The organism is Pseudomonas sp. 24 E 13, from assembly GCF_900004715.1.
In the GTDB taxonomy this organism is placed as follows: domain Bacteria; phylum Pseudomonadota; class Gammaproteobacteria; order Pseudomonadales; family Pseudomonadaceae; genus Aquipseudomonas; species Aquipseudomonas orientalis_A.
On record NZ_CVTO01000160.1, the window covers coordinates 1 to 47,846 of the forward strand.

The 47,846-nt window shown below is 61.3% G+C and carries 37 protein-coding genes and 1 pseudogene; 27 read left to right on the forward strand and 11 right to left on the reverse strand.

Translation table 11 applies throughout. The features are described from left to right. Nucleotides 1-182, reverse strand: a pseudogene (locus BFP90_RS27860) (multidrug transporter subunit MdtA); the annotation flags it as partial. Between the two features lie 232 nt (nt 183-414). Beyond that, the gene (gene tpx, locus BFP90_RS26110) at nt 415-915 is read right to left on the reverse strand and encodes a thiol peroxidase (RefSeq protein ID WP_065898343.1); all 501 of its coding nucleotides are present in this window, start codon (nt 913-915) and stop codon (nt 415-417) included. A 159-nt stretch (nt 916-1,074) separates the two neighbouring features. On the opposite strand from tpx, the gene BFP90_RS26115 reads away from it, so the two are divergent. The 3 genes from BFP90_RS26115 (at nt 1,075) to BFP90_RS26125 (ending at nt 7,229) form a co-directional block, all read left to right on the forward strand. Further along, nucleotides 1,075-2,364: a glycosyltransferase gene (locus BFP90_RS26115; RefSeq protein WP_065893187.1), complete on the forward strand. Its 1,290-nt coding sequence runs from the start codon at nt 1,075-1,077 to the stop codon at nt 2,362-2,364. 71 nt (nt 2,365-2,435) lie between these two features. Next, nucleotides 2,436-3,341 carry an AraC family transcriptional regulator gene (locus tag BFP90_RS26120; protein WP_065898345.1) on the forward strand — a complete coding sequence of 302 codons (906 nt, stop codon included), beginning with the start codon at nt 2,436-2,438 and terminating at the stop codon, nt 3,339-3,341. A 111-nt stretch (nt 3,342-3,452) separates the two neighbouring features. Next, on the forward strand, nt 3,453-7,229 hold the full coding sequence (locus tag BFP90_RS26125) for a hypothetical protein (RefSeq protein WP_065898346.1): 3,777 nt from the start codon (nt 3,453-3,455) through the stop codon (nt 7,227-7,229). 84 nt (nt 7,230-7,313) lie between these two features. On the opposite strand, the gene BFP90_RS29740 is transcribed toward BFP90_RS26125, so the two are convergent. Further along, on the reverse strand, nt 7,314-7,589 hold the full coding sequence (locus BFP90_RS29740; RefSeq protein WP_083203338.1) for a chitin binding peritrophin-A domain-containing protein: 276 nt from the start codon (nt 7,587-7,589) through the stop codon (nt 7,314-7,316). Nucleotides 7,590-7,893: 304 nt separating this feature from the next. On the opposite strand from BFP90_RS29740, the gene BFP90_RS26130 reads away from it, so the two are divergent. The 8 genes from BFP90_RS26130 (at nt 7,894) to BFP90_RS26165 (ending at nt 18,955) form a co-directional block, all read left to right on the forward strand. Then, on the forward strand, nt 7,894-9,165 hold the full coding sequence (locus tag BFP90_RS26130; protein WP_370671709.1) for an ABC transporter substrate-binding protein: 1,272 nt from the start codon (nt 7,894-7,896) through the stop codon (nt 9,163-9,165). Between the two features lie 135 nt (nt 9,166-9,300). Beyond that, a complete protein-coding gene (locus BFP90_RS26135; protein ID WP_065898350.1) occupies nt 9,301-10,191 on the forward strand; it encodes a carbohydrate ABC transporter permease in 891 nt (296 codons plus the stop codon). 10 nt (nt 10,192-10,201) lie between these two features. After that, a complete protein-coding gene (locus BFP90_RS26140) occupies nt 10,202-11,032 on the forward strand; it encodes a carbohydrate ABC transporter permease (protein WP_065887345.1) in 831 nt (276 codons plus the stop codon). Between the two features lie 23 nt (nt 11,033-11,055). Continuing rightward, nucleotides 11,056-12,159, forward strand: a complete 1,104-nt coding sequence (locus tag BFP90_RS26145; RefSeq protein WP_065898352.1) for an ABC transporter ATP-binding protein — start codon at nt 11,056-11,058, stop codon at nt 12,157-12,159. An 18-nt stretch (nt 12,160-12,177) separates the two neighbouring features. Further along, nucleotides 12,178-13,659: a mannitol dehydrogenase family protein gene (locus BFP90_RS26150; RefSeq protein WP_065898354.1), complete on the forward strand. Its 1,482-nt coding sequence runs from the start codon at nt 12,178-12,180 to the stop codon at nt 13,657-13,659. Nucleotides 13,660-13,797: 138 nt separating this feature from the next. Further along, nucleotides 13,798-15,279 carry a xylulokinase gene (xylB, locus tag BFP90_RS26155; RefSeq protein WP_065898355.1) on the forward strand — a complete coding sequence of 494 codons (1,482 nt, stop codon included), beginning with the start codon at nt 13,798-13,800 and terminating at the stop codon, nt 15,277-15,279. 12 nt (nt 15,280-15,291) lie between these two features. Then, nucleotides 15,292-16,230, forward strand: coding sequence for a carbohydrate kinase family protein (locus tag BFP90_RS26160; RefSeq protein WP_065898357.1), 939 nt, complete (start codon nt 15,292-15,294; stop codon nt 16,228-16,230). 118 nt (nt 16,231-16,348) lie between these two features. Then, on the forward strand, nt 16,349-18,955 hold the full coding sequence (locus BFP90_RS26165) for an autotransporter family protein (RefSeq protein ID WP_065898359.1): 2,607 nt from the start codon (nt 16,349-16,351) through the stop codon (nt 18,953-18,955). Nucleotides 18,956-19,012: 57 nt separating this feature from the next. Here BFP90_RS26165 and BFP90_RS26170 read toward each other — a convergent pair whose 3' ends face one another. Further along, nucleotides 19,013-19,279, reverse strand: a complete 267-nt coding sequence (locus tag BFP90_RS26170) for a DUF1652 domain-containing protein (protein ID WP_065887355.1) — start codon at nt 19,277-19,279, stop codon at nt 19,013-19,015. 369 nt (nt 19,280-19,648) lie between these two features. Here BFP90_RS26170 and BFP90_RS26175 point away from each other — a divergent pair, with 369 nt between their 5' ends. Then, on the forward strand, nt 19,649-19,852 hold the full coding sequence (locus BFP90_RS26175) for a ParD-like family protein (protein WP_065887356.1): 204 nt from the start codon (nt 19,649-19,651) through the stop codon (nt 19,850-19,852). Next, on the forward strand, nt 19,849-20,604 hold the full coding sequence (gene map, locus BFP90_RS26180; protein ID WP_065898361.1) for a type I methionyl aminopeptidase: 756 nt from the start codon (nt 19,849-19,851) through the stop codon (nt 20,602-20,604). The genes BFP90_RS26175 and map overlap by 4 nt, the downstream gene beginning before the upstream one ends. A gap of 112 nt (nt 20,605-20,716) precedes the next feature. Here the strand turns inward: map and sfnG are convergent, their stop codons facing one another. Next, nucleotides 20,717-21,802, reverse strand: a complete 1,086-nt coding sequence (sfnG, locus tag BFP90_RS26185; protein WP_065893171.1) for a dimethylsulfone monooxygenase SfnG — start codon at nt 21,800-21,802, stop codon at nt 20,717-20,719. Between the two features lie 265 nt (nt 21,803-22,067). Between sfnG and BFP90_RS26190 the strand changes: the two genes are divergently transcribed. Beyond that, nucleotides 22,068-23,306: an acyl-CoA dehydrogenase family protein gene (locus BFP90_RS26190; RefSeq protein WP_065898362.1), complete on the forward strand. Its 1,239-nt coding sequence runs from the start codon at nt 22,068-22,070 to the stop codon at nt 23,304-23,306. A 555-nt stretch (nt 23,307-23,861) separates the two neighbouring features. Here the strand turns inward: BFP90_RS26190 and BFP90_RS26195 are convergent. Continuing rightward, the gene (locus tag BFP90_RS26195; RefSeq protein WP_065898364.1) at nt 23,862-24,647 is read right to left on the reverse strand and encodes a sulfite exporter TauE/SafE family protein; all 786 of its coding nucleotides are present in this window, start codon (nt 24,645-24,647) and stop codon (nt 23,862-23,864) included. Between the two features lie 193 nt (nt 24,648-24,840). On the opposite strand from BFP90_RS26195, the gene BFP90_RS26200 reads away from it, so the two are divergent. From BFP90_RS26200 to BFP90_RS26210, 3 genes are all read left to right on the forward strand, one after another. Next, entirely contained in the window at nt 24,841-25,362 is a 522-nt protein-coding gene (locus tag BFP90_RS26200) for a DUF3455 domain-containing protein (protein WP_065898366.1), read from the forward strand. Nucleotides 25,363-25,449: 87 nt separating this feature from the next. Further along, nucleotides 25,450-25,980 carry a sigma-70 family RNA polymerase sigma factor gene (locus BFP90_RS26205; RefSeq protein ID WP_065893167.1) on the forward strand — a complete coding sequence of 177 codons (531 nt, stop codon included), beginning with the start codon at nt 25,450-25,452 and terminating at the stop codon, nt 25,978-25,980. After that, the gene (locus BFP90_RS26210) at nt 25,977-26,651 is read left to right on the forward strand and encodes an anti-sigma factor (protein ID WP_065898367.1); all 675 of its coding nucleotides are present in this window, start codon (nt 25,977-25,979) and stop codon (nt 26,649-26,651) included. Before BFP90_RS26205 ends, BFP90_RS26210 begins: the two co-directional genes overlap by 4 nt. Here BFP90_RS26210 and BFP90_RS26215 read toward each other — a convergent pair whose 3' ends face one another. Both BFP90_RS26215 and BFP90_RS26220 read right to left on the reverse strand, forming a co-directional pair. Continuing rightward, a complete protein-coding gene (locus BFP90_RS26215) occupies nt 26,652-27,953 on the reverse strand; it encodes an ATP-binding protein (RefSeq protein ID WP_065898369.1) in 1,302 nt (433 codons plus the stop codon). A 3-nt stretch (nt 27,954-27,956) separates the two neighbouring features. Next, nucleotides 27,957-28,658 carry a response regulator transcription factor gene (locus tag BFP90_RS26220; RefSeq protein ID WP_065898372.1) on the reverse strand — a complete coding sequence of 234 codons (702 nt, stop codon included), beginning with the start codon at nt 28,656-28,658 and terminating at the stop codon, nt 27,957-27,959. A gap of 227 nt (nt 28,659-28,885) precedes the next feature. Here BFP90_RS26220 and BFP90_RS26225 point away from each other — a divergent pair, with 227 nt between their 5' ends. The 5 genes from BFP90_RS26225 (at nt 28,886) to BFP90_RS26245 (ending at nt 35,466) form a co-directional block, all read left to right on the forward strand. Further along, nucleotides 28,886-30,028, forward strand: coding sequence for an efflux RND transporter periplasmic adaptor subunit (locus BFP90_RS26225; protein ID WP_065898374.1), 1,143 nt, complete (start codon nt 28,886-28,888; stop codon nt 30,026-30,028). A 6-nt stretch (nt 30,029-30,034) separates the two neighbouring features. After that, nucleotides 30,035-33,133 (forward strand): efflux RND transporter permease subunit, encoded by a 3,099-nt coding sequence (locus BFP90_RS26230; RefSeq protein ID WP_065898376.1) that lies wholly within the window; start codon nt 30,035-30,037, stop codon nt 33,131-33,133. A 124-nt stretch (nt 33,134-33,257) separates the two neighbouring features. Further along, a complete protein-coding gene (locus BFP90_RS26235) occupies nt 33,258-33,899 on the forward strand; it encodes a DUF1345 domain-containing protein (RefSeq protein WP_065898380.1) in 642 nt (213 codons plus the stop codon). Between the two features lie 73 nt (nt 33,900-33,972). After that, the gene (locus BFP90_RS26240) at nt 33,973-34,812 is read left to right on the forward strand and encodes an AraC family transcriptional regulator (RefSeq protein WP_065898382.1); all 840 of its coding nucleotides are present in this window, start codon (nt 33,973-33,975) and stop codon (nt 34,810-34,812) included. A gap of 54 nt (nt 34,813-34,866) precedes the next feature. Next, nucleotides 34,867-35,466, forward strand: coding sequence for a LysE family translocator (locus BFP90_RS26245; RefSeq protein ID WP_065898385.1), 600 nt, complete (start codon nt 34,867-34,869; stop codon nt 35,464-35,466). 50 nt (nt 35,467-35,516) lie between these two features. On the opposite strand, the gene BFP90_RS26250 is transcribed toward BFP90_RS26245, so the two are convergent. From BFP90_RS26250 to BFP90_RS26260, 3 genes are all read right to left on the reverse strand, one after another. Beyond that, entirely contained in the window at nt 35,517-37,772 is a 2,256-nt protein-coding gene (locus tag BFP90_RS26250) for an autotransporter outer membrane beta-barrel domain-containing protein (protein WP_065898386.1), read from the reverse strand. Nucleotides 37,773-38,009: 237 nt separating this feature from the next. Next, nucleotides 38,010-40,046 carry a hypothetical protein gene (locus BFP90_RS26255; protein WP_256097516.1) on the reverse strand — a complete coding sequence of 679 codons (2,037 nt, stop codon included), beginning with the start codon at nt 40,044-40,046 and terminating at the stop codon, nt 38,010-38,012. A 140-nt stretch (nt 40,047-40,186) separates the two neighbouring features. After that, entirely contained in the window at nt 40,187-42,175 is a 1,989-nt protein-coding gene (locus tag BFP90_RS26260) for a hypothetical protein (protein WP_065898388.1), read from the reverse strand. Nucleotides 42,176-42,436: 261 nt separating this feature from the next. Here BFP90_RS26260 and BFP90_RS26265 point away from each other — a divergent pair, with 261 nt between their 5' ends. The 5 genes from BFP90_RS26265 (at nt 42,437) to BFP90_RS26285 (ending at nt 47,633) form a co-directional block, all read left to right on the forward strand. Then, nucleotides 42,437-43,504, forward strand: coding sequence for a LacI family DNA-binding transcriptional regulator (locus BFP90_RS26265; RefSeq protein WP_065898390.1), 1,068 nt, complete (start codon nt 42,437-42,439; stop codon nt 43,502-43,504). A 94-nt stretch (nt 43,505-43,598) separates the two neighbouring features. Next, entirely contained in the window at nt 43,599-44,381 is a 783-nt protein-coding gene (locus BFP90_RS26270; RefSeq protein ID WP_065898391.1) for a sugar phosphate isomerase/epimerase family protein, read from the forward strand. After that, on the forward strand, nt 44,374-45,315 hold the full coding sequence (locus BFP90_RS26275) for a sugar kinase (RefSeq protein ID WP_065893153.1): 942 nt from the start codon (nt 44,374-44,376) through the stop codon (nt 45,313-45,315). The genes BFP90_RS26270 and BFP90_RS26275 overlap by 8 nt, the downstream gene beginning before the upstream one ends. Before the next feature lie 45 nt (nt 45,316-45,360). Continuing rightward, a complete protein-coding gene (locus BFP90_RS26280; RefSeq protein WP_065887373.1) occupies nt 45,361-46,656 on the forward strand; it encodes an MFS transporter in 1,296 nt (431 codons plus the stop codon). Next, nucleotides 46,656-47,633, forward strand: coding sequence for a 2-hydroxyacid dehydrogenase (locus tag BFP90_RS26285; RefSeq protein ID WP_065898393.1), 978 nt, complete (start codon nt 46,656-46,658; stop codon nt 47,631-47,633). The genes BFP90_RS26280 and BFP90_RS26285 overlap by 1 nt, the downstream gene beginning before the upstream one ends. Nucleotides 47,634-47,846 lie beyond the last annotated feature (213 nt).

Genomic DNA, 47,846 nt, shown 5'->3' on the forward strand with positions numbered 1-47,846 from the left:
GAGCCGCCGAACCCTGGGCGCGCCATGCCGGTCTTGCCGGTGTGCCCGGCCGGGGCGTCTTTATGGGTCGCGCCGCCGGGCCAGAATTTCCAGCACAGGCCGGCGATAACCAGCAGCACAAGCAGGCCGAACAGCCAGCGACGGGGGTTGCGGGGGGAGGATTGCATGGAGTGATCAACCATTGGGCGCGAGAGCTTCTTCTTTGGGAGGCTGAAAGATAAGCACTGGAGCGCATTTAGAAAAGCGCCTTTACCGGCTATTTACCTTGGGCTTACAACTTTTAAAATTCGGGTCCTGGTCTGCGGGCTGTTTCGCTAAGCTGCTGACACCCAAATAAAAACGGCCTGGACTAGGCCAGGCCGCAAGCTTGCATCATACGTGTGACTGCCTTACGACAGTCATGCGCAGAAACAGTTACTTCAAAACAGCCAGGGCTGCTTCGTAGTTTGGCTCCTGGCCGATTTCGGCAACCAGTTCGCTGTGCAGCACGTTGTCGTTCTCATCCAGCACCACAACGGCGCGAGCAGTGAGGCTGCGCAGCGGGCCTTCAACGATATCCACGCCATAATCCTGAGAGAATGCAGCGCTGCGGAAGTCCGACAGGCTCTTGACGTTGTCCAGGCCTTCGGAGCCGCAGAAACGCGCCTGGGCGAATGGCAGGTCCGAGGAAATGCACAACACCACGGTATTGTTCAGGTCGTTGGCCTGGGCATTGAACTTGCGAACCGAGGTGGCGCAGGTCGGGGTGTCGACGCTTGGGAAGATGTTCAACACTTTGCGCTTGCCGGCGAAGCTCGCCAGGGTCGCGTCCGACAGGTCGCCGGCGGTCAGGGTGAACTCGGGCGCCTGGGTGCCGACTTGTGGCAATTCGCCTTCAACCTGGACCGGGTTGCCTTTAAGGGTGACTTGAGCCATGAACGGAATCCTTATGCTGGGTTTTGGTTAAACGAATTCGAGAGGCCGAAGTTAACCACAAAGTGCCGACGCTACCTACCGCCAGACACAAATTGTCATGCCGCCGGGTTGTGGTTTAATTGCGCGCTTTTCGCCTGTCCCTCAAGGAAACCGCTGTTGATGAATCAGCCTGCCACCAAAGTCCTGGTCATTGGTTACGTCTGGCCGGAGCCGCGCTCCTCGGCTGCGGGCGGGCATATGATGCAAATCCTTGAGAGTTTTCTTACACAGGGTTGGGACATTACCTTCAGCAGCCCGGCGACCATCGGCGAACACAAGGCCGACTTGCCCGCACTCGGCATCGCTGAATGCGCCATTGAACTGAATAACAGCAGCTTCGATGATTTTGTCCGCGAACTGGCCCCGGATATCGTGCTGTTCGACCGTTTCATGATGGAAGAGCAATTCGGCTGGCGCGTCGAAAAGTGCTGCCCCGACGCCCTGCGCGTGCTGGAGACCTCTGACCTGCAAAGCCTGCGCGACGCCCGCCACCAGCGTTTCAAGGAGCACGTAAAGGCCAACCCCGACAGCGACGACCTCAGCGCCCTGTTCGCGCCGGCGCTGGAGAACGAGTTCCAACGCATGGCCGATACCGACCTGGCCAAACGCGAAATTGCTGCCATTTACCGCTGCGACATCAGCCTGATGATCTCCGACGTGGAAATCCGTCTGCTCACCGAACAGTTCAAGGTGCCGGCCGCCCTGCTCCACTGGTGCCCGCTGATGCTGCAACCGCCCAGCGCCGCGTTTGCGCCGTTTGAAGAGCGTGCGCACTTTCTCAGCATCGGCAACTTCCGCCATGCGCCCAACTGGGACGCGGTGCTATGGATGAAGAACAGCCTGTGGCCGCTGATCCGCCAGCAATTGCCGGGCGCGCAGTTGCATATCTACGGCGCGTACACACCGCCCAAGGCAACCGCCCTGCACAACCCGGCCCAGGGTTTTCATGTGATGAACTGGGCCGAAGACGCGCTGCAGGTGATGAGCGCCGCGCGTATTTGCCTGGCACCGCTGCGCTTTGGCGCGGGCATCAAGGGCAAGTTGATCGATGCGATGCTGTGCGGCACGCCCAATGTCACCACCCCTATCGGCGCCGAGGCCATGGGCGATGATCAGCCCTGGCCGGGCGCCATCGAACACAGCGCCTCGGCCCTGGCTGCCGCCGCCGTGAGCCTCTATCAGGACCGCGAACGCTGGACCCAGGCCCAGGAAAACGGTCGTCAACTGCTTGCCCGGCGCTACGACCAATCGGTCCACGGGCCTGCGCTGGTGGCCTGCCTGGAACACTGCCGCCGCCACCTCGCCGCCCATCGCCGGGACAACTTCACCGGCAGCATGCTGCGCCATCATGCGCATAAAAGTACCCAGTACATGTCCCAGTGGATCGAGGCAAAAAACCGCACCCTGTAAGGCTACCGCTGGCGAGGTCGCGCGCGACGGGGCATTATCCTACGCAGCAACCACAATAAAGCGACGGCAACATGACCCGAGCAACGCGCATCACCGACCCTTCCTACGAGCTGATGGACGACCACAACGGTCTGTCCATCATCTATCGCCAGCACGGCTTCCCCTGCCCGCTGGTGCGCTGGCACTTCCACAAGGAATACGAACTGCACCTGATCGTCGCCAGCTCGGGGAAGGTGTTTATCGGTGACTACATCGGCAACTTCTACCCGGAAAGCCTGTTTCTCACCGGCCCCAACCTGCCCCACAACTGGATCAGCCAGGTGGAGGAAGACGAGGTAGTGCCCAAGCGCGACATGCTGGTGAACTTCACCGATGAGCTGTTCGAACACGGCAGCCACATCTTCGCCGAACTCAAGAGCCTGGCGCCGTTGCTCGAGCGCGCCCATTACGGCATCGAATTCCGCTGCAAAAAGACTATCGCCCAGGCCATGACCCTGATGCAGCAGATCGAGGACGCCCACGGCATGGCGCGCCTGGGGCACTTTTTTATCCTGCTGGAAGTGTTGAGCGCCTGTGAGGACTACCAACTGCTGTCCGGCGTGACCACCCCACAGCAAGCCGACGAACACAGCATCGACCGCACCAACCGCGCGGTGGACTACATCTTTGCCCACTACGCCCGGGAGTTGCCGCTGGAAGAAGTGGCGGAGTACCTGGGGATGAAGCCGACGTATTTTTCCCGGGTGTTCAAACAGGCCACCGGGCGCACGTTCATTGAGTTCGTCAACCGACTGCGCATCAGCAAGTCCTGCGAGTTGCTGGCCGATGGCGACAAGGCCGTGACGGATGTGTGCTTTGAGTCGGGCTTCAATAACATTTCCAACTTCAATCGGCGCTTTCAGCAGCTCAAGGGCATGACGCCTTCGCATTATCGGCGCCTGGCGGTGCAACGGTTGACCGAGCAAAATCAGGCCTGAGCGCTGATTCAACCACTCGTCGCTTCTGTCAACTTTGACAGCTATCCGCTCTGCTGCCAGGGGTGTGTGATTTCCTTGCCCGGTTTCATCACTGTACAAGGAGCGCTCACTATGAAAGAAATAACGTCCTCCAACCTGCCCATTCCCCTGTATCAATCCCCGCCCCACGAGCCCGCATCGCCCTCCGCCGTCGACCTTGACCCGCCTTATGTCAACGGCGCGCTGCAGCCGAATCTGGATGCTGACGTGGGGTTGGGCATTCGACAAATCGATCCGTGGCTGATCGTGACGTTTGAAAGATGGTTTAACTTCAATGTCGGTGACACCTATAAATTTTTCGCCGGCAGCACCAGCTACGCCTTGGCTGCAGGCGAGGTCTACCCGGAAGATGTGTACAAGGACCGTGTGCAGTTGGTCATTCCCGCATCGCTGGTGCCCGAAGGCACGATTTATCCCTGCTTCGGTGAAGTGACCAGAGTGGCCAGCGCCACGCCCAGCACATCCCTACCTCAGACGTGGTTCACCAAAACCACGCGGCCAGGGGGACGCAGCATCTACCCATGGTTCCACTCGAACCTGGTGATACACCTGCCTGATGATCTCAAGGACACGACGTTGGACCCCGTGCGTGCCCAGGCGGGTGTGGACCTGACCTGTGACTTTTATCCGTTCTGCACGGTAGGCGACACCATTGAAGTGTGGTGGAACGGTATCGCTGTTTTTCAAAAAATCGATCAGCAACACGTTGATGGTCTTAAGCCCATCATCGTGCATGTCCCTGAAGAAACCATTATTTCAGGGGGCAGCGGCGCAGTTTCCATTCTCTTCCGGGTGTTTGACCGCGTACTCAACTATTCCGGGGAAGACCCACAGTGGTCGAAGGTGATCAAGCTGGAGGCCGACCTTGAACCCGGCATGCTTGATCCGCCGCACTTCGTGGTGGGCGGTAAGTCAGTCGACGAGCTGAATTTCGACACCCAGGGAGACGAGGTGTTTAGCGCGGAAATGGTCGTTCCGCGTACGCTGCCCGCGCTCTTCCCTGGTGGTCCGTCCACACCTACCCCAGCAGGCGCGTTGATCCACGTCAAACTGACCCAGTTCTACCCCGATGGCTCATCCAACGTCGTGACGCTGCCGGCATTTGCTGCGCGTATCGGCCTCTCGTCCTCCATCGTATTGGACAACAAGTACCTCGAAGACGTGATCGATGGACAATTGCGCATCGAATATACCCTGACGACGGCCAGTGGCGCCTTCCTGCGCGCTTCTCGACGCTTGGGTATTCGCGTGTTCGGCACGAAAAAAATGATGCCCCCAATGCGAATCGAGCAAGACGAGGGCGGCCTGATTGACCCGGAACACCCTTTCATCAAAGCCATTTTCCCGGTCTACAGCCCTTACGCAGCCAACAACAGTGTGACCTTTCGCATGGAAGCACCGCGACCTGGTGGTGGACTGATTGACTACGAAGAAACCGTGAACGCAGGTGCACCACCGCCACCTGACCGCTTTCGCATCGTACTGCAGGAGGATTTTGCGCCCTTCATTGGCGTGGGACCGGTCAAGGTCTACTACCTCGTCAACGACCACACGATGCGTACCCTCGGCCCAGGCGTACAAACGGTGCGCAAGTCCGAAGTATTGGAAGTCATATTCGGATCGGTCGTCGCTGAGTTGCCTGCGCCGCTATTGCAGTATGTCGACGTGTTCGACAACCTGGACCCTGCCAGCGTGATCGGAGGTCAGCTCAAGCTGACGCTGCCCTACATACGCACGGTCCCTGGGGACAAGTTCCTCTGGACATGGCTGGGCGCCAACGCCAGCGGAACCACTGGAGGGGAAGTCGAGCTCTTTTCCGATACGGCCGGCAAACCGGTGGTGGTCCTGGTGGACGAAGCGTTCGTCATTGCCAATGACAATAACGAGATCCGCCTGAGCTACACCTTGGTACCCAAGGACGGCAGCCGACGCCGTTATTCGGAGCGCCGGACCATTACTGTGGGCCAGGCGCTGACCCTCCTGCGTCCCGAGGTCTCGCAGGCCACGCGCTATCCCGACCAGTTGGCGGCAGTGGCCGCGTTAAACGGCGCGACTGTTGTCGTCGAGTACCCGCAGATGCTGCCTTCCCACCAGGTTCGCTGTTGCTGGACCGGCATTGCGGGCATCGGTACTTATTGCGAGACCCAATACGGCAGCTCTTCGAAAGTCCTGCACTTTCATATCGACCCGGAGGTGGTGGGCGCCAATATCCAGGCCCAGGGACACTTCATTGAGGTGCAGTACTTCGTCATGCGAGGCGAGCATGAGACCCCTTCGCCAGTACTGGCCCTGGAATTGTTGCCACCGCCACTGACAGAACCCTACATAGAAGGCCATTCTCGTGATGGCGTGCTGAATCTCGCCACATTGAACGGCACTGAACGCGCGATTGAAGACCACTGGCACTTCAGTCATCGGTTCCAGCGCATGTGGTTCGAGATGTCCGGCACCTACGCTGACGGCTATCCCTTCTACCACAGCTTTTACACCGCTGACCTGGTGACACAGGACGGCGAATTGAACGGTATTCGTCCACCGGCGCCGGTCGCTGAATTGCGCAAGCTCAAGGACGGCTCCCCACTGAGCATGCGCTTCGGGGTAACGTTCGACCGCAGCGCCGAACTGTCTAATGCGGTGTGGTTCAAGGAGCGGCGCTATACCATTCAGGCCTTGCCCACGCAGTTCCCGGTGCCGAGCCTGATCGAGGCAACCGGCTCCGGCACACGGGTCACCCTGGCCCCCTTGAATGCGCAGTACGGGGCGCATGTGCAGGTGTCCTACGGCCCGATGTATAGCAGCGACATCCTCTTCGTGGAAGTCCTGGGCAGTACCGCTGCCGGCTCAACCGTGATCGGGCCGAAGGACGGCGAAACCGATGGCACCGTCATCGTCGACGTGTCCGCATCAGTGATCGCCGCGAATATCGGCAACACGTCCACGCAGTTCACGATCAGGTATACGGTGACACGAGGCGGGGAAACCCGGCCTTCGGTACCGCTCACGGTCAGTCTTGAAAGCCTGCCGCTGGCCGAACTGAAAAAAACCGTGATTCGTATCGACCAAGCCTCCGCCAACGGCGTGATCGATGTGGATGCCCTGCCCGGCAACGCCACTGCCAGGGTGACGACCTTTGCATTTATGCGCCCGGGTCTGCCCGTATGGCTGTATTTGTACGGTGTCAGAGCCGACGGTACGCCGCATAACCTGACCCTGATGAATGGTTCCGACAGGGCCGAGGTCGACGCGGCCTGGATCAGCCAGGGTTATCACCTGGAAACCGTATTGAGCAATTACCTGCGAGACCTTGGCAATCGCAGCCAACTGACCCTGCAATTCAAAGCGGCGCTCAATGGTGTAAGGGATGAATTGCAGGCGATTGAATTTCCACCCACCCGTTACACGCTGCAAAGCGTGATGATCAAGGAGTGCACGACGTTCAATGACAATTACATGAACTACTGGCTCAGTGAATGGCCGGATGCGGGCATTCGCCGCGAATCGAATGGCAACTATTTCTGGCAGTCAACACCGGGTACCGGCAGTGGCGTCAGTCTGTACAAAGTGCTTACGCCTGCCGCCGCGGGCTACTACCGCGTCAGCTTCCGCTACAGGATCAACAAGTTTGCCGCGATTGGGGCGCCGACCTTTGTCGAGATTCACCTGGGCACCTTGAAGTGGACGCAAAACGTGCCGCAGATCAATACTTGGCTCAGCGTCAATGTGGCACTCGGTTATTTGCCCGGTAAACCGTTCGAGGCCTCGGTTTCGGTCAGAAACCCAACCACCGGTGGGGTGTATGACATCGATGATATCTGTATCACACAGATGCCGTATCCGACCGTGATGTAGATGTAAAAAAGGGATCGGTACCTGGGTACCGATCCCTTTTCAATGCCTTGGTGTGGCGTGAAAGTGTCAGGACAGGCAGTCCCGTCAGGGTCTCACACAGGCTTGCTTGGACTCATCGAACTCCAACCCGGTCGGGCAGTTATAGGGATATTGAATCCACCGTTGAATGCTGGTGTTATAGACACACCGATGGAATCCACCTACCACATTGGTGCTTTTAAAATAGCCCGCTTTGGTACATGGCGGGTCTCGTGAATCCAACGCCGATCCGGTGCTGCACGCACTGAGAAAACCCGCAATCATCAGGCCTAATAGCGCTTTATTGGTTTTGAGGTTTACACGGAAAAGGTTCATGAACATCTCCAGGTGGGTGTATGCCTGGCCATTAACTCCCCGTTGTTTTTCTGCGTCTACTGTCAGAATTAACAGGTGACCGCGTCATGACGCTGCGCTACCGCTGTACCCGTGCAGTGCAAAAAAGTATCAGTCCCAGTGCTCCCAAGGATTTGTCATCGCGGCGTTTGCGGGCTGTAATCAACGCACACTCTTCCTGACTCCCTGTGGGAAGACACAACAACAATAACCGTCCTTCTGTAGCCCTCTGGGCGCGGAAATGGAGTGCGCGATGAAGTTCACAGCAAAAGCTCTCATAGCCTTTTCTTGCATGACCCTCAGCGCCGTCAGCCTTGGCGCGCAAACCCTGACCATTGCCACCGTCAACAACAGCGACATGATCCGCATGCAGAAGCTCTCGAAAACCTTCGAGGCCGAGCATCCGCAGATCAAGCTGAACTGGGTGGTGCTTGAAGAAAACGTGCTACGCCAACGCCTGACCACCGACATCGCCACCCAGGGCGGGCAGTTCGATGTGTTGACCATCGGCATGTACGAAGCCGCACTGTGGGGCGCCAAGGGTTGGTTGGAACCCATGAAGGACCTGCCGGCGTCCTACGACCTTGACGACGTATTCCCTTCAGTACGTGACGGCCTGTCCGTCAAGGGCTCGCTGTACGCCCTGCCGTTCTACGCTGAAAGCTCCATCACCTATTACCGCACCGACCTGTTCAAGGACGCCGGGCTGAGCATGCCCGAGCACCCGACCTGGACCCAGATCGGCGAATTCGCGGCCAAACTCACCGACAAATCCAAAGAGCAATACGGCCTGTGCCTGCGCGGCAAAGCCGGTTGGGGCGAGAACATGGCGCTGATCACCACCCTGGCCAACGGCTTCGGCGCGCGCTGGTTCGATGAGAAATGGCAGCCCGAATTCAACGGCCCCGAGTGGAAGGACGCGCTGAATTTCTACGTCGACAACATGAAGAAATCCGGCCCGCCGGGTGCCTCCAGTAACGGCTTCAACGAGAACCTGGCGCTGTTCAACAGCGGCAAGTGCGCGATCTGGGTGGACGCCAGCGTGGCCGGCTCGTTTGTCACCGACAAAACCCAGAGCAAGGTGGCCGAGCACGTCGGCTTTACCTTCGCCCCGCACGAGAAGACCGACAAGGGCACTTCGTGGCTGTACTCCTGGAGCCTGGCGATCCCCACCAGTTCCAAGGCCAAGGACGCCGCCAAGGTGTTCACCAGCTGGGCCACCTCCAAGGAATATGGCGCATTGGTCGCCAAGACCGACGGCGTCGCCAACGTCCCGCCAGGCACGCGCAAGTCTACCTACAGCGACGAGTACATGAAGGCCGCACCGTTCGCCAAGGTGACCCTGGAATCGCTGAAAGTGGCGGACCCGACCAAGCCCACCGAGAAGCCGGTGCCGTATATCGGTATCCAGTTGGTGACCATTCCCGAGTTCCAGGCGATTGGTACGCAGGTCGGCAAGTTCTTCTCGGGTGCGTTGACCGGTCAGCAGACCGTGGATGCCGCGTTGACCGCCGCGCAGACCACCACCGAGCGTGAAATGAAGCGGGCCGGTTACCCCAAATAACCCCCATAACCTGTAGGAGCGAGCTTGCTCGCGAAGGTATTCCAAGCGCATCGCGGTGTCGGATGTACCTTTTTCGCGAGCAAGCTCGCCCCTACAGGGCTTTTGCGCACCTGTCTCTATCTGGTTCTGATCACCATGAATACAACGCCCAAAAACCGCCTGGCCAACCCCGGCTGGTTCCTCGTCAGCCCCTCGGTGGCCCTGTTGCTGCTGTGGATGATCGTGCCGCTGGGCATGACCCTGTACTTTTCGCTGATCCGCTACAACCTGCTCTACCCCGGCGAAAACCAGTTCGTGGGGCTGGAAAACTTCACCTACTTCGTCACCGACTCGGGCTTTCTGCCCGGCGCCACCAATACCCTGTTGCTGGTGGGCAGTGTGTTGCTGATCAGCGTGGTGTTCGGCGTATTGATCAGTGCGCTGCTGGAGGCCAGTGAATTCCTCGGGCGTGGCATCATGCGGGTGATGCTGATTTCGCCGTTCTTCATCATGCCCACCGTCGGTGCGTTGATCTGGAAGAACCTGATTTTCCACCCGGTGTCGGGGATTCTCGCCGCCGTGTGGAAGTTCTTCGGCGCCGAGCCGGTGGACTGGCTGGCGCACTACCCACTGCTGTCGATCATCATCATTGTGTCGTGGCAGTGGCTGCCCTTCGCGATCCTGTTGCTGATGACCGCCATGCAGTCTCTGGACCAGGAACAGAAGGAAGCCGCACGCCTGGACGGTGCCGGCGCCATCGCGATCTTCTGGCACCTGACCCTGCCCCACCTGGCCCGTCCGATTGCCGTGGTGGTGATGATCGAAACCATTTTCCTGCTCTCGGTGTTCGCCGAAATCTTCACCACCACCAACGGTGGCCCCGGCTACGCCTCGACCAACCTCGCCTACCTGATCTACAACCAGGCGCTGGTGCAGTTCGACGTGGGCATGGCCTCGGCCGGCGGCTTGATTGCCGTGGTCATCGCCAATATCGCGGCGATCATCCTGGTGCGGATGATCGGCAAAAACCTGACTGACAAGCCTTGAGGGCCGCGCCATGACGCTTCAACAATCCCGCCGCCTGCAAAGCCTGTTGCTCGGCACCCTGGCCTGGGCCATCGCGATCCTGATTTTCTTCCCGATCTTCTGGATGGTGCTGACCAGCTTCAAGACCGAAATCGACGCGTTCGCCACCCCGCCGCAGTTCATCTTCACGCCGACGCTGGAGAACTACCTGCACATCAACGAGCGCAGCAACTATTTTGCCTACGCGTGGAATTCGGTGCTGATTTCCTTCAGCGCCACCGCCTTGTGCCTGCTGATCTCGGTGCCGGCCGCCTACTCCATGGCGTTCTATGAAACCCAGCGCACCAAGGGCACGCTGCTGTGGATGCTGTCCACCAAGATGCTGCCACCGGTGGGCGTGCTGATGCCGATCTACCTGCTGGCCAAGAGCTTTGGCCTGCTCGACACGCGCATTGCGCTGATCATCATCTACACCCTGATCAACCTGCCGATCGTGGTGTGGATGGTGTACACCTACTTCAAGGACATCCCCAAGGACATCCTCGAAGCCGCCCGCCTGGACGGCGCCACCCTGTGGCAGGAAATGGTCCGCGTGCTGCTGCCGATCGCCAAGGGCGGCCTGGCGTCGACCGTGTTGCTGTCGCTGATCCTGTGCTGGAACGAGGCCTTCTGGTCGCTGAACCTGACGTCCTCCAGCGCCGCGCCGCTGACTGCGCTGATCGCCTCCTACTCCAGTCCCGAAGGCTTGTTCTGGGCCAAATTGTCCGCCGTGTCGACCCTGGCCTGCGCGCCCATCCTGATCTTTGGCTGGATCAGCCAGAAGCAGTTGGTACGCGGTTTGTCCTTTGGCGCCGTCAAATAATAATTCCAAGCGGAGGGCCCATCATGGCCAACCTGAAAATCAAGAATCTGCAAAAAGGCTTCGAAGGTTTTTCCATCATCAAGGGCATCGACCTGGAAGTGAACGACAAGGAATTCGTGGTGTTCGTCGGCCCGTCGGGCTGCGGCAAATCCACGTTGCTGCGGCTGATCGCCGGCCTGGAAGAAGTGACCGAGGGCAGCATCGAACTGGATGGCCGCGACATCACCGAAGTGACCCCGGCCAAGCGCGACCTGGCGATGGTGTTCCAGACCTACGCGCTGTACCCGCACATGAGTGTGCGCAAGAACATGTCGTTCGCCCTGGACCTGGCCGGCGTCGACAAGAAAATCGTCGAGAGCAAAGTCAATGAAGCGGCGCGCATCCTGGAGCTGGGCCCGCTGCTGGAGCGCAAGCCCAAGCAGCTCTCCGGCGGCCAGCGCCAGCGCGTGGCGATTGGCCGGGCGATTGTGCGCAACCCGAAGATTTTCCTGTTCGACGAACCGCTGTCCAACCTCGACGCCGCCCTGCGCGTGCAGATGCGCCTGGAACTGGCGCGCCTGCATAAAGAGCTGCAGGCGACCATGATCTACGTGACCCACGACCAGGTCGAAGCCATGACCCTGGCCGACAAAGTCGTGGTGCTCAACAGCGGCCGCATCGAACAGGTCGGCTCGCCGCTGGAGCTGTACCACCAGCCGGCCAATCTGTTCGTGGCGGGTTTTCTCGGCACGCCGAAGATGGGTTTCCTCAAGGGCAAGGTCACCCGTGTCGAAGGCCAGGGCTGTGACGTGCAGCTCGACGCCGGCACCCTGATCAGCCTGCCGCTCAGCGGCGCCAGCTTGAGCGTGGGCAGCGCGGTGACCCTGGGCATTCGCCCCGAGCATCTGGAAATCGCCGCGCCGGGCCAGACCACCCTGACCGTCACCGCCGACGTCGGCGAGCGCCTGGGCAGCGACACCTTCTGCCACGTCATCACCGCCAACGGCGAGCCGCTGACCATGCGCATCCGTGGCGACATGGCCAGCCAGTACGGCGAGACGCTGCACCTGCACCTGGACCCGGCGCACTGCCATCTGTTCGACACCGATGGCGTGGCCGTCACCCGCCCCCTGCGCGCCGCCGCCTGATTTCGCGAGTATTACGCCATGAAGCTGAACAAACACACCCTCACCCAGTTGGCACCCGAAGTACAACGGCCCACCTATGCCATCGCCAGCACATTGCAAGGCATCGCGCATATCGGCGTCGGCGGTTTCCATCGGGCGCACCAGGCGTTTTACACCGATGCTCTGATGAACACCGGTGAAGGCCTGGACTGGAGCATCTGCGGCGTGGGCCTGCGGGCCGAAGACCGCAAGGCCCGCGACGACCTCGCCGGCCAGGATTATCTGTTCACCCTGTATGAACTGGGCGACACCGACGACACCGAAGTGCGCGTGATCGGCGCGATCAGCGACATGCTGCTGGCCGAAGACGGCGCCCAGGCGCTGATCGATAAACTGGCCGAGCCGGCCATCCGTATCGTGTCGCTGACCATCACCGAAGGCGGCTACTGCATCGACGACAGCAACGGCGAGTTCATGGCCCACCTGCCGCAGATCCAGCATGACCTGGCGCACCCGAACGCACCGAAGACCGTGTTCGGTTTTCTCTGCGCCGCCCTGACCCGGCGCCGCGCCGCCGGCACTCCGGCGTTCACGGTGATGTCCTGCGATAACCTGCCGCACAACGGCGCTGTGACGCGCAAGGCGCTGCTGGCGTTCGCCGCGCTGCACAATGCCGAGCTGCATGACTGGATCCAGGCCAATGTGAGCTTCCCGAATGCCATGGTCGACCGCATCACGCCGATGACCAGCACCGCCCACCGCCTGCAATTGCATGATGAGCACGGCGTTGACGATGCGTGGCCGGTGGTGTGCGAACCCTTTGTGCAATGGGTGCTGGAAGATAAATTCGTCAACGGGCGCCCGGCCTGGGAAAAGGTCGGCGTGCAGTTCACCGATGACGTAACGCCTTACGAGGAAATGAAGATCGGCCTGCTCAACGGCAGCCACCTGGCCCTGACGTACCTGGGGTTTCTCAAGGGCTACCGGTTCGTTCACGAAACCATGAACGACCCGCTGTTTGTCGCCTACATGCGCGCCTACATGGACCTGGACGTCACGCCGAACCTGGCGCCGGTGCCGGGCATCAACCTGACCGAGTACAAACAGACCCTGGTCGAGCGGTTTTCCAACCAGGCGATTGCCGACCAGTTGGAGCGCGTGTGTTCGGATGGCTCCTCGAAGTTTCCAAAGTTCACGGTGCCAACGATCAATCGCCTGATTGCGGGCGACCGTGAGACAGAACGGGCTGCGCTGGTGGTCGCTGCGTGGGCGTTGTATCTCAAGGGTGTCGATGAGAATGGCGTGAGCTACACCATCCCTGACCCGCGCGCGCAGTTCTGCCAGCAACTGGTCAGCGATGACAGCTTGATCAGCAAGCGCTTGCTGGGGGTTGAAGAGATTTTCGGCAAGGCTATTCCCAACTCGCCCGCGTTTGTGGCAGCGTTCGAGCGGTGTTATGCAAGTTTGCGCGATCACGGCGTCACTGAAACCCTGAAGCGGTTACTGAAGAAACCGGCTTAAAACTGTGGGAGGGGGCTTGCCCCCGATGAGGGTGTGTCAGTTAATAAATCTTTCACTGACCCACTGCTATCGGGGGCAAGCCCCCTCCCACATTGACCGCATTGACAACTCAACAATAAAACTGCTGAGCACTCCATCATGACCCAGCAAAACCTGTTCCTCGGCATCGACTGCGGCACCCAGGGCACCAAGGCCATCGTCCTCGATGCATCCAGCGGCAAGGTACTGGGCCTGGGCGCCGCCGCGCACACCCTGCTCAGCGGCGCCAACGGCCGGCGTGAGCAACACACCCAGGAATGGCTGGACGCCTTCACCGAAGCCACTCACCGCGCCTTGCAACAGGCCGGGGTGGACGGCCAGGACATCCTCGGCATCGGCGTGTCCGGCCAGCAACATGGCCTGGTTCTGCTCGACGCCCAGGGCCGGGTGCTGCGCCCGGCCAAGCTGTGGTGCGACACCGAGACCGCCGCCGAAAACGAGCGCCTGTTGCAGCACCTGGGCGGCGAAAGCGGCTCGCTGGAGCGCCTGGGCGTGGTCATTGCGCCGGGCTACACCGTGTCCAAACTGCTGTGGACCCGCGAACGGCATCCGGACCTGTTTGCGCGCATCGCCCATATCCTGTTGCCCCATGACTACCTCAACTACTGGCTCACCGGCCGCGCCGTCGCCGAATACGGCGATGCTTCAGGCACCGGCTATTTCGACGTGCGCCGCCGTGAATGGGACGTGGCGCTGCTGCAGCACATCGACCCCAGCGGGCGCCTGCAAGCGGCGCTGCCCGAGCTGATCGCCGCCGACCAGGCGGTGGGCACGATCCTGCCGGGCATCGCCGAGCGCCTGGGCATCAACCCCCAGGCGATTGTCGCCAGCGGCGGCGGTGACAACATGATGGGCGCCATCGGCACCGGCAATATCGCACCGGGCGTGATCACCATGAGCCTGGGCTCATCGGGCACCGTCTACGCGTTTGCCGACCAGCCCAACGTCAGTCCCCAGGCGTCGGTCGCCACCTTCTGCTCCTCCAGCGGCGGCTGGTTGCCGTTGATCTGCACCATGAACCTGACCAACGCCACCGGCGTGGTGCGCGAGCTGTTCGAGCTGGACTTGAACACCTTCAACGCCCTGGTCGAACAGGCCCCCATCGGCGCGGACGGGGTGAGCATGCTGCCGTTCCTCAACGGCGAACGGGTGCCCGCCCTGCCCCAGGCCACCGGCAGCCTGCACGGCCTGACCATGACCAACCTGACCCGCGCCAACCTGTGCCGTGCGGTGGTCGAAGGCACCACCTTCGGCTTGCGTTACGGCCTCGACCTGCTGCGCCAGACCGGCCTGCAGAGCCTGGGCATCCGCTTGATCGGCGGCGGGTCGAAAAGCCCGCTGTGGCGGCAGATGGTTGCCGATATCATGAATACCGAAGTGGTGTGTACCGAACAAAGCGAGGCCGCAGCCCTGGGCGCGGCGATCCAGGCGGCGTGGTGCCAGTCCGGCGAATCCCTGGCCAGCCTTTGCGACAAATGCGTGAGCCTTGACCCGGCCAGCCGCACCCTGCCGGTGCCGGCCAATGTCAGGGCCTATCAACAGGCCTACGAGCGCTATCAACAGCTTGTGGCAACCCTTTAAGAGCGAACGACTATGTATCTGGTGTGCGGTGAAGCGCTGTTTGATTTTTTCAGCGAGGAGGATGCCAGCGGGCTTGCGTCCAAGGTCAACTACAAGTCGATTGCCGGCGGGTCGCCGTTCAACGTGGCCGTGGGCTTGCGCCGCCTGGGCATCGAGGCCGGACTGTTCGGCGGAGTGTCCACCGACTTCCTCGGCCGGCGCCTGGTGCAGGTGCTCGAGGATGAAGGCGTGAGCCGGCAATTTCTCGTCGAGTTCGCCGCACCGACCACGCTGGCGATGGTTGCCGTGGGTGCCAATGGCTCGCCGCAATACAGCTTTCGCGGCGAAGGTTGCGCCGACCGGCAACTGCAGGTCGCGCATCTGCCGGTGCTGGGCGATGAGATTCGCGGGTTGCATATCGGCTCGTTCTCGTTGGTGGTGCAACCCATCGGCGACACGCTGCTGGCCCTGGTCCAGCGCGAAAGCGGCAAGCGCCTGATCAGCCTCGACCCCAATGTGCGCCTTAACCCGCAACCGGACATCCAGCTGTGGCGCGACCGTATCGCCGAGCTGGTCAAGCATGCGGACCTGATCAAGGTCAGCGATGAGGACCTGCACCTGCTCTACCCCGAGCAATCGCCCGAAAGCGTGCTGCAAGGCTGGCTGCAACACCGCTGCCAGCTGATATTTCTCACCCGTGGCGGCGACGGCGCCAGTGTGTTCAGCCGCCGGCACGGCACCTGGTCACAACCGGCTATCGACATCGTGATGGCCGACACGGTGGGCGCCGGCGATACCTTCCAGGCGGCGTTGATCGCCTGGTTGACCGAGCAGCAATTGGACTCGGTTGAAGGGCTGCACCAGCTCAGCCGCGAACAGATCGACGCCATGCTCGGCTTTGCCATCCGCGCGGCGGCGCTGACCTGCACCCGCACCGGGCCGGACTTGCCCTACCGTCGCCAATTAGGCTGATAGCCCCACCGGCCGTGCCCTGCGCGGCCTTTACCTTTTATCCAAAAAGCTTGCCATGCAGCGAAGCTGTGCTACACCGAAGAACAGCAGTAACTAAAAACAATACGTAGGACGCGTCATGACCAAGGCATCTGGTTTCCCAACCCGAGCCGTTATTGCTGTCGGCATCCTTTCACTGCAGTACTTCACGCCCCATCCCGCGCATGCCGCGTGCGCTTTCAGCCCCGGTCCCGGTGACGATACGTTCGTCTGCGACAGCGGCACCAGCACCGCCGGGCTCACCGATCTTCAGGGCAACAACCGCCTGACGCTGCCCGCCGGTGGTACGGGAACCATCAACGGCCCTGTCACGTTCGGCGCGGGCGCCGATCGCATCCTGATCGATGCCGGCAGTATCCTGGGTGCCGTGCAACAAGGCGCCAGCATCGATGACTTCGTCATGAACGGCGGGCGGATCGTTTCGCTGGCCCAGGGCGATGGCCTCGATACCTTCTTGATGACCGGCGGCGTCATCGAACGGGAATTCGTCGACGGTGACGTGGCGCGGCAAACCGGCGGCACGATTGGCCGGGTCGACATGAAACTGGACGATAACGTCTACGAGATGACCGGCGGCGAGATCCTCGGCAACCTGGTCACCGGGTTCGGCAAGGACAGGGTCGACATCTCGGGAACAGGCAGCGTCGGCGGCAATATCAGCACCAGCGGCGGCGACGACATCATTACGGTGAGCGGCGGCGTGATCAAAGGTGAAATCCGCGCCAGTTTCGGCAACGACACGTTCACCTGGCGCAAGGGCGGCGCAATCCAGTCTTCAGTCTTGATGGGCGATGGTGACGACACCGCCTTGCTCAGCGCTCTTGATGAAAGCCGGTTGGCCGCCACGCCGTCGATTGACGGCGGCCTGGGCAATGATCAATTGACGTTCGATAACAGCACGTCCAGTACGCCCACCCGCTATGTCGGCTGGGAGACGGTCAACCTCAACAACGCCTCGCGCTTTGCGCTGGCCGGGGACTTTTTCCTCGGTGACAGTGCAAGCAACACCGGTACGTTCAACATCGATGGCAGCAGTACCCTGGCGGTGAGCCAGGGCGCAATCCGCCCCTACACGGCGGGCCAGCTGGCGACGCTGAACAATGCCGGCACGATTGACATGACCACCGACAACAGCGCGAACAGTTCATTGACGGTGCATGGCAACTATGTGGGCAATAACGGCCAGCTGTGGCTGCAAAGCGCCCTCGGTGATGACAACTCCGCGACCGACAAGCTGGTGGTGTCCGATGGAATTATCGGCGGTCACACGCGACTGGGCGTCACCAATCTGGGCGGTGCAGGCGGGCTGACTCAGAACAGTGGCATCGAGGTGGTCCAGGCCCTCAACGGCACGACCAGCAGCGCAGATGCCTTTGCGTTAAAGGGCTCGGTGTCTGCCGGCGCCTATGAATATCGGCTGTTCAAAGGCGGCGTGACCGCCGGCACGGAAAACAACTGGTACCTGCGCTCGTCGGTGGTGGCCGTGCAGCCACACGTCGTGCCGCCGGTACCGCCCACCCCGCCGGTGGTGGTGCCTGTTGCACCGATTACACCGACGCCTCCCGTCGTCGACCCCGATGAACCAGCGGTGGAGCCGCCGACCGCGCAACCGGTCGCGCCGATCGAGCCTGCGGTGGCACCGCCGAGCCAGGTCGCGGCAGCCACTTCACCGCAACCTGCCGCAGGCAGCCCGGCGCTACCGACGGCCGTGGTCGGTGCAGAGCCCATCCCGCTGTATCGCCTGGAGGTGCCGGTGTACTCGGTGGTGGTCCCGGCCGCGCAAGTCATGACCCGGATGGCCCTGGGCACCTTTCATGAGCGCCAGGGCGAGCAAAGCCTGCTCACTGAAACGGGGGCGGTTGCGGCCGGCTGGGCGCGTGCCTATGGCGGTGATTTGAACAAGAGCTGGTCGGGCACCGTGTCGCCAAGCTTCGACGGCAGCGTCAAGGGCTATCAGGTGGGGCATGACCTCTACGCTGGGCAAACCGGCGGCGGGCAATTGCAACGTGTCGGCCTGTTCATCGGGCAGAGTCGCTTGCGCGGCGACGTGAAAGGGTTCGCCGAAGGCTTTCAGGACCGGCGCTCCGGGCGGATCAAACTCGACGGTGATAACTTTGGCGCCTACTGGACGCTGACCGACCCCAAGGGTTGGTACATCGACCTGGTGGCCATGGGCACACGCCTCGACGGCGACAACACGTCCGACCGCGGCGTAAAGGTGAACACCAAGGGCGATGCCCTGGCACTCTCCGCTGAAGCGGGTTATCCCATCAGCGTTTCCGAACATTGGGTGATGGAGCCCCAGCTCCAGATGATCCGCCAGACCATCGACCTGGACAGCCAGCATGACGGTATTTCCAAGGTGTCGTTCGACTCCCAGGCGTACTGGACCGGACGTCTGGGTGCCCGCGTCAAGGGTCGCTATCGGGTGGGCAATATGCCCGTCGAACCTTATGTGCGCGTCAACGCCTGGCGCACGTTCGGCGGCAGCAACACGGTGACTTACGATGATGTGGACCGCATCAAGAGCGATCACAAGTCGTCCACCGCCGATGTCGGCGTAGGGGTCGTCGCCCACTTGTCGCCGGCGGTGAGTGTTTACCTGGCGGCGGACTACACCACTGATATGGACGGTAATGCCCAGAGGGGTGTGGGCGGCAACGCCGGGGTGCGCCTGAGCTGGTGAACGGCAGGAGGCCTGGTCAATACCGGCCTCCACGTCAACGCAGGGCCGGGCGCACGCTTAAAAACCACGCCCTCCTGCTCGCTGCAGGACCGGCGTGTGCGCCTGCTTGAGGTCTTCACGCAGCCCCGCGATGAGGTTGCAAATGGCGCGACTGCTGTCGAGTTTGTCCGCGCTGATGCCTTTGACCTCCAACTCCACGCGATCACGGTCGCGGTCGTCGTACACCTTGATCGTCAGCGACGCATCTTCGGCTTTGGTGCACTCACACCGCTTGGGCAGGAAACTTCCTTCAATAATGCTGCGAAGCTCGAGTTCAGAAAGCATGGCCAACCTCTCCTTGTTTGAGACTGCCAACAGTTTTTATAGGGTCCGGCAGGCACTTGCCCGCCACGTCTGCCGGCCTTGGAAGACGCCTTCAACTGATGAGCCTACTCGGCAAAATCCATTGCGGTTGTAACCTTTCTTCATAAGCTCAGCGCTTGCTTATACGCCGTACATCCGACAGTTCACATCATCGTCGAACCGCGCCGATTAAACGTTTAACCGTCAGTCTCGGATCGGACGCAACAGGCGTGGTCGATTTTTCAGCAACATGTGGCAAACAATCAGCCACTCAACCAGCCTTCGAGCGGAGCTTTCGAAAAGCATACGAAACATATACGCTTCGTATACAAATCCTCCACAGTGAAGCTTATGGGCATCGTCAAGATCACCGACCAACTGCACGAACAACTGCGCCTGGCCAGCGCCGCGATGGACCGCTCCATCAACGCTCAGGCCGAGTTCTGGATCAAGATCGGCCTGCTTGCCGAGCTCAATCCTCAGTTGCCCTACAACGACCTGATCAACAAACTGTTGCTGGACAAACCTGACCTGATCAGGGGGCGCAGCCAATGATCAAGACGCCGCAACAGCTTGCGCTGATGCGCGAGTCCGGGCGCCTGCTGGCCCAGGTGTTCAGCATGCTCGACAGTTTTGTCGTCGCCGGTCGCTCCACCCTGGAGCTGGACAGCGCTGTCGAAACCTTCATCCGCCAGACGTTGCAGGCCCGCCCGGCCAGCCTCGGGCAATATGACTACCCCTTCAGCATCAATACATCGATCAATGAAGTGGTGTGTCACGGCATGCCCAGCGCGAAGCAAATCCTTAAGCATGGCGACATCATCAACATCGACATCACCCTGGAAAAAGGCGGCTTTATCGCCGACTCCAGCAAGATGTACATGATCGGCACGGTGACGCCCAAGGCGCGACGCCTGGTAGAAATGACCTTCGAAGCGATGTGGGCCGGCATCCGCCAGGTCAAGCCCGGCGCGCGCCTGGGTGACATCGGCCATGCGATCCAATGCCATGCGCAGGCCAACGGCTACAGCGTGGTGCGTGAATACTGCGGCCACGGCATTGGCCGGGAAATGCACGAAGAGCCGCAGATCCTGCACTTCGGCCGTCCCGGCACCGGGCTGGAACTGCGCGAAGGCATGGTGTTCACCATCGAGCCGATGCTCAACCAGGGCAGCGCCAAAGTGCGCAGCCTCAAAGATGGCTGGACGGTGGTGACCAAAGACAACAGCCTGTCGGCGCAATGGGAACATACCGTCGCGGTGACGGCGGATGGGTTTGAGGTGTTGACCCTGCAACCGACCGCCTGACCCGATCGTTCCCACGCTCCGCGTGGGAATGCCGCCCTGGACGCTCTTGAAGTCGTGACGCAGAGCGTCACAGGATGCATTCCCACGCAGAGCGTGGGAACGATCAACCGGGTCAGGCCACCTGCTTGACGGAGGCCTCGGCTTCCAGCTCACGCACCAGCGGCAACACGCGTTTGCCGAAATATTCCACTTCTTCCTGGAAGTGCAGGAAGCCGGCCAGCACCAGGTCCACGCCTACCGCCTTGAGCGCGACGATGCGCTCGGCAATCTGCTGCGGGGTGCCGATCAGGTTGGTCTTGAAGCCGTCGTTGTACTGCACCAGGTCTTCAAAACTGGACTTGGCCCAGTTGCCCTCGCCTTCCGGTGACGCCTTGCCGGCCTGCCTGGCGGCATCGCCAAAGGCATTGACCGCTTCCGGGTCGGCCTTGTCGATGATGTCCGCCAGCACGGCCCGCGCTTCTTCTTCAGTGTCGCGAGCGATCACAAAGGCGTTGACGCCGATCTTTACCGAATGATTGTTGGCGGCGGCCTTGGCACGGATATCGTCGACCTGGGCCTTGATGCCTTCGGGGGTGTTGCCGTTGGTGAAGTACCAGTCCGACACCCGCGCCGCCATGTCGCGCGCGGCCCTTGAACTGCCGCCCTGGAACACTTCGGGCTGGCCCAGTGGCTTGGGCCTGAGGGTGTAATTGTTGAAACGGTAAAAGTCACCCTTGAAGGTGAAATCGTCCTGGGTCCACACACCTTTCAAGGCGCGAATGAATTCTTCGGAGCGACGATAGCGCTCATCGTGCTCCAGCCACGGTTCGCCGATGGCCTGGAACTCGCCCTTGAACCAGCCACTGACGATATTCACCGCGATGCGGCCGTTGGTGAGCTGGTCGATGGTCGCCAACTGCTTGGCCGCCAGCGCCGGTTGCCAGGGACCCGGCAGGATCGCCGCAATCACCTTGAGGGTGGTGGTCGCCGCGAGCAACGCGTGGCTGAACGCCACCGACTCGTGCTGGTTCTCCGCGCCGTAGCCGGCGGTGAAACGAATCTGGGTCAGGCCATATTCAAAGCCGGCGGCTTCGGCCAGTTGCGCCAGTTTACGGTTGTAGTCGATGCCCCAGTGGGTGCGCTGCTCGATCTTGCTGACCACCAGCCCACCGCTGACGTTGGGCACCCAATAGGCAAATTTCACGGCGTGTTGACTCATTGGAGGTACCTCGCACAAAGGAATGTAGGAGGACTTGAGCAGCAAGCGTGCCAGCTATGGGTACATGCCCTGCCCTTGCGGGTTGTGGCGCGAAACCTCGGGGTTACGCAAGGCGCCGCGACTGTCATGCAACACTGCATTTTGTGCAAACGCTGTTGCTGGAGCAACAGCGGCTGGCCTCCTCGCGCCGTAAACACGGGCCGCCGCGCCCGGCACGGACTGTGCAAACACCCAGGGACTTGATCACAGCCCAGGAGCCGCACCCATGACCGAGCAACACGTCATCAACCCGCTGTCCATCGGCGTCGACTACCCCGCCCTGGCCGAACGTTTCCGTCCCATCTTCCAGCGCATCGCCGACGGCGCGGTGGAACGCGAACACAGCCGCACCCTGCCCCATGAGCCGATCCGCTGGTTGAAGGAAGCCGGTTTTGGCGCGGTACGCGTGCCGGTGGAATATGGCGGCGGCGGCGCGTCGCTGCCGCAGCTGTTCGAACTGTTGATCGAACTCGCCGCCGCCGACTCCAATGTGCCCCAGGCCCTGCGCGGGCATTTTGCGTTCGCCGAAGACCGCCTGAATGCGCCGCCGGGCGCGGCGCGCGAGGTATGGTTCAAGCGCTTTGTCGACGGCGACATCGTCGGCTGCGCCTGGACCGAAATCGGCAATGTCGCTATCGGCGACGTGGTCACCCAGGTCAGCCCCAACGGCGACGACTGGACACTCAACGGTGAAAAGTTCTACAGCACCGGCAGCCTGTTTTCCGACTGGATCGATGTATACGCCCAGCGCAGCGACACCGGCGCCGACGTCATCGCCGCCACCCGCACGCGCCAGCCCGGGGTGGTGCAAAGCGATGACTGGGACGGCTTCGGCCAACGCACCACCGGCAGCGGCACCACGCGCTTTACCGATGCCGTGGTCGAAGGGCAAAACGTGATCGACTTTTCCACCCGCTTCAAATACCAGACCGCGTTCTATCAACTGGTACTGCTCGCCACCCTGGCCGGCATCGGCCACGCGGCGCTCAACGACGTGGCCCATCAGGTACGCACGCGCAAACGCATCTACAGCCACGGCAACGCCCCGCATGTCAGCCAGGACGCGCAGGTACAACAAGTGGTAGGCGAAGTCGCCGCGCTCGTCTACGCAGCCCGCGCCAGCGCATTGCACGCCGCACTGCCGGCGCAACGGGCCTACCTGGCCCGCTTCGGTGGCGATAACGCAGCAGAGCGCGAAGCCAACGTCGCCGCCGAAATCGAATCCGCGACAGCCCAGGTGGTGGTGTCGGAATTGATCCAGCGAGCCACCAGCCAACTGTTCAACGCCCTGGGAGCCTCCGATGTGCGCCAGGGCAAAGCCCTGGACCGGCACTGGCGCAATGCGCGAACCGTGTCATCGCACAACCCGCTGATCTACAAGGCACGGATTGTCGGCGACTGGGTGATCAATGGCACCGAGCCACCGTTCGTCTGGCAGATCGGCAACGGCCCGGCAAAAGCCTAATGCCCGTAGGAGCGAGCTTGCTCGCGAAAAACTCACAGGCACCGCGTTTATTCAGGAAGCCCGCGTTATCGTTGACGTTTTTCGCGAGCAAGCTCGCTCCTACAGAGGGCGATGCGCAGCCATGGGTATCGACACAACGCTAACCACGATGCGCAGCGAGCCGCCCTTGATCTTGATCTGCTTTTGATCTCAGGCGCCCCGTTAAACCACGCTGGCCGAACGCAGGCTTGAATCCGTGGGTAACCCGGCAGGACGCCGGGTTAGCCGCACTGGGCCAGGGATGGCCCATTGCGGCGGCCCACGGATTCAAGCCTGCGTTCGGGCACACCGAGCCCAGGCGAGGTGCCGAGTGGTGGGGCAAGAGCGTTTTGCTTACTTTTGCGCTTTTCAAAAGTGAGCCGCCGTAAGGGCGGAACCCTAAGCAGCCGTGACCGCAGCAACGGATATGTACTCGGTCCGATCCAACATCCTGGTCGGCCCAGAGGCCGCCATCGGGAGCAAGCCCCCTCCCACATTTGAGGCCGACAAAGCCCCACATTGGAACCGCCGCTTACCCTAGAACGCCAGTTTGTAACCCACCGCCATCAACATCACCGCCAGACAAGGACGCAGCACACCATCCGGAATCCTGCCCGTCATATGACTGCCCAGATAAATCCCCGGCAGCGAGCCCATCAGCAGAAACCCCAACAGATGCCAATCCATATTGCCCATGCTCGCATGGCCCAGCCCCGCCACCAAAGTCAGCGGCACCGCATGGGCGATCTCGGTGCCCACCAGACGGCGCGTAGCGAGAAACGGATACAGAATAAACAGCGCCACGGTCCCCAGCGCGCCGGCGCCGATGGATGTCAGCGCCACCATCGTGCCGAGCACTGCGCCCGTCACCACCGTCAGCGCATTCAGATTGCGCGGGCGCATCGAATAGTCGTCACCGGCATGGCGCTGGGCGAACGCCAGCAAGCGTTGCTTGAACAGAATCGCCAGGGCCGTCAGCAACAACACCACACCCAGCGCCTGCTTGATCACCGCATTCATCGCACTGGGGTCGGTGTGCAGGCTGGCGAGGAACCACAGGGTCAGCAACACTGCCGGCACGCTGCCCAGGGTGAGCCAGCCGGTAATGGTCCAGTCGATGTTCCTGTTCTTGCTGTGCACCAGCACCCCACCGGACTTGGTGATGGCGGCATACAACAGGTCAGTGCCCACGGCGGTGGCCGGATTGATGCCGAACCACAACAGGATCGGCGTCATCAACGAGCCCCCACCGACGCCAGTCATGCCTACGATAAACCCTACGATCAGGCCGGCAACCACGAACCCCACATTACCCACATCCATCACAGCTACCTGCGGCCTTATAAATTTCTGGCGGCAGGATAGCGATTTTTCTTATAACCACTTATATCAATATGATCTGACTTTATGCTTTTTTTAAAAACCCAACTTTTTTTGCACACCGCTGCATCCAATCGGCATGCCTCCCGAGTAGCAGTCAATGTAACCCTGCTGTCCTACCCAATGGAGAAACACCATGCACGTTAAAGCACTGCTTTGCTTGACCAGCTTGCTCATCGTCGCACCTGCCGCCTTTGCGCAGACCGGCGTGCCCGACGGCATCAAGGTGCCGGATGGCCATAAGGTGACGATGGAAACCACCGGTGTCGGCGAGATCACCTACGAATGCCGCGACAAGGCCAACGCGCCGGGCCAGACCGAATGGACCTTCGTCGGCCCCAAGGCGGTGCTCAACGACCGTAATGGCAAGGCAGTGGGCAGTTATTTCGGCCCGCCCGCCACCTGGCAGGCCCAGGACGGCTCAACGATCACCGGCACTCAATTGGCCGTGGCACCGTCGAGTCCGGGCAACCTGCCCTATCAGTTGGTCAAGGCCAATCCGGCCGAGGGCAAGGGCGCCATGACCGGCGTGACCTATGTGCAGCGGGTTGCGCTCAAGGGCGGCGTGGCACCGGGTACGCCATGCACGGTCGCGAACAAGGGCCAGCAGGAACGGGTCAAGTACCAGGCCGATTACATTTTCTGGGCAGCCAACTGAATAAACTCGGCTACGCTGGCCATGCAGGAGCGAGCACGCTCGCGCCTGCAGAGGACGGTCGTTCACTCAGTGGCAGGAAATGTTGGCTTGGCTGAAATCATCTTTGATTACGAAATGTGCCTGTTGGCCTGCGCCCGTGGCGATCAACGCGCCCTGCATCAGCTCTACGAGCATGACAGCAGCCGCTTGCTCGGCGTGGCGCTGCGCATTACCCGAAACAAGGCTCAGGCTGAAGACATCGTGCACGACGCCTTCATCAAAATATGGCACGGCGCGCGCAGTTTCGATCCCGATCGAGGCTCTGCACGCGGCTGGGTGTTCAGCGTGACTCGGCACCTGGCCCTGGACAGTGTGCGCAATACCGGGCGCGTGGTGCCCCTGGATGATCAGGACGAGCCACTTGCCGAACCTGCCGATACCTTTGAATTCGCCGCGCGCTCCGGGCAAATCCACAGCTGCCTGGAACGCCTCGACCCGGCCCGCCGCAGTTGCATCCTGCATGCCTACGTGGACGGTTACTCCCACAACGAAATCGCGCAGAAACTGAGTACGCCGTTGGGCACCGTCAAAGCCTGGATCAAACGCAGCCTTGCCGCCTTGCGGGAGTGCATGGCATGAACGACACACTTGATGAACTGGCCAGTGAATACGTGCTGGGCACCCTGCCCACCGAACAGCGCAGCGAAGTCCGGCAACGTCTCAAGCACGATGCGGCACTGCGTGCGGCAGTGGATGCCTGGGAGCAACGCCTGTTGCCCCTCACGGCGCTGGCGCAACCGGTGCGCCCTAGCGCGCAATTGTGGCGGCGCATCGAGCGCCACCTCGCAGCCCCGCACAACCACGTGGCGTGGTGGAACTTGCTGGCATTCTGGCGTGGTCTGGCCGCTGCGGGGTTGATGGCAACCTTGGTACTGGGCACGCTGCTGCTGATACGCCCGCCCATTGCCGAACCCAGCTTTTTGGTGGTGCTGGTGGCGCCGCAAAGCCAGGCACCCGGTTGGGTGATCCAGGCCAGCGATAACCGGCAGATCCAGTTGATTCCACTGGGCGTGATGCAGGTGCCGGCCGATAAGGCCCTGCAATTCTGGACCAAGGCCGATGGCTGGCAGGGGCCGGTGTCCCTGGGGTTGGTCAAGCCGGGCCAGACGTTGTCGGTGCCACTGGACAAGCTGCCACCGCTGGCGCCGAATCAATTGTTCGAGCTGACCCTGGAAGACCCGAGCGGCTCTCCCACCGGTAAACCGACCGGGCCGATCCAGGCCATCGGCCGCGCGGTCAAGGTGCTTTGATCAATCGACAGTAGGCAACCACACGCGAAACCGCGCCCCGCCCAACGGTGAAGCCTCGGCGGTCAAGGTGCCGCCCTGGGCTTCCAGGGCCCGTCGGCTGATGGCCAGGCCCAGGCCAAAGCCCCCGGTGGCGCGGTCGCGGCTGCGGTCCAGGCGATAGAACGGCTCGAAGATGCGTTCGCGCTGATCCGGCGGAATGCCGATACCGTCATCATCCACGCGAATTTCACAGCCTTTGGGGCAGACCTTGACGCCGACCTGGATGCGCTTGTCGCAGTAACGCGTGGCGTTGCGCAACAGGTTCTGCAGCGCGCGGGCAGTGAGACGCGGATCGAGGCTGAAGCTCTCCACGGCGCAGTCGAGCGCGACCTCGATGACGATCTCGGGGTTTTCCAGCTCATCGTCGACACTGCCCAATACACTGTCGATGAATTCATCCAGCACCACCTCCACGCGTTCCGGCAACTGCGCCGGGTTTTGCAGGCGGCTGTAGGACAGCAATTCCAGCACCAGCTCATCCAGCTCCCGAATATGCGCCACCAGGCCCTGCAAGCGTTCCCGGCTGGCCGCCGGCAGATCTTCCGACAGCGCCAGGGCCAGGCCGAAATCCAGGCGCGTCAGCGGTGTGCGCAGCTCGTGAGACACCGCGTTAAGCAGGTCGCGCTGCTGGTTCAACAGATGCTCGATGTCATTGGCCATGGCGTCGAACACTGCCGCCAGGCTGCCGATGCTGGAACTCGGCGGGATCTGCGTGCGTTCGGCCAGGTTGCCCTTGCCCAACTGCGCGGCGGTGCTTTTGAGACGCTCCAGGTCGCGCCAATGGGGCCGCAACCACACCAGCAGGCAGGCCAGCAGCGCGGCGCCGACCAGCACGTTCATCGACCAGTACAGCAGGTTCATGTCCAACGGGTCCGGCGGGATGATCAGTTTGACCGCGAACTGCTCGTTGATCGGCGAGCTGACTTCCTCCATCCAGCCCCACTCACCCAGGCGGACCACCGGTTTGCCCTGCTCCAGTAACCGCTCCTCGGCGGGCGTGTAGCGCGCGTCCTGGCGCAGCAGCAATTGCACCTTCAAGGGCGCGAAGTCGCGGCTCAGCTGCTCGGTGACCTGCGACCAGCGTTCCACCGGCGCGCGCAGGTATTGCTTGACGATAAGCGTTTGCTGGCCACGGGACTGTTCGACGTTGTAGTTCAGGTAGCGGTGTTCAAACAGCTGGATCACCAGCTTGGGGATCAGGAAAATCGCCGCGCTGTAGGTGACGATAGTGATCAGGTAGAGGCGCAGCAGGACACGAAACATGGCTCAGCATTCCCACTCGGAACGGCTGAACAGGTAGCCCTTGCCCCACACGGTCTTGATCTTGCGCGCTTCACCGGCGTGGTCGTCGAACTTGCGGCGCAGCTTGGAGATGGCCACGTCCACCGAGCGGTCGGTGCCATTGAACTCAATACCGCGCAGGCGCTGCAGGATCTGGTCGCGGCTGAGCACTTCCCCGGCATGCCGCGCCAATACCACCAGCAGGTTGTACTCGCCGCTGGACAACTCCACCGCCTGCTCGCGCCAGGTGACGCTGCGCTCGGACAGGTCGATGCACAGGTTGCCCATGATGATGCGGTCGCTGGCCACCTGGGGTTCCGACAGGCTGCTGCGGCGCAGCAGGGTGCGCACACGGGCGAGCAGCACGCGAGGCTCACAGGGTTTGGTCACATAATCGTCGGCGCCCATTTCCAGGCCCAGGACCTGATCGTGGCTGTCGTCACGGGCCGTGAGCATCAGGATAGGCAGGCCCGCCGAGTCCGCGCGCAGCAGACGGCAGACCTGCAGGCCGTCGAGGCCGGGCAGCATCAGGTCGAGGATCACCAGGTCCGGCGGGTTCAGCCGCGCCCGCTCACGGACCTGGTCGCCACGGCTGAGCACGCTGACATGGTAGCCATTGCGCTCCAGGTAGCTGGCAATCAACTCGGAGAGTGCGGCGTCGTCTTCCACCAGGAGGATGTTGGGCATGAAGGTGTTTCCAGAAAATACAGTGAGGTGTCGTACACAAATCCATGTGGCAGGTGGCAAGCCCCCTCCCACATTTGATCTTCATTGCAAGCAAGGTTGTGCAAGGATATACGCCCTCAGCGCCCCGCGCGCCGCCCCTTACATTTCTTCACACACGACCTACACAGCTTCACAGCACCACGGCGCAGGTGACTTTAGGATGCGCCAGTCAATATTGGGATAAGAGCATGTCAAAGAATCTATTTGCGCCGTTTTGCCTGCTGGCCCTCACACTGGCGCTGAGCGCGTGTGGTCAGTCAGCAGACGAAGCGCCACAAATGCCGCTGGCCAAAGTGCGTGTCGAGACGCTGCAAGCCAAGCCCCTGTCCATCACCAGCGAATTGAGCGGGCGCATCGCCGCGCCGCGCATGGCGCAAGTGCGCGCCCGGGTTGCCGGGGTGGTGATGCAGCGCGTATTCAATGAAGGCCATGACGTGAAACAGGGCGACGTGCTGTTCCGCATCGATCCGGCGCCCTTCAAGGCCGACCTCGACAGCGCCCAGGCCAACCTGAGCAAGGCCGAGGCCAATGCATTCCAGGCACGCCTGCAGGAGCAGCGCTACAGCCAGTTGGTGGAAGGCAACGCCATCAGCGGCCAGGACTACGACAACGCCCGCGCCGCCCTGCGCCAGACCAACGCTGAGGTTGCCGCGCAAAAGGCTGCCGTCGAGCGCGCCAGGCTGAACCTGGGTTACGCCACCGTGACCGCGCCGATTTCCGGGCGCATCGGCCGTGCCCTGGTGACCGAAGGCGCGCTGGTCGGCCAGAACGAAGCCACGCCGCTGGCGGTCATCCAGCAGTTGGACCCGATCCACGCCGACCTGACCCAGTCCACCCGCGAGCTCAATGACCTGCGCCGTGCCTTTCGTGCCGGCAGCTTGAAGCAGGTCGGCCAGGACCAGGCCAAGGCCACCCTGATCCAGGACGACGGCAGCCTGTACCCGTTGCCGGGCAAGCTGCTGTTCGCCGAAATCAGCGTCGACCCGGGCACCGGGCAGATCATCCTGCGCAGCGAGTTCCCCAACCCGGACCTCGACCTGCTGCCCGGCAGCTTTGTGCGGGTGCGCCTGGAACAGGCGGTCGACAAACAAGGCCTGAGCGTGCCGCAACGCGCCATCACCCGCGACAGCGCCGGCATCCCCATGGTGCTGTTGCTGGACGGCGAGCAAACCGTGCGCCAGCAGCCGGTGGAGTTGGGCGCGGTGATCGAGGATCGCTGGATCGTCAGCAGCGGCCTCAAGCCCGGTGACCGCATTGTCGTCGAGGGCCTGCAACATGCACGCCCCGGTGAAAAAGTTGAAGTGGACGACAGCCCGCTCGTGAAGGAATAACCCGCCATGCCGCAGTTCTTTATCGACCGCCCGATCTTCGCCTGGGTGGTGGCCTTGTTCATTTTGCTGGCCGGCGTCCTCGCGATCCCGCAATTGCCGGTGGCCCAATACCCCAACGTCGCGCCGCCCAAGGTGGAAATCTACGCGGTGTACCCTGGCGCTTCGGCCCAGACCCTGGATCAAAGCGTGGTCAGCCTGATCGAGCAGGAGCTTAACGGCGCCGATCACCTGTTGTATTTCGAGTCCCAGAGCAGCCTGGGTTCGGCGACCATTACCGCCACGTTCCAACCGGGCACCAACCCGGAAATGGCCCAGGTGGATGTGCAAAACCGTCTCAAGGCGGTGGAGTCGCGCTTGCCGCAAGCCGTGACGCAACAAGGCTTGAAGGTGGAAAAAGTCTCGGCCGGCTTCCTGCTGCTGGTAACGCTGACATCCGAGGACGGCAAGCTCGACGACGTGGCGCTCAGCGATTACCTGGCGCGCAACGTGATGAACGAACTCAAGCGCCTGAACGGGGTGGGCAAGGCCCAGCTGTATGGCGCCGAGCGCGCCATGCGCATCTGGATCGACCCGCAGAAGCTGATCGGCTTCAACCTCACCCCGGCCGATGTGAATGCCGCGATCAGCGCGCAGAACGCTCAAGTCTCCGCCGGCAGCATCGGTGATCTGCCAGCGACAAACACCCAGGAAATCACCGCCGCCATTCTGGTCAAGGGCCAATTGTCGACGCCGGCGGAGTTCGCCGACATCGTCCTCAAGGCCAACCCTGACGGCTCTACCGTGCGCATCGGCGACGTGGCGCGGGTGGAAGTCGGCAGCCAGGAATACCAGTTCTCCACCCGCCTGAACGGCAAGCCGTCCACCGCCGTCAGTGTGCAGCTGTCGCCCGGCGCCAACGCGCTGAACACCGCGAACCTGGTGCGGGCGAAGATGGACGAGCTGTCGCGCTTTTTCCCGGCCAATGTGCAATACAAGATTCCGTACGACACCTCGCCGTTCGTGAAGGTCTCGATTACCAAGGTGGTCTACACCTTGCTCGAGGCGATGGCGCTGGTGTTCGCGGTGATGTTCCTGTTCCTGCAGAACGTGCGCTACACCCTGATCCCCACGCTGGTGGTGCCGATTGCACTGATGGGCACCTTCGCTACCATGCTGTTGCTGGGCTTTTCGATCAACGTACTGACCATGTTCGGCATGGTGCTGGCGATCGGCATCCTGGTGGACGATGCGATTGTGGTGGTGGAGAACGTCGAGCGGATCATGGCGACTGAGGGCCTGTCGCCCAAGGAGGCGACGAAAAAGGCCATGGGCCAGATCACCAGCGCCATCATCGGTATCACCCTGGTGCTGGTGGCGGTATTCCTGCCGATGGCGTTCATGCCAGGCTCCGTGGGGGTGATCTACCAGCAGTTTTCGCTGTCGATGGCCACCTCGATCCTGTTTTCGGCCTTCCTGGCCCTGACCTTGACGCCGGCGCTGTGCGCCACCTTGCTCAAGCCGATTGCCCAGGGCGAGCACCATGCCAAGGGCGGCCTCTTCGGCTGGTTCAATAAACGCTTCGAACAGCTCACCGATCGCTACGAAGGCTGGGTGGCCTACGCCCTCAAGCGCAGCGGCCGCTACCTGCTGATCTACCTGGTGCTGCTGGTGGGCCTGGGACTGCTGTTCAGTCGCCTGCCCTCCTCGTTCCTGCCGGTGGAAGACCAGGGCTACACCATCACCGATATCCAGTTGCCGCCGGGCGCGAGCAAGAACCGCACGGTGCAGGTGGCTGAGCAGATCGAGGCGCACAACGCCACAGAACCGGGGGTGGGCGATACCACCATGATCATGGGCTTCAGTTTCTCCGGCTCCGGGCAGAACGCGGCGCTGGCGTTTACCACGCTCAAGGACTGGTCGCTGCGCAGCAGCGATGATTCGGCGTCGTCGATTGCCGACCGCGCCAACATGGCCTTCAGCGAGCTCAAGGATGCGATTGCCTTCGCGGTCCTGCCACCCCCGGTGGACGGCCTCGGCACCTCCAGCGGCTTCGAGTTCCGCCTGCAGGACCGTGGCGGCGTCGGCCACGCGGGGTTGATGGCTGCGCGTACCGAGTTGCTGGAAGCGGCCGCGAAAAGCCCGATCCTGGCCAACGTGCGCGAAAGCGCCCTGGCCGAAGCGCCGCAGATACAGCTGGAAGTGGACCGCAAGCAGGCCAATGCGCTGGGCGTGGCGTTTGCCGATGTCGGCAATATATTGTCGTCGGCCATCGGTTCGGCCTATATCAACGACTTCCCCAACCAGGGGCGCATGCAGCGCGTGGTGGTGCAGGCCGAAGGCGACCAGCGCAGCCAGGTGGCGGACTTGATGAAGATCAACGTGCGCAACAACGCCGGGAAAATGGTGCCGCTGTCGGCGTTTGTCGCAGCCAAGTGGACCCAGGGCCCGACGCAGCTGACGCGCTACAACGGCTACCCCGCCATCGCCATCAGCGGCGAAGCGGCGCCAGGGCACAGCACCGGCGAGGCAATGGACGAAATCCAGCGTCTGGTCAGCCAGTTGCCCGCAGGTTTGGGCCAGGAATGGACCGGGTTGTCCTTGCAGGAACGCCTGTCCGGTTCCCAGGCGCCAATACTGTTGGGCCTGTCGCTGCTGATCGTGTTCCTGTGTCTGGCGGCCTTGTACGAAAGCTGGTCGATCCCGACCTCGGTCTTGCTGGTGGTGCCGCTGGGTGTGCTTGGGGCGGTGCTGGCGGTGAGCTTGCGCGGCATGCCCAACGATGTGTTCTTCAAGGTCGGCCTGATCACCATCATCGGGCTGTCGGCGAAGAACGCGATTTTGATCATCGAGTTCGCCAAGGACCTGTATGAACAGGGCGAGGACTTGGTCGACGCCACCTTGAAAGCCGCGCGCCTGCGCCTGCGCCCGATCATCATGACCTCGCTGGCGTTCATCCTCGGCGTGGCGCCGCTGGCGATTGCCACCGGGGCCAGCTCGGCGAGCCAGCAGGCCATTGGTACGGGGGTGATTGGCGGGATGATCACGGCGACACTGGCGGTGGTGTTTGTGCCGGTGTTTTTTGTGGTGGTGATGAAGTTGGTGCGCAAACGCGACAAAGACGCTTAGTCCAGCCAAGCGCGGTAAATCATGTGGGAGGGGGCAAGCCCCTCCCACAGGGTTATCGATCAAGTTCATGATCAAGTACAACCGAATAAGCTATGGTGCTCAAAACTACCCAGTATGAGCCGCCATGCCCTTCCTCGCCCGCACCCACCCTCGCCTTTCATCCGCCGCCGTGCTGGGCCTTGCCGTGGGCCTCCTGGTGCCGGCCGAGGCGTTGGCCAGCAAAATCCTGATCGGCTGGAACGCCGGCGTCTGGACCTACCTGGTACTAATGCTGTGGCTGACCATTCGCGCCAAGGCCGAGGACGTCAAGCGCATCGCTGAAGTCGAAGACGAAAACGCCGGGCTGGTGCTGTTCATGGTGTGCATCGCCGCCATCGCCAGCCTGGCAACCATCACTTTCGAATTGGCGGGCAGCAAAGACCTGGCAACCACCGAGCGCCTGTTGCATTACGCTTTCACCGGGGTGACGGTGATCGGTTCGTGGCTGCTGATCGGGGTGATCTTCAGCGTGCACTACGCCAGGCTCTATTACACCTGGAATGGCAAGGAACCGGCGCTGCGCTTTGCCGAAGGCTTGCTCACGCCCAACTATTGGGATTTTCTGTATTTCTCCTTCACCATCGGCGTGGCGGTGCAGACCTCCGATGTGGGCGTCGCCACCCGCGGCTTGCGCAAGGTAGTGCTGGGACAATCGTTGATCGGCTTTTTATTCAACACGGCGATTCTAGGGTTCTCGATCAATATTGCCGCAGGGCTGTTCGGCTGAGGCTGCACAAACCTTCTAGACGCAGGGCCGACCGTGGGCCCTAATGGCGATACACATTCATCCTCGGTGATTTATGGCCGCGCACAATTGGATCGATCTGTCCCAGGACGCCGATACCGGCATAGAGACCCTGCGCGCGCATTTCCAAGGGCACGCCTACGACCCGCACTGGCATGACAGCTACCTGATCGGCGTTACCGAGCAAGGGGTGCAGCAGTTCAATTGCCGGCGCACCCGCCATAACAGTGTGCCGGGCCAAGTGTTCCTGCTGGAGCCTGGAGATATCCACGACGGTAACGCGCCCACTGCCGATGGCTTCACCTACCGCATGCTTTATCTGGACCCGTACTGGCTCGCGCGCGAAGTTTCGGCGGTGTTCGAGCAAGCCCCGGCCGACCATCAACTGAGCTTCGCCCGAACGTTGACCCATGACCCGCAGCTGGCCCAGGCGACCAGCCAGGCGTTCCAGAGCCTGCATCACAACGAACTGCGGATCGTGCGGCAAAGTGCACTGGATCAGTTGCTGGCCCGTCTTACCGGGCAACTTCACTGGCGCCGCCGCTACAGCCAGGACCCGCGCCTGCCGCAGGTCGCCCACAGGGCGCGGGAATACTTGCATGACCATCTGCACCACGACATTGGCATGGACGAACTGGCCCTGGCCTGCGGTGTCGACCGCTTTCGCCTGACCCGCGCGTTCAAAAGCGCCTTCGGCCTGCCGCCCCATGCCTACCTGGTGCAATTGCGTCTGGCCCGCGCCCGGCACTTGCTCGCCAAAGGCGCACAACCGGCCGATGCCGCCAGCGCGCTGGGGTTCGCCGACCAGAGTCACCTGGGCCGCTGGTTTGTGCGGGCGTATGGACTGACGCCCGCCGCGTACCGCAAGCGCTGCTCAAATCTTCCAGACAGCTGAGCCGCAGGCGAATGAAGATCGACTCCATCAATGGCTTTACCGGAGTGCTTCGCCATGCTGTCCACCTTCATCCCTTTCATGCTGTTCGCGTTCGTCGCCTCTATCACACCTGGCCCCACCAATGTGCTGGTGTTGAGTAACAGCGCGCGTTATGGCTTCAAGGCCGCGCTGCCGATCATCCTCGGCGCGTGCACGGGGGCCGCAGGCATCGTCTTGCTGGTAGGGTCGGGGCTTGGCCAGTCGCTGATGCAAGTGCCCAAGGTGCAAAGCGCCATGCAATGGGCCGGCGTTGCCTGGTTGAGCTACCAGGCCTGGCAGATTTACAGCGCACCGCCCAAGGCTGTGAGCCCGCACACCACCGGCAAGCGCCTGGGCCTCACCGGCGCCGCCGGCCTGCAATTGATCAACCCCAAGACATGGATGATGGCCGTGGCGGTGGTCAGTGTGTTTGCCGGCAATGGGCCGGACCGTCAGGCGCAGGTGCTGTATTTGTCGTTGCTGTTTTTCGCGATTTCCCTGCCCTGTCTCGGCGCCTGGGCGATATTGGGGGCCGGCTCGAATCGGTTGCTGCGCTCGACCAAGGCGATGCAACGCTTCAACCGGTGCACGGCCTTGCTGCTGTTGGGTTCGACCTGGTTGAGCCTGCTGATCTGAAGACGAAAAAAAGGGAAGCCGTAGCTTCCCTTTTCACGTAGACACGCGCCTTAAAAATCGTAACGCACGCCAAAGTTGACGCCCCAAGGCTGGTCGATTTTCTTGCCCTGGCTGGTTTCGATGTCGGCATGCAACTTGACGTTCTCCGATACGGTCATGGCCACACCAGCCGCCAGCTCGATGCGCGAGCCGGACAGGTCGTTGTTGAAGCTCTGGTCGTTGATGAACACCTTGTTGCTCTGGTCAAACTCATGGGCCACCGCAGTGCGCAAGTAAGGCTGCAGGATACCGCCGCTGTCCAGTTGGATGTTCTTGCCCGCAGTCACACCGAGCTTGCCGACCACCGAGCTGGAACGATCACCCTTGGCGTGCAGCCCATTGGTCAGGTCGTAGCTTTGCGCCTGGGTGATGGTGGCCGACAACTGCCCATAAGGCTCGACGAAAAAGCCGTCGTCCAACTTGATATGGCGACCGAATTCAGCCGAAGCGCCCACGGCGTTTTGCGCATAGTTGCCTTTGGCTTTCTTGCCATCGCTCATGGTCACATTGTTATCGGTGTGCAACCGGTTGAGCTTGGCCACGCCATCGAAGTACAGACCGCTTTCAGCGTCCATCCAGGTGGCATAACCGCCCACGTAGTAGCTCTTGACCTCGCCGCTGCTGCCACGGTTCAGACTCAGGTCGGACACGCTGTGACCGGCCATCATACCGGCGATCCACTGGCCATCACCGCTCGACAACGGCGCGTCGGCACCGATGGTGAAGCCCTTCTGGTTTTGCGTGTAGCCCGCACCGTTCTTGTTGGCCGCTACGTCGAACTTGTTGCCGTAGCTGCGCATCCACATACCGTTGCCCGCGCCTTCGCTGAAGCGCAATTCACCCATGCGCGTACGCAGGATGCTCATCTCGCCATACAGCACGGTCGGCGCGCTGTTGAACAAGGCCAGCACCGAGTGAGCGGTGGTACTGGTGCCGCGACGGGAGGGGTCGAGCAGCCAGTCGGTGCCTTCTTTCTTCAAGCCGTAATCGAAGGCGCCAATATCAACGGTGCCGCCCGCCAGGGCGAACTGCGCATCACCGCCTTCGGTGTGCACCACCTTGATCGGCTCGCCCTTGGCCAGCTCGGAGCCGGTGGCGGCCAACAGCAGGCTGTGGTTGCCTTCGGCCTTGCCCTGTACGTTGAGGAAGTCGGTCTGGTTGGTGGAAAAGTCGGTGTGCATGATGAAGGTGCCATTACCGTCCAGGCTCTTCACATCCAGTTGGTAAAACGCGTCCGGCGCGCCGAACTCCACGGCGCCACCGCCCATTTTCAGAGCGTCGACAGTGCTGTTGCCGACCAGCACCCACGTGGACGCTTCGTTCACGCTCAATTCGGCGACGTTCTTCAACTGGCCTGTCAGAAAGGCACCGTTATTGAGTTGCACTTTTGCCTGGCTGCCGTCTTCGACCACCACGTCACCGAACAGCGAGCTGCTGTCCACGTTCAGGTTGGCTGTGGAGCCGCCGGTGACTTCGAGGAGATTGCCGTTACCGCCGATCAGGTTGGAGCCATTGCGAACCTGGATGTCAGCGTTGCTGCCCTGCCGAGTGAAAATGGCCGCGCCGCTTGTGCCTTCAACGCTCGAACCGTCCAGCACCAGGCTGCTGCCCAGTACACCGGAGGAGCCGTCGATGCCCATTTGCACGCCGTTTTGCCCGCCGACAATCCGGCTGTTGGTGGCATAGGCCTGACCGCTGAACAGGGCAACCCCCACACCGGTCGCACCGGTGGCCTGAACCTTGGTATCGACCAGGTCAAGTACGCTGTAGGCGCTGGCACTGGCGCCGCGCTGCGTGCCGGTGATGGTGGAGTTGACCACTTTGATCTTGGAGCCCTCTTTGGACCCGTCTTGCCGGCCGGCGACCAGCCCGCTGCCGTTTTTGTTGAGGATGTTGCTGTTGGTGATAAATACATTGCTGTCGCTGGCCTGCACGGCGGCATTGGCGGTGCTACGCGCAATGACATCAGAACCGTCGATACGAACAGTGGACGTATAGGCAGTAATGTCCTGGGTAGAACTGCCCGGGTCGAGTGTCAAGGTTGCGGACTGACTGGAAATGTTCTTGGTGACGGCCCCCTTGACCGTAAAGCCGGAGCCTGGCTTTAACTCAAACGCGTCCGGGGTTGGCCCAGGCACGACGAAATCGTCAGGCTTGGTGATGACACGGGCATCGGCGGCATGGGCTACAAGCATCAACAACGTGACAGCGTTGGCTTTCAACGCCAGACTTAAAGGCGATGGCTTGAAATTGAATACAATTGACATTGAACGGACCTCTGGGTTGGCATTCCTTCACGGAAAAAATATGGCCGGATCCAAAGTGCGCGGGAGCCAGCCAAACGAGCGGTGCCAAGGTATCCAGAGCGGTTACCATTTTATGTAGGATTAATCTTAAGTAGCCGTATGAACTGGGGTTTGAGAGCGAAGTCAGAACAGTTTTTTTCGAGAAAAAAAAACCTAAGAGCGGGATCATCGCTCTTAGGTCTTAATGACTAAACACAACTAAGCGGGTACAGGAGTTCCATCACAGAAAGTGCCAGGCGTCCCTGGCGCGCCAGCTCTATGACCGCGCGCTCGATGCAGAGCTTCGTCGGAGTCCAAGGTAGTGCCACCACTCATTGGGATGCTGTACCAGAGTTTCATCGACCCCATCAGGCGTGCAGCAGCATTCGGTTGAATGGTTTTGAAGACGGTCGCGTAAGGCCCCAAATTCACTTCGAACCCGAGGTTGATATCAGTCTCCGTCAGGATGGTCCTGGTAGCCAAGCCAACAGCAGCGCCTACGGGCGTTGTTCCGAGGTCATCGCTGTAGCCCTGCGAATGCAACGTCACCACCATATTGATTCGAAACTCATTGCTGGGTGGAATAAACACCACCAGGTTCCCAGGGGGCGGCCCCACAGGCCTGAAACTGTCACAGTTGATGAAGCCGGCCGCGTTGAGGTTTCTCACTACCGGAGGGTCCAGTGAGATGACGATCGCAGTCACATTGACGGGTGTGATAGGCGACTGCTGCGTATTGGTAGTGCCCGCCGATTCAATGGTGTAATACGCCAATTTGGTCCCGTTTTTACCGTCGAAGATGGCGGCCCACGAAATACTCATATCGACTTCCTGGTTAGCGGCGCCACCGGTGATCAAGCGGGACTCAACCATATTGCCGTTATAAAAAAGCTTGATCGTAAAATCTCTGGCGTCAGGTGTCGGGGGGTCAGCCCACAGTCTGATCCGCGCGATGGCAGCTCTGGACGCATGCGCCGGGGTCAATTGGTTGTCATCCGGCCCTTCAGTGCCGTCCTGCCGCACGCCTATCACGCGTACCGGATTGAGCTTGGTGTTGATCGGATCGGGACCCTCCGGGGTTGGGCCTACGACAAACAGGTCCAGGTCGGTCGTCGCCGTCAAGCCCGCGGGGTAACTGACCGAGCGACGCTTGACCACATAGGAAACCGTCAATGGCAACTCGCCTACCGTGGCCCCATAGAGTGCGACCAGTGTCGCGTAATTGACCTGCACCGGAATCGGAAAAATTGCGCTTGCGACCGGAAAGTCGGGCAAGGTTTGCCTGCCCAGGGAGGTGGTGAGGGTGATACTCAGCACATCGTCCGCGCGCAGCACATTATCGTATTGGGCAATACGCACTATCGCGCCGTTAAGTGCCGCTACATCAGCACGGTTGAGCAAACCATCGCCGGGAACCGCCAAGTCAATGGTAGGCACCTTGAAATTGCCGGGTTTGGGAAACAGGCTCACATCCAGGTTAAACGCCCCAGACAACCTCGACTCATTGCCCGCCGCGTCCACAATCACATAGCGCAAACTATGCAAGCCATCCGGATGGCCTTGAACCACCGAAAGCGGCAGGGGCAAGCTGAGGTCTGCGGGGATCGTCCAAAACGGGTTCGTGTCACCGGCTGTCGGCAAATACGGCTCATCCAAATCAGCAAAGTAAAGCAGTGCCTTGTCGCCTGGGGCTTTGCCTTGCCCCACATAATCGGGAAATTTGAAGATTGCCGTCTGATTGGGCTTGCTCGAGAAGTAATCAGCATCCACGCTTTCGGGTAAATCAACAGGAGGGATGGGTGCAGGGATGGTCCCCACCCAACTTGCATAGGGCGGTTCAAGATCGATGATGAGCAATTGCGGGTTGGACTCGGTGCTGTTGCCAACACTGAAAACATCTATTCTATATTTCAGCTTATTGATACCGACAGGGCGCCGCCCGCGGACAACATTGATTTCAAGCCCGGTGGCCGGAACGTTCGCTGCCGGAACGATGATAGGGTTTGCCCAATCCGTCTGATCATTGGGCTGCACCCACAGCGTATAGACATCAGGCTCCAGCGGGTTGGTACTGAAATCATCCGGCCGCGGAAGGGTCACCATCATGTCTTCGCCGAGAGCGACCGATCTGGTGATCAACCCAGGAAATCCGGGCACCTCCCCCTCCAGCCTGGCGTCCGGCAAAGCGAACACGCCTGGGTTGGCTTTGCGTTCATTTTGGAAATTCCGAATAGCTTCCAGCGTTTGCCTTTTCATAATATCTCCAGGATTCTTCAAATAAGCGTAACTTCCAGGCGCGAGCATCCGCGCCTTACAACATTGCGAATATTTCTAACACTCGTTCAATCACAGCAGCCTAAACTTCAGCCCATAAAAAACGCGGCAATTGCTTTAACTTATTCAGGCAGGACGAGGGTTGCTTGCCCCGTCGCGGAACAGTTAATAATGTCACCCGCCTTACAATAGCCGCCGGCGGAATATTTTAAATCGATACGAATTCTTCTGGGCACGGACTCGCCGATCAATACGCCATGACGCCTGACTTGATAAAACGCTTGCGCGGAACCAAAGTCGTACATGGGTACAACTTTTTCTTCATAGGGCGCTACCGTAAAGTCCAACCCATTGATCAAATCATAATCGCTATCAAAGGATTTACTCTCGGCATAGCGAGACTCTTCAATCACCGGCCCCTCCCAATTATTCGTGTGGTATCCAGCCCAAAAAAACCTCACGACATCATCAAGTTCAAAGCCTTGATCATGGGCTATATGCCAATGCACGCCATAAAACACCTCGGGTTTTGAGCAACAGGCTAAATAACCAGCTCCGCCTACCAGGGTATGTTTCAATATCGGCGCTGGAAATGAGATCAGCGTGCCAGTGTTGACATTGACGAATGTGTTTTCAGACTGTTGTTCATTCACACCATTACTGGTGGTGTAGTACACGGGCAAGGCAGGATGAATAAAACCCGCCATGACCGCCCAGGGAATGACCGTGGAAAACACCAGCTGGCCTTCTACATCCCCCGCTTGAACGGTGTAGGACGCGACCGGCCCCACACCGTTCCAGAAGAACCGCAGGACTTGCCCCGGCTCCGGCTTTTCATACAGGAAGACGCGGGCCCGCGCGCCGGCCGGGTTGTCATCATGGTTGACCACATTCGGGAGGTTGGACACCAGCCCGCGAACCTCTGCCAGGGGTAAATCCGGATTCAGCAGTGCCGGGGCATTGGCGTGGTCCTGCCCGGCGATGGTCAGGTTCACATTCACGCGAATGGCAAACGAAGGAAAAGGGGGCAAGGTGCCGCGAATAATCTCATAGCGTACCGGCACCGTTTCCGGCGCCAGCGTATCCGTCAGCGGCCCGCGCAACACCGGCCACGGAATCGGCACATCGATGGGGAAGCCCGTGACGGGATGAAGCGAGGTGGGTCGGCCCTTCCAATACACCACAACCTGATCCCCGGGAGCCCAGCCAGTATAGCTGCCGATCCGCACAAAAATCCCGGCCCTGGCATCTTCGCGATTGATCAACAAGTCGCTGTAACGCTCAGGAGGAAAGATTTCGGGAGGCGGCAGATCAGAAGGCAAAGGGATCAGGCCCAGTTGGAACGGAAGGCCCGCACTGCGATCACTGAAATTACCGGCCTTGTCAAAAATGCGAAAAAAGATATAAGCGGCGCCATTGTCCAGACGACGAAATACGTCGGCGGGCAGATACGCGATCAGGGGCTCGCCACTCGATACCCACTCGTACAGGCCGTCCTCACGCGCGACTGGTGGGTTGGGCAGATTGGAGGTGTAGAAGTGAAGGACGTCGCCATCGCTACGTCCCCTGTAAGGCGGCACATGAAACGCAACGAGAGGGTTGGCGAGCAGATACGCCTCGTCCATCACCGGTGACGGCGGCACCACAAACTCCAGATGATCCGCAGGGTTCAACAACTGGGGCTCATCCATGTCCACGGTGAGTGTGCGTTTAGGGTCCAGCACAGTCACCCCGCCAAATGAGTCGGTGACGGAGTAATAGAGCTCAACGGGGCCCGATAAGGCGCGCAGTACGACCAGCGGAATGAACATTTGGTGGTCGATCGGTAGTGGCGGTGGCGGCGCATTGATCGTCAGGAAGGCGCTATAGACCACCGTACCGCCCCGTGCCCAATACAGCGTCAGGATATGCGGCGTGTCCAGCGTTTCCGGTGGCGGCCCCCACTGGGGAATAAGCACTTGAAGCGGTGCAAGCATCAGCGCCGCCGGAATCAGGCCCTCCGGATCCAGCGGATCCACCCCGGGAATAATCATCGGGGCCAATGCCAGAGGCCCGTTGTCATACAGCCTGGAGCTGTCGGCGCTGATCGCTGATTCGTAGGTATCGGACATAAACATTTCCTCAACATTGCAGCCGGGAACAACCAGCAATCACCGTAAGAGCCGGCCTGGGGTTGAAGAAATTAAAGCCTCAATCACACCCGTTCGATACTGTCAGAACTCACAGGTGTGGCTATCCACTCGTCGGATTCCAGCCGTTCAAGCATGCAGGTCCATCAGGTTTTTTCTTGACGACTCGCACGGTGTGGTGTCTTCTGAAACCGGTTTCAGCGCGTACCGATTGTTTAATTCCAATAAGAAAGGCCCGCCACCGTGACTTCTTTTTCCTCCGCCCAGCGCAGCCGTGTGACCATGCTCAATGTGGCCGAACGCGCCGGCGTATCCAAAGCCAGCGTGTCGCGCTTTATCGGCGACGACCGCGCCCTGCTCTCCGACGGCATCGCCCTGCGTATCGAGCAGGCCATCGCTGAACTCGGCTACCGCCCCAACCAGATGGCCCGCGGCCTCAAGCGCGGACGCACACGCCTGATCGGCATGCTGGTGGCCGATATCCGCAATCCCTATTCCATCGCGGTGATGCACGGTGTCGAAACCGCCTGCCGCCAGCACGGCTACAGCCTGGTGGTGTGCAACACCGACCGCGATGACGAGCAGGAGCGCCAGCACCTGGCGGCGCTGCGCTCGTACAACATCGAAGGGCTGATCGTGAACACCCTCGGCCATCACCTCGACCAACTGCTGGAACTGCAACGGGAAATGCCCCTGGTGCTGGTGGACCGCAAGGTCGAGCCGCTGCACAGCGACTTGGTCGGCCTGGACAACCCGGCGGCGGTGCGTATGGCGGTGGAGCACCTGGAGCAACAGGGTTATCGCGACCTGCTGCTGGTCAGCGAAGCCACCGATGGCACCAGTTCGCGCCTGGAGCGCCTGCACAGTTTCAACGCCGAGATTGCCCGGCGCCCGGACTTGACCGGTGCCATGGTTGAACTGGATGGCGAGCTGGAGAGCCGCCTGCGAACCTTTCTGGCCAAGCCCGGCCCCAAGGCGCTGTTTTGCGCCAACGGTGTTGCTGCGCTGGCCTGTACACGGGCGCTGAAAAACCTGGGCAGCAACCTGTTCGATGATGTCGGCCTGATCGCCCTGGATGACCTGGAGTGGTATCCACTGGTGGGCAACGGCATCACCGCCCTCGCCCAGCCCACTGAGGCGATTGGCGCCACCGCGTTTGACTGTCTGCTCAAGCGCCTGCGTGGCGACACAGCCCCCACCCGCACCCTGGATTTCCTGCCCCAACTGATCATCCGAGGCTCCACCCAACTCCCTGTAGGAGCGAGCTTGCTCGCGAAAATCGCCAACGGTAACGCCGCGACTCTGGTTTAACGCGGCGCTCTCTGGTTTTTCGCGAGCAAGCTCGCTCCTACAGAGTCGTACGTTCTTTCAAGAAAAATGAAACCGGTTTCAGAGGTAAACAATAATGCATGAATATCCCGTCTCCATCAGCCTTTCCAGCTACGGCGCCGACCTCGTGCGCCAGCAGGGCCAATTGAGTTTTGTCGCACTGTTGAGCGCCGCCGGTGCCCGGCGCATCGAATGGCGTGAAGAACTGCTCACCACCGAACAGCCCGACACGCTGGCCGGCGCCGCCGCCGAGCACGGCCTGGACTCGGTGTTTTCCTCGCCCCTGGAACTCTGGGTGGCCGGGCGTGCCCAGCCTAATCCGGACCTCGCCGCCACCCTCGACCGCGCCCAGGCCTTCGGCTCGGGCTGGCTGAAAGTCTCCCTGGGTTACTTCACCGACACCAACGACCTGGAGAGCCTGCAGGCCCTGCTCGATCGCCACGCGGTCAAGCTGCTGGTGGAAAACGATCAGACCCTGCATGGCGGCCGGATCGAGCCGATGCAACGGTTTTTCACCGAGGTCGAACGCCTGGGCCTGCCTGTAAAGATGACCTTCGACATCGGCAACTGGCAGTGGCAGGACCAGTCCGCCCTCACCGCCGCGCGCCTGCTGGGCCGGCATGTGGACTACCTGCACTGCAAGGCCGTCGCCCGTCGCGCGGACGGCAAGCTGGTGGCCGTGCCGCCCGGCGCCACCGATTTGCATCTGTGGGAACAACTGCTCACGCACATGACTCAAGGTATTACCCGGGCGGTGGAGTTTCCGCTGCAGGGCGATGACCTGGTCGAGGTGACCGCACAACAGGTCGCCACCCTCGCCCGCCTTGGCCAACCCCGTGTGGAGAATGCCCATGTCTGAGATCGATATCCTGTCGTTTGGCGAGACCATGGCGATGTTTGTCGCCGAGCAGACCGGCGACCTGGCCCAGGTCGGCCAGTTTCACAAACGCATTGCGGGCGCCGACAGTAATGTCGCGATTGGCCTGTCGCGCCTGGGTTTCAATGTGGCGTGGCTGAGCCGGGTGGGTGATGACTCCCTCGGGCGCTTCGTCGTCGACACCCTGGTCAGCGAAGGCCTGGACTGCGGGCATGTGGGCGTCGACCCGCTGCACCCCACCGGCTTTCAGCTCAAGTCCCGCGAAGAGTCCGGCGCCGATCCCCAGGTGGAATATTTCCGCAAAGGTTCGGCGGCCAGCCATTTGTCGGTTGCGGACATCCGCCCGGCCCTGCTGCAAGCCCGTCACCTGCATGCCACCGGAATTCCGCCGGCGTTGTCCGAGGCCACCCGCCAATTGTCGGTGGAGCTGATGACGCAGATGCGCAAGGCCGGGCGCAGCGTGTCATTCGACCCGAACCTGCGCCCCTCCCTGTGGAACAGCCAGGCGCAGATGATCCGCGAAATCAACGCCCTGGCCGGCCTTGCGGACTGGGTATTGCCCGGCCTGGGCGAAGGCCGGCTGCTCACCGGTTTCGATGACCCGGCGGATATCGCCGCGTTCTACCTCGACCAGGGTGCCGAAGCCGTGGCGATCAAGCTCGGCCCCGATGGCGCCTATTACCGTACGCAGATGGACCAGGGCTTTGTCGCCGCCGTGCGCGTGGACACGGTGGTCGACACCGTGGGCGCCGGCGATGGTTTTGCCGTGGGCATGATCAGCGCCCTGCTGGAAAACGCCAGTTTTCCCGAGGCGGTACAACGCGGCAACTGGATCGGCAGCCGCGCCGTACAGAGCCGTGGCGACATGGAAGGGCTGCCTACCCGCGCCGAACTACCCCACCGATCCGTTGCATAACCCACTACCTGTTGCCACAACTACAACAAGCTCAGGAGCAACCTTATGGAAACCGCGAAACTTGCCACCCGCCGTTGGTGGTACATCATGCCCATCGTGTTTATCACCTACAGCCTGGCCTACCTGGACCGCGCCAACTATGGCTTCGCCGCCGCCTCCGGGATGGCCGAAGACCTGATGATCACCCCGGGCATGTCGTCCCTGCTCGGCGCGCTGTTTTTCCTTGGCTACTTTTTCTTCCAGGTGCCGGGGGCGATCTACGCGCAGAAGCGCAGCGTCAAGAAACTGATTTTCGTCAGCCTGATCCTGTGGGGCGGCCTGGCCACCCTGACGGGCGTGGTGTCCAACGCCTACATGCTGATCGTGATTCGCTTCATGCTCGGGGTGGTCGAAGCCGCGGTGATGCCGGCGATGCTGGTGTACCTGTGTCACTGGTTCACCCGCGCCGAACGCTCGCGGGCCAACACCTTTCTGATCCTCGGCAACCCGGTGACCATGCTGTGGATGTCGGTCGTCTCGGGCTATCTGGTGCAGCATTTCAGCTGGCGCTGGATGTTTATCATCGAGGGCTTGCCGGCGGTGCTGTGGGCGTTTATCTGGTGGAAGCTGGCCGATGAGCGCCCCAAGGATGCCAAGTGGCTGAGCGACAGCGAAAAGCAAAGCCTGGAAAGCGCCCTGGCCGCCGAACAGGTGGGTATCAAGGCGGTGAAGAACTATGCCGAAGCGTTCCGCTCGCCGAAGGTGATCATCCTCGCGCTGCAGTTCTTCTGCTGGAGCATTGGCGTGTATGGCTTTGTATTGTGGTTGCCATCGATCCTCAAGGCCGGCCTGAAAATGGACATGGTCGAGGCCGGCTGGCTCTCGGCGCTGCCCTACCTCGCTGCCGTGATCGGCATGCTGGTGGTTTCCTGGGGCTCGGACAAGCTGCAAAAGCGTAAACGCTTTGTATGGCCGCCGCTGTTGATTGCCTCGATTGCCTTTTATGCCTCTTACGCCCTCGGCGCGGAACACTTCTGGTGGTCCTACACGCTGCTGGTGATTGCCGGCGCGTGCATGTATGCGCCGTATGGCCCGTTCTTCGCCATCGTCCCGGAAATCCTCCCGGCCAACGTCGCCGGTGGCGCCATGGCGCTGATCAACAGCATGGGCGCGCTGGGCTCGTTCGGCGGCTCCTATCTGGTGGGTTACCTCAATAGCAGCACCGGCTCGCCCGGGACCTCCTACCTGCTGATGAGCGGTGCATTACTGCTGTCGGTGGTGCTGACGATTTTCCTCAAGCCGGGTGCCAGTGACCGTGAGCGCACGCCCTTGGCCACCCTCGACATGAAGGCCCATTCCTGATGAAAAAATCCGTGGTTTTATACAAAAAGCTGTCTGCGCCGCTGATGGCGCGCCTGCATGAGCAGGCCGACGTGACACTGATCGACGCCCTGGACGAGTCCGGCCTGGTCCGCTTGCGCGACGCCCTGCCGGGCGCCCACGGGCTGCTGGGCGCAAGCCTGCGCCTGGATGCCGGGCTACTCGACCTGGCGCCGAAACTGGAGGCGGTGGCGAGTGTCTCGGTGGGCGTCGATAACTACGATATCGACTACCTCACCCAACGCGGCATCCTGCTCAGCAACACGCCGGACGTGCTCACCGAAACCACCGCCGACACCGGCTTTGCGCTGATCCTGGCGACTGCCCGGCGCGTGGTGGAACTGGCCGACCTGGTGCGCGCCGGCCAATGGAACAAGAACATCGGCCCGTCGCATTTCGGCAGCGACGTACACGGCAAAACCCTGGGTATCATCGGCATGGGACGCATCGGCGAAGCCCTGGCCCAGCGCGGGCACTGTGGCTTCGGCATGCCGGTGATCTATCACAGTCATTCGCCCAAGCCTGCGGTAGAAGCCCGCTTTGGCGCGCAGTACCGCAGCCTGCAGGATTTGCTCAAAGAAGCCGATTTCGTCTGCCTGACCTTGCCGCTCACCGCCGAGACCGAGAAGTTGATCGGCGCCGAGGAGTTCGCGCTGATGGGGCCGGAGACGATCTTCATCAACATTTCACGGGGCAAGGTGGTGGACGAAGCGGCGCTGGTCGAGGCCTTGCAGCAGCGCACCATTCGCGCCGCCGGCCTGGATGTGTTCGAGAAAGAACCGCTCGATCATGCGTCCCCGCTGCTGCGCTTGAACAATGTGGTGGCCACGCCGCACATCGGCTCGGCGACCCATGAGACGCGCGAAGCGATGGCCAGGTGTGCGGTGGATAATCTGTTGCAGGCGTTGGCGGGCGAACGGCCGCAGAATCTGGTGAACGCGGCCGCCTGGAAGCAATAGCGCCCTGACAACAGGGATCAAATGTGGGAGGGGCGGTGCGACGATTCGACTTGCCCACGATGGCGGCCTCTGGGTCGACCAGGATTTTGTGTCGATCCCGGCCCAAATGTGGGAGGGGGCTTGCCCCCGATGGCGGCCTCAGAGCCGACCAGGATGTTGGATCAGATCGAGTACATATCCGTTTCTGCGGTAACGGCCACTTAGGGTTCCGCC

What these genes read in the sequence shown, in the direction of transcription:
- BFP90_RS26280 (WP_065887373.1), top strand. Translation starts at nt 45,361, where the DNA reads ATGGAAACCGCGAAACTTGCCACCCGCCGTTGGTGGTACATCATGCCC.
- BFP90_RS26255 (WP_256097516.1), bottom strand. Translation starts at nt 40,046, where the DNA reads ATGAAAAGGCAAACGCTGGAAGCTATTCGGAATTTCCAAAATGAACGC.
- BFP90_RS26120 (WP_065898345.1), top strand. Translation starts at nt 2,436, where the DNA reads ATGACCCGAGCAACGCGCATCACCGACCCTTCCTACGAGCTGATGGAC.
- BFP90_RS26145 (WP_065898352.1), top strand. Translation starts at nt 11,056, where the DNA reads ATGGCCAACCTGAAAATCAAGAATCTGCAAAAAGGCTTCGAAGGTTTT.
- BFP90_RS26260 (WP_065898388.1), bottom strand. Translation starts at nt 42,175, where the DNA reads ATGTCCGATACCTACGAATCAGCGATCAGCGCCGACAGCTCCAGGCTG.
- tpx (WP_065898343.1), bottom strand. Translation starts at nt 915, where the DNA reads ATGGCTCAAGTCACCCTTAAAGGCAACCCGGTCCAGGTTGAAGGCGAA.
- BFP90_RS26170 (WP_065887355.1), bottom strand. Translation starts at nt 19,279, where the DNA reads ATGCTTTCTGAACTCGAGCTTCGCAGCATTATTGAAGGAAGTTTCCTG.
- BFP90_RS26130 (WP_370671709.1), top strand. Translation starts at nt 7,894, where the DNA reads ATGACCCTCAGCGCCGTCAGCCTTGGCGCGCAAACCCTGACCATTGCC.
- BFP90_RS29740 (WP_083203338.1), bottom strand. Translation starts at nt 7,589, where the DNA reads ATGTTCATGAACCTTTTCCGTGTAAACCTCAAAACCAATAAAGCGCTA.
- map (WP_065898361.1), top strand. Translation starts at nt 19,849, where the DNA reads ATGATCAAGACGCCGCAACAGCTTGCGCTGATGCGCGAGTCCGGGCGC.
- sfnG (WP_065893171.1), bottom strand. Translation starts at nt 21,802, where the DNA reads ATGAGTCAACACGCCGTGAAATTTGCCTATTGGGTGCCCAACGTCAGC.
- BFP90_RS26285 (WP_065898393.1), top strand. Translation starts at nt 46,656, where the DNA reads ATGAAAAAATCCGTGGTTTTATACAAAAAGCTGTCTGCGCCGCTGATG.
- BFP90_RS26125 (WP_065898346.1), top strand. Translation starts at nt 3,453, where the DNA reads ATGAAAGAAATAACGTCCTCCAACCTGCCCATTCCCCTGTATCAATCC.
- BFP90_RS26140 (WP_065887345.1), top strand. Translation starts at nt 10,202, where the DNA reads ATGACGCTTCAACAATCCCGCCGCCTGCAAAGCCTGTTGCTCGGCACC.
- BFP90_RS26235 (WP_065898380.1), top strand. Translation starts at nt 33,258, where the DNA reads ATGCCCTTCCTCGCCCGCACCCACCCTCGCCTTTCATCCGCCGCCGTG.
- BFP90_RS26175 (WP_065887356.1), top strand. Translation starts at nt 19,649, where the DNA reads ATGGGCATCGTCAAGATCACCGACCAACTGCACGAACAACTGCGCCTG.
- BFP90_RS26135 (WP_065898350.1), top strand. Translation starts at nt 9,301, where the DNA reads ATGAATACAACGCCCAAAAACCGCCTGGCCAACCCCGGCTGGTTCCTC.
- BFP90_RS26230 (WP_065898376.1), top strand. Translation starts at nt 30,035, where the DNA reads ATGCCGCAGTTCTTTATCGACCGCCCGATCTTCGCCTGGGTGGTGGCC.
- BFP90_RS26160 (WP_065898357.1), top strand. Translation starts at nt 15,292, where the DNA reads ATGTATCTGGTGTGCGGTGAAGCGCTGTTTGATTTTTTCAGCGAGGAG.
- BFP90_RS26150 (WP_065898354.1), top strand. Translation starts at nt 12,178, where the DNA reads ATGAAGCTGAACAAACACACCCTCACCCAGTTGGCACCCGAAGTACAA.
- BFP90_RS26165 (WP_065898359.1), top strand. Translation starts at nt 16,349, where the DNA reads ATGACCAAGGCATCTGGTTTCCCAACCCGAGCCGTTATTGCTGTCGGC.
- BFP90_RS26225 (WP_065898374.1), top strand. Translation starts at nt 28,886, where the DNA reads ATGTCAAAGAATCTATTTGCGCCGTTTTGCCTGCTGGCCCTCACACTG.
- BFP90_RS26195 (WP_065898364.1), bottom strand. Translation starts at nt 24,647, where the DNA reads ATGGATGTGGGTAATGTGGGGTTCGTGGTTGCCGGCCTGATCGTAGGG.
- BFP90_RS26245 (WP_065898385.1), top strand. Translation starts at nt 34,867, where the DNA reads ATGCTGTCCACCTTCATCCCTTTCATGCTGTTCGCGTTCGTCGCCTCT.
- BFP90_RS26250 (WP_065898386.1), bottom strand. Translation starts at nt 37,772, where the DNA reads ATGTCAATTGTATTCAATTTCAAGCCATCGCCTTTAAGTCTGGCGTTG.
- BFP90_RS26200 (WP_065898366.1), top strand. Translation starts at nt 24,841, where the DNA reads ATGCACGTTAAAGCACTGCTTTGCTTGACCAGCTTGCTCATCGTCGCA.
- BFP90_RS26275 (WP_065893153.1), top strand. Translation starts at nt 44,374, where the DNA reads ATGTCTGAGATCGATATCCTGTCGTTTGGCGAGACCATGGCGATGTTT.
- BFP90_RS26115 (WP_065893187.1), top strand. Translation starts at nt 1,075, where the DNA reads ATGAATCAGCCTGCCACCAAAGTCCTGGTCATTGGTTACGTCTGGCCG.
- BFP90_RS26210 (WP_065898367.1), top strand. Translation starts at nt 25,977, where the DNA reads ATGAACGACACACTTGATGAACTGGCCAGTGAATACGTGCTGGGCACC.
- BFP90_RS26190 (WP_065898362.1), top strand. Translation starts at nt 22,068, where the DNA reads ATGACCGAGCAACACGTCATCAACCCGCTGTCCATCGGCGTCGACTAC.
- BFP90_RS26215 (WP_065898369.1), bottom strand. Translation starts at nt 27,953, where the DNA reads ATGTTTCGTGTCCTGCTGCGCCTCTACCTGATCACTATCGTCACCTAC.
- BFP90_RS26240 (WP_065898382.1), top strand. Translation starts at nt 33,973, where the DNA reads ATGGCCGCGCACAATTGGATCGATCTGTCCCAGGACGCCGATACCGGC.
- xylB (WP_065898355.1), top strand. Translation starts at nt 13,798, where the DNA reads ATGACCCAGCAAAACCTGTTCCTCGGCATCGACTGCGGCACCCAGGGC.
- BFP90_RS26270 (WP_065898391.1), top strand. Translation starts at nt 43,599, where the DNA reads ATGCATGAATATCCCGTCTCCATCAGCCTTTCCAGCTACGGCGCCGAC.
- BFP90_RS26220 (WP_065898372.1), bottom strand. Translation starts at nt 28,658, where the DNA reads ATGCCCAACATCCTCCTGGTGGAAGACGACGCCGCACTCTCCGAGTTG.